Genomic DNA, 44,725 nt, shown 5'->3' with positions numbered 1-44,725 from the left:
CAGTTTATCACAAACGAAGTTCGGATACGACAAACTTACATCAGTTTATGACAAACTTTTTAGCATCTGCCCTTATTCCGGCTCTCTTCCATAGCCTTCAGAAGATCCTCTTCGAAGTAAACATCCGTCCCGTTCAAGCGCATAGGCTTGAGCAATCCCGAGCGGACATTCCGCTTATAGGTGCTTTCGCTCATACCCAATTTGTCAATCACTTCCTGCTTCGTCCATAGCTTTCTATCTTCTAAAGGCGCGAGTTTCCTTCCATCAGATGGCTTACTATCTTCCAGGGAATTGAAGATCTTATGTAATACCATTAAAATATCCTGCATCCATTTTTTCATAATTTAAATAGGTTATTTTTAAAGCCATACGGAATATCCAGGTTATCTTGTCCACACAGCATCCATTGCTAATTACCATTCCAAACAACGCATACCAGCTAATCCAGCAATCATCAACAACATCTATTTTCTATACCATCATAGCCATCAGGTTATGATTTTGAATATTCCCTATGTAAATAATTATTTATAAGTGTTAGATTTCATTGGAATAAATGAGCTCGTTACACGCGCAGTTTGTTTTTTTATTGGTTATATGGAATGTCCAGATTTCCTTTGGAGAGTTCGCTTCGCTCGGTTATCTCCAATCGCGTACGTGTTTATTGATCGTATCCAATTCTAACGGAATCAATAAGCTCATTACATTCGGTTTGCAATCGCGGACATTTTATCTACATAATTGGTTCGTTTATTCAAAAAAACAATATTTCATATGTAAATAGTTTGTTTTTTAAAGGTCATATGGAATGTCCGGGTTATTTTCATTCGTGTTTTTGCTTTGCAAGCATGGACATTTCATATAGATTCAGCGTCATTATCCAGCTGATTAAAAGCATCAAAACGCCTCAAAAATTCATCAAAGTAAGTCTTGCTGATCGCTATTTCATCTGCAAAGCCACTAAATAAGACCTTCCGTTTTTTGGGATTTAGCTTAAACACTTTCTCCAAATTAATGACATATCCTTTATGAACCTGCATAAATTTATCCAACGGTAATCTTCTCAACAGTTCAGTAATGGTCATTCGACTGACGACAATCTGCCCAGAAACTAATACAAACCTTATATTATTTGACTTAGATTCCATATAGAGCAAATCATCAAAATATATTTTCACATTCAATAAAGTATCCATCTCTTTAACCATCGTATAACCCAATACCGGCATCTTCCTCTCTTCCCCCTTTGCCCGTTTAATTGCCCTATCCAGCCGCACGAGCTGTATAGGTTTATCGATGCAATCAGCCACATCAAGGTCAAAAACATGAATCGATTCCTCCACAAAAGCAGTCATCATAATGATCTTTGGGCGGTAAGGTAGCACACGGACAAGACTAATACCATCAATAAAAGGCATCTTGATATCGCAGAAAAGCAAGTCAACCTTATGCTTTTTCAGCGAGGAAAGAGCCTGCTTACTATTCGATTCCATCAAGACCACTTCCAGATCGTTATACACACTAAGCAGGCCTTTCAGTATTTCCAACGTCGTCACATCATCGTCCACCAGCCCAACCTTTATAACATTTTTCTTTTCCATCATCATTTAGTTTTTAATCTCAAGAAATACAGCGAACCGCATTTCGTCTTCGACAATATCCATAATGAATTTATTTGGGAATAATGTTTCCAATCTTTCCCTCACCATCGCTATCCCTGTACCACTATGCTCATCGCAGACCATTTTAGAAGCTTTCACGTTCGACATTTCGAAACGATAGCGATCGGCAAGTATTTCTAAAGTCACACAGACGGGCGTATCCGCACCAAGATGCGCATGTTTAAGCAAATTATCCCCTAGCGTCAGTAATACCATCGGCAGAATGATATGGCCATGCACCCTTCCGATCTTGTTGTAGCGAAATATCTTTTGTCCTGCATAATAGCCTTCCACTGTTTCCATAAAATCTTCAAAAGCTCTCACCTCTCTCGCTAAGCTTATCTTTTGTTGCCCATCTGCCGCTACCAACGATGAATAGCGCAGATTTTTCATCCAGCTTTTTATCGTTGCGGAAAATGACAATTCCCCTTTAGAAGCCAGAACATTTGAAATCAATGTCAACACCTGAAAATTAAAATGGTTATCTGTTTTAAAGAGCAACAAGCTATCTTTCAATAAAGCCGTCTCGTATCTAATCTGTGCAATTTCATTTAAACAGATAAAAATCTTCCCAATACAATAAGCCAACAAGACATAGAACAATAATTTAATATTTTGAAAAAAAATACCTGCCAGCTTTTGCCATTCCGGCCCCTTCCATGCCCCATTGGTGAGGTAAACCTCGTATAAAGGAAACCACACGTAAAGTGCGTTGTACGCTATGAAGCATCCAAAAACAGACAGTAATGAAATATAGATCGCCGACATTAGCCGTCCATTTTTCCTCCCATCATACTTCCAAATGATTGCCCAATACATATAGAAAAATGGGATATATAAGACGATCAATCCCACCGTAGCCTTCCATGTTCTATCACCATTCGAAGGCCAGTTGGAGAAAAAATTCAACAAGAACAAAAGGCTCCATCCAGCCAAATGATGCCGAATAGCAAAAATAAATTCCAAAGGCCGACGAAAGCAATACATCCGAAAATCAGGTTTATATATTAGGATTAAGAATCTAAAATACATGTTCCCACCTACAATTCCAATACAAAAAATATCTTTTACCGTTGAAAAAACAGGATCAATAATCGGAATAGCCCGTATAGCGCCACATTAACCCTCTTTATACGATATCTATGCGTACTGATAATGTAATATTTCCCTTTCGCCCGAAAAGTCCAAATCCGAATTTTATTTTGAGAATACGCGCCATCGGCCATTTCGACAAAAGGCAAATTATAAAATAAGCCCTCCCATTGGTTCCGTTCGTCTTGCATTCTATCTTCCAAGAACTCATAGAGCTGCTGAAAAACATGTTCAATATAATTCTCCTTCGTAACAGCATCCGTTGGCGCCATTGTCTCCCCAATTTCTAAATCCACTTGATCCTGTTCAGTATTTACACACAAAACAGGGTACAGCGGAATATTTAACTTGTAAGAAATACTGGCAATTGCAGGTCTCACATACAGTTGATTTCCCATAAAATCAACCTTAGTGGCAGAAGCCTCAAAATTCTTCTTCTCCACACCATCGTTACCGTCGATATAGATCAGAATTTGCCGTCCGTCCCTTATAGCGCGAACCATCTTAAGCAATCCGTGAGGAGATCCAGCCTCAATAAATTCCAGGCGATCAACATAACCAAACTTTTCAAACTGCCAACGCATGATGTACGCCTGCTCCTCCATTATTTTTTTTGACATCACGAGCGATATTTTCAGTCCAGCAGCACAGAGCAAACGCGCAAGTAGCCGATAGGCGCCATAATGAAAAGTGCAGATCATCCCCGGTCGATTTTGTAAAGTCTTAAAAAATTGAGCATGATCGTCGAAAAAACTTGAAGACAGCGCCATCTCGTCAAGATCCTGCTGCCGTATAGTTTTGTTGATTGTACGCCTTAAATCAGCACATATCCTGTCATATGCAGAGATTTCAATAGCAGGAAAAAGCCGCGTCATATTTGCGGCAAATAAGGCAAATTGAATGGACTCCCGCGGAAATCCCGAGTTACATTTTTTCATATCGTATTACCAATTATTTACAATAAGTTATAATTCGGGGAGCTGAATAAGACCACAGCTCCCCAACAGTCGTTCGTATCGCTAAGATACTAGAATGGACTGTACGGACACTTGATCAGGTCATCCAGATCGTCGTCCTCATCAGCAAGGCGCATAGGAGAATCAAACGGCAACATCTTTCCAAGAGCAGCTTTAACTGCGCTAGAAAAATTCTGAAATAAGGTCAATGCAATTTTCATGTTTATTAACATTTACTTCCAAACAATCGCACCATAATTCGCAGGCATGGTACTTCAACCTGAAGAACACGCAAGACGTGCTCTTTGGTCGAATATCATTTTGCCTGTTGTAATTTTTCAATCTTGGGATACAATGCCTAGATAACATGTGGCATCCTGTGGCAATTTCGTGATGAATCAATTCATCACATGAAACGATCATTTCATCACCTAAATTCCCGCCATACATCACAAAATTTCATTTGAGAGGCCGTTCCTGTATAAATTTCCGGTTTTTAAAACCTAAAAAACTATGAATTGCAACCAGCTAACCAGCCAAGACAACAAGGTTGATATTTCACACCTTGTGCACTCATTTGAAGTGCTAAGCAGACAATGTAATCTCCGTATTAACCAGAAAGCAGGGCGCCGATGAAGACCATTCGCAAACACAACAAAGGGTTTCAACAATTTCTAGCCTTTTGGAGCAAATATGCAGCGTTAGACTCTTTTCATGAACAATGGGCAAAAACCCATATTAAAATAATACAGTACCGCAAGAATGCTATCGTTTTAGAAGAAGGAAGCCTCGAAGATTCCATTCTGTTAGTGAGTGAAGGTATGTTGGCCCGTATCGAAGAAGACGAAGAGGAAAACAGACGTAAAATCCTGAGCATTGCCCTGCCCGGTATGGCACTATTCAGCAGCTGGCACCTGTATAGCAAAAAGCATATCAACGGCAATATCGTTGCCCTTCGGTCCTCCCGCATCATCAGCATATCCTACAAAAACCTGAAAGCCTACAAGGATCAAGATAAGGCCATTGATATTCTGATCGATGTACTGGGCAACAAAAAGAAAAAACAGATGATGCAGCTTCGCGGAATCACCCTCGGACAAAAGCCCTTCCGGTCCTGTATTCGATTTTTAAGCCGGATGCCGCAGCTACATACCCTGCTCACACAGCAGGAACAGGCCGATCTGCTGGGCGTTTCAAAAACCACGTTGCAATCAGCAATCTATTACATGGCGAAAGGAAAGCTCAGAAATTAGCTCAAATACTTGAGCATCTGGCCGTTTTTTTCTATGCCGAACTTTGAAAACACTAACACCAGAACATTTGTGTTATGAAAAACAAATCTGTAGTGAAGACGTCACTCTTCACGTTAATCTTGGCAGCAATGGCAACCGCAGCGGTAGCCTTTAATGCAGTGACGAATGAAAAACCGGTAGAGAAGCCTGCGCCACAGTTGTGGTTCTACCAGTCGAACAGCACCGCAACAGCAGACATCAACAATCCCGCAAACTATGCACTAACAAAACCCAGCAGCAGTGTAAATTGCGGAGAAGGAGCGATCGTCTGTAGCATTCAGGACGAGGCAGATCCATCGAACAGCAGCCAACCCGCTATGTCGCATGGAAATGTAAGTAGCAACCCTACTTCGTACAGTAGAAATCTACGTACGCCGTTCTAAACAAAAAAGGCATGTTTCCTGATCCGCCGAGATTCGGATCAGGAAACTGCCTTATGCTATCTCGGATTTTGGGTCATACCACTAGCTTGGATAACCTCCTGCGGAAAAGGCAATGCATATCGGTTATCATTGGGAAGCAGTTCCAGCACCTGATCACCCAGAATTCTCTTTACGACAATACCCCGTCCGTCCATCCTGTTCAACCGTTTGATATCTGCCCAGCGCGAATCGCGCATCAGCATCTCCTTACGCCTTTCATCCAACAGCAGATCCAGTGCTGCACCAGAAGAGAGGGATGCATTCAAGGTTCCCTCATAATCCATATAACGGTTCTTCAGCAGCCTGTCCAGATAAGTGAGCCCCTCAGTAATTTTACCCTGCCGGAACAGTGCTTCCGTAAGATTCAGGTAAGCATCCGTACTTGCAAAACCCATGAACAGGCTAAACGAACCAATGTACGAACCCCTGAAATATACCGAGCCGTCCGAATTACTTTTGAAAAACAGAGATTTCCGAAGATCCCCCGTCCCATAAGAAGCATATAAGGTCGAATCGATCTTTGCATTGTAATAGTATAAAAGAGATAAGTTGGCACTGCGCAGCGTAAAGACCACTTCGGCATTATTTAGCTGAAAAGGGTAGCTTACCCCTGCATCGAACTTCGAATAATCCAAGATCTGGTCATTTAGCGTAAGCGACTCCTTCGCATATTTTTCACAGTTCACAAAATCCTCCGTTAGAAGATAAGCCCATGACAATAATATATAAGCCGCATTTCTAGAAGGCGTATACGAATTATCCTGCAATACAGGCAACAGCTGCGCCGCCGAGAGGGCGTCCGATATAATCTGCACATAACATGCCGCCACCGAGGCCCGCGTAGACGGGATATTAAAATCATCGCTCAGGCGCAAAGGAATACCGGGATCAGTATCCGCCGTTGCAGGATCGTAGCTCTGCGCAAACAAGGTCACCAGTTTATAGAAGGCCAGTGCGCGGAAGAATAAAGCACGGCCTTTGATATCATTAAAACGCGTCCTATCCTCTGTTGAAGCATCCAGCTTTTCCAGACGTCCCAACACATAATTGGCGTTGTACACCGTCTGATAATAATCGAGCCACGCGTTCAGGTAAGTATCGTAGAAGATCTCCCCGTCCCAGGCATACAGACTACGTTCATGTTGGTCCAGCGATTCCCATGTCGAGCTCTCGAGGTAGTAATTGTCGGCAGAGGCCTCTCCAAGCCCCATCGTATAACGGTTCATGGCGGCCGTATAATCAAATATGGCTTCCAGATCAGCAAGTGTACTCGCTTCACTGAGCGATGCATCCGGCTTTTCATCCAGAAAGCCCGAACAGGCGCCGAAGATCCCCAGAAACATCAGCAGCAGAAAAACAGTCAATATTTTTTTCATCATTTTCTCGATTAATAATTAAAGCGTAACCCCACGGAGAACAATCTGCCCGGAGCTAACTGGTTGACATAGTCAGGATCTATCCCATACCGGTTCTTTCGCCACAGCAGACCAAGATTTGTACCGTTGAGATTCAGTCGGCCCTTGATTCCGCTACGCAGTTCAAAACCATAGGCAACCGTCATATTCTGGAAACGGATATGGTCTCCGCTCTCAACAAGTACCGATGAATTCTCGTAAAAGTGATTGCGATAGCCCACCACGGGATAAACGAATGAAGGCACGGAGGTCAGCACCTCATCCCCCGCCTGCTGCCACCTGCGATCGTAATCTCCACTTCCTGCGCCAAGTGCCCCCATAGAAACCAAATCACCGTAGCGCACCGATTCACGCCGGAAAACATGGCCAAACTTAAAAGAAAAACCAAAGCCCAGTTCGAAGCGGCCCACCGCAAACACAGGATTGAAAAAACCGGTATACAGCGGCACAGCAGAACCTTTGTATTCCAATCCGCCCTTATCCTGATTGCGGATACCTGCGTAGTCGACCGATTGCTCCCCATTAAGGATACCCATCGGATTACCCGCTTCGTCAAGCCCCATCCAAGGGTAGGCCATCACGGCATACACAGGGTTGCCCACGATACCACTTACGGAAGTTCCGTGACTGATAAACTCATAGGCTGCCGAACCTGAAAGATAATAATCCGTAATCTCGCTGCTATTGGTATTAAGCATAAACTGAGGCCTGAAAGCCATAGCTTTACCCAGTTTAATATCCGCATGCAGGCTGACATCCAAGCCCCGCCCCTTCATCGATGCCACATTGCGCATCACCGATTTGCTCGGCACCGCTGTAAAGTCGATAGGTGCCGTACCGAAAAGATCCTCACCCCGCTTACCGTAGTAATCCACGGAACCGCCGAGTGCACCGTTCAGTACTGAGAAATCAAACCCTATATTGGTGATTCTGCTCTTCTCCCAGCGCAACTCAGGATTTGCGTACTGCAATATTGCGGCTGTCGTGCTATTGGTGTATGTATCGGGACCGAGGTATTTAATTGTCGTGACGGCCGAGCGCGACTGGTCTACATTTCCCGTCACACCATAGGACAGACGTAGGCTCAATCGGGAGAGCCAGTCCAGGCGCACAAATTCCTCCTCCGAAATATTCCACCTGTAGCCAAGTGACCAGAGCGGTTGCCAGCGTTCGTTTGTCTTCACACCGAAAAGGTTAGACGCATCCCGACGCACACTCCCTGTCAGGACATATCTATCGCGGTACGAAGCAGACACATTCATATACTGCGAGATATACCTGTTCACATATTTCGAGCGGCTGTCCTTAAAAGGAACATAGATAGCCGTATTATTGATCAGGCTGTTATACGCGTTCACATAATCCACCAGACTTACCGTATAGTTATCCGGATCAAAGCCGTAACGCCTATCCGTTGTGGCAATCGTTTCCAGCTGCCGCCACTCCGTTCCAAGGAGCGCCGTAACACGGAGATCGTTCCAGTTTTTCTGGAATTCTGCGCCCAGCCGCAGGTTATGTCCCTCCCCGTCAGACCTTTCCTGGTCCATGATGCCACCCCGCGGAATACCATAACTCACTGCGCCCGTTGCTGCATTGATCCGGGAATAGGTATTGATCAGATCACGGACGAAATAACTCTGTTCACCATACAGGCTACTGTTATCCACCGAAGAACGTTCATAACGGTAGTTTCCCTGCAGGTTCAAAAAGTCGAGTATCTTATAATCAGCCGACAGATTGGCCGTTAACATATTCGTAACAGTACGTATTTCCCTGTTTTGATAGTCTGTAAGCGGGTAATCGTACCAATCGAGCAGCTTACCCTCCCCTACCGAGTCGAGATAACCCGTGCGGTAACGGGCATGGGGCAGCGCGTTTCCATCGGCATCAGCGAGCATCATATACGGACGCGTCCCTGTGGTCGTGTAACCCGTTCTGCCGGCTTCATTTTCCAGTCTATAGTATTGCAGATCGGAAGAGAAATTCAACTTCGGCAGGAGCCTAAATTCTAGAAAAGAACGTAGTACCGTCTTCTTGTCCCTGCCGTGTAAATTCCCGACGTTATCGTCAAACCTCCCCGACAGCAAATAGCGCAGGTTCGTATTCCCTCCCTCCAGATTTAGGTTATAGTTTCGGTTCACAGCATTCCTGTAAACATAACGTTCGTAATCATTGCGCACATCATTATAACGCAGCCCCTCGATCGCCGCCTCATGTTCTGTGGCATTGCCGATCCCGTCACGAATTGCAATCAGATGTTCGACAACCGGCGAAAGCCAGATCTTTGAAGTCGATTTCTCCTGGTTCGTGTAATATCCCTTTTCGAACAGCAGGCGTTCCAGATCCACCACGCCTGATGACGATATCCGGTTGAGACCATACAGATCAGGTTTCTGCTGCACCTGCGTCCCCGTGGTAACAGCAATTCTGGTCGGCATATCGTACCTTCCTTTTTTAGTCGTGATGATCACTACGCCATTTCCGGCACGTGTTCCCCAGATTGCTGCGGCAGCAGCATCTTTCAAGACGCTGATATCCGCAATATCCTCGGGATTGATCAGATCGATATCCCCTTCAAAAGGGAAATTGTCCAGTACAATCAAAGGAAGACTGCTGTTGTTGATACTGCTGAGCCCACGTATGGTCATGGATGAACGTCCTCCCTTATCAAAAACAATGGCAGAGTTGCCTTCCAGTTTCTGTAAGATGCTGCTCCCATATATATCCTGCAGCTGTCCCACATCGATCTTATCGACAGCACCTGTGGAAAGCCTTGCATTTATCGACTGGTATCCCGTTTGCACCGCAACCTCCTCCAATACAATTACCTTTGCACGCAAAGCGAATACCTGTAGTGCCAGCAGTTGTCCATAGCTGGCAGATCTCGACTCATAACGCACATGGGAGAAGAAAACAGAATCATTGGCAAGTGCTATGGGCAACTGTACAAGCCCATTGCCGTCCGTAGACCGTTGCTCTCCGGCGATACGAACCGTAACCTTCTCTATCGGCATACCTGTCTCCATATCGGTTATGCGCAAGGTATGCGGCACCTGTCCATAAAGTACAACTGCCGTGCAAACGTATAGGAAAATAAATAATATTCTCATAATGCCCTCCTTTCCGAGATAATGAGTACAGGTTCAACACGGCTTTCCAGCGCAATGGTGAAGCCGCTCGCCTCCAACACCTTCCCCAGGTATATTCCCCCCTTCTGCGGGCCGTTCTCGAACATATAATGCTCCATAGCCGCCAGATCGACGTTAATCCTGGAAACACTGTCCGCAGGGTCTCTCAGCACATAGAGCGGTGCAGATGGAGCATCCAACCGCTGGTAATTGAGCATATACAGTAACTGTTTCAGTTCTGCTCCTCCATTGTCAGGTTTCCGTTTTTTACCCCGGGGCTGTCTATCGATCACATAGCAGGGCAGCTCTCTGCTGGCAAAGGACAACGACAGGCCGTTTGCGGTACAGATGGCTGAAAGCGCCGAAAAATAAAACGCAGACCGCGGAGTATTCAACCGTTCGCGGCCGTCTGCACCCACCCCATATTTCGCCAACCACTGCGGGTAGGAAAGTTCTCCTTTATAGCCATTAAAAAAGTCCCAACGGCCGGTATCTTCCACCTCCAAGAAAACACGGTTATGCCAATAGCTATCCAGGAGCAACAATGACACTTCACGCAAACTCTTATTCGTGATCAATATCCGCTGGTGCAGACTATCGGCCGTCCATCTGTTCACGCCCGATAGACCGGGAACCGCATCCAGTACAGTAAACGATGTGCGTACAGCATTTCGAATCTTACCATTAGGCTGTTCATCGATCCGTCTTGTCGGGTCAAAATCCAGAATATCCACTTTGCTGTCCTGTCGGCGGATATTCCCCGACAAGAGACTAGCGAGGCCATCGCCTTCCAGCACTTCGGCTCCCGCTGTTGCAAATAGCTTACCGTCCCTGATGATAACCACATGTGGCAGGGTACGATGAGGAAAATATTCACGCAGCAGCGAGTCTCCGATCATGGAAGGAAACTTCAGACCGAATCTACCTTCAAATTTCCTTATCTCCTCCTCATCCTGATAGGTAACGGTATAATAAGAAATCCGCGGATTCGGATAATCGCTGCCCGTTAAAAAATGCCTGATCGAGCTCACACAGCTGCCGCACCAAGTGGCCCAAAAATCAAGGATTAGAAATTCACTGCCATTTAGGTCTTTAAGACTTAGGTTCGATCGGTGTTCCGGATCATTGACAGCACGCATAGCAATAGACCATAACTCGTCCGGAATTGTATCCCCCACACTGAGCGGTCTGATTGATAGCCGCCCATCGGCCCCGCTGTCCCTGCGGGGCTCCTGAGCTTGCAACTGATTACTAAACAACAAAACGAAACATACCCCGAAGCAGAACAGCGTCCGTCTACGGTTATTCTTTGATTTGAACAGGTGGGATAGCCATTCCAATAGGCACAGTCCTCTCCCATCCGAGTAAAAATTCATCATTTTTCTGTAATTTGGTTAATAAAAACACATGAAAACAACCTCTATGAGGTTGTGTAAGAAAATACGATTGAATTACTCCGGCGGACTAATAATAAGAGAAAGTGTATCGTCCAGATGTGGGCGACACGATGCATATACGGTACAGAAAAGGAACCTCCCTTGCTCAATGGTTGAGCGTGAGAAACTACGCGACCCTGACCTTAAAAAATTAAGGGAGGCCCTCTCTGAATATTTACGAATTTTATTTAAGTCTATATATTTCATTCATACTGGCTTTAGGTTTCTCACGCCACCACCGATGAATGATATTACAAACTTACATAAAACCATGGTTTATTCCAAATTTGGTATAATTATTTACTGTTTTAAAATGTCACTTTGTTTATGGCCGAACAATACATAGACAAAAAAACACTTCAACTCATTAGAGAAAGGCTTTGGTCAATATCTAATTCAACAGGAATAACTTTGGAAGATATACAAGATAGAACTGGATTCAGTTATAGTCAAGTTTACCGAATTGTTAGGGGGAGCAATAACATGTCTGTAAGTGGCTTGATTGCAGTTTGTAAAGCCTTAGAAGTTCAGCCTGCTGATATACTGGATCTCAAAATAGAAATACCCAAATATTTGCCATTAAGAAAAAACAGAAAATCTTAGGTTCTTAAATTACAAAATACGCTTTTTACAGAGTTCAACAACTATCTTTTCTAACTTATCAACTTTGCGAATTAGCTTATCCAAATCATCAGGATCGATATAATAATCGTCTTGATAGCGAGCATCTAGATAAGCTTTATTGAGAATATCAAATAATCTATACTCTTCACTTTCGTCTACAGGATATTTGAATACTTGATTTAAGTTATCGTCAATATGCTTGGAGTATTTCCTATACACTTTTAACTTATGCGTCTTAGGTTTATAGCCAGTATATACCAATAACAGACCTCCATAAAACTTTTCAGCAGACTGGTTTAAATTAAATATGACTTCATTGAGAGGAAATTCTTTTGATAAAGCATTTTCCAACATTACTTTCGTATGATCTAAAAATCTTATACCGCTATTAACCCACTTATCATAGTTCCGAATTGCAATTTCTTTTTCTTGTTCCTCACTTAACGGTTTAGGTTCGGAAAAAGTGAGTACACCGCTATCAAAAAGAACAATCCCCTCCTTGATAATGTCTCTGAAAAAGTATTGTCCCATTTCAAGCCCTTTATTAACATAATTGAAACTGTGTACGATCGGACTTACGTCGTTTTTATATTTAAGCGTTCGGTTCTCAATTTTACTCGCAACATCATGCTCCCGATCCTTATCCCCATCGGGTAAAACAACCAAGATATCATAGTCACTAATGTAAGAATAGGTAGCTCCCCCCTCATCATACTCATCCTCTACCCACTTGTCCGAAGTATGACTACCGAACAAAATAATCTTCGCTGGATCAGCCACCTCACGGATGACCTTTACAATCTCTGCAAGCTCGTTTTGTTTGTGTAATGGCAAATGGGACAAGTGCTGGTTCATAAGCTAAAGGTACAATTTTTTGAGGTCATTGGCAAAATACAACTAAGGTAGCTGCCTATACTCTTCTATACCTTTTATCGCTTTATTTAGCACATTCATATAATCTTTGCTTTCTAAAGGAACAAAATTCACCTGCACACTTTCAAAAGTCTCAGCGAAATGAATCTCCTTATCTTTCGAATAATAAATATTTAATGTATCTCTAGAAAAACGATACACAAAAGCCCAATCTTGTGAAAGATTGGGCTTTCTTATTTGTAATCACTATGACTAAACTGAGTCATTAGTATAGTACCAAAAGTCTTCTGCTGAAAAACCCATCTTATCAAACCCAGAGTCAAAATCGATAAGATGAAAGTCCTCATCTATTTTAAAAACATCCAGCTCCAAGTCTGAAGTAGAAATTGACACTAACCTATATTTATCATCGATTATTTTCTTAATCGCAAAAATAGCCTTTCCATCTACAAACATCAATGGACATCTACGCCAAATATATGCTATAATACGATTCCCGTTCAAGAGAGTCATCCAATCATCTTCACCTTTCCAATAAGAAACAGACAATTCACTTTCTTTAAACATTTCCATGCATTCAAAGAAAAGCAAATAAGACCATTCTTCACCTATTTTCAAGGCAGTCTTCAAATCATCTGTAATATTTATCTTAATATTAATTTCCGGGAGCTCCATGAATTGTTCCTTTAGAATTTCTGTACACATTTATGACATTAGTTGGCTGACCATTCCCCAATGTACCAATATTTGTATTAGTAACCGTTACTTTAGCTTTATTTCCAATCCATAAACCCAACTCATCAGCCTTTTGCGCTGCTTTTAAAACGGCCTTCTCAGCATCCAAGGTTGGATAGAATATACTTTTCCCCTGAACGCCCCCAACCACATGCTTTTTCATTGCCTCTTTTGAAATCGTATAAACACCATCCGTCAAATTACCTTTGGAATCTTTAACAATTTCTCTTACTACAGTTTTTGTGGTTTGCTTTATGGTTTGACTAGTTACAGTTGCTCCAATTTTATATTGACTTAGAAGGCCTGCTGTGAATAATTCGGCCAAAGAAGTGCTAAAATTACCTAAAGAAGCAACATAATTTCCGTCAGCAAGATTATTTCCGCTTTCTGCAGCTGCACCAAGAATAGGTACATGATAAGTCCACGTTGGCCACCTAAAGGTACTTAAATTATTCCCTAAGACATTGACCGTTTCTAGAACTCCTCCCAAAAAAGTAGTATCGGCGGCCATACCTGTCGGATCTATCATCAGGATCGGATTGTTCATCCCATACACATACGGAGATACATTGTCGAATGCCTCCGCCATCGGATCCACCACATTCCACCTTCCGATCTCAGCGTCATAAAACCTCGCGCCGTAATCCAGCTGGTTACCAAGTTCCGTCTGAACCTCTTTACCGTTATAAAGATACTTATTATTACCGCCCGTTACAAGAGCCCTTGTCTTACCAAATGGATAATAATCCTGCTGCTGTACGATATCCACCGTGGTAGCCGAAGCTGTTCCCCGTTTGATAACTGAACGCACATTACCCAGGTGATCTTTCAGGTTGTAATGGTAGCTATAGGTACCGCTGCTGTTCTGCAGGTAACCTTCCTCCGTCAGGATCATATCGATTGTACTGCTTCCAGTACCCGTCTTGCTGTATTCGATTCCACCGATATAGTCACGTTGGGTTACCGTTGTGCCTACAGTTGAGGTCTTACGCAGTTTTGTTCCTGTAGCATCGTAGAGATACGCTACACTTGTACCAGTTTTGCTTGCCGTCTTCGGAAGGTTCAGGTGATTGTAGGTAAAGGTAGTCGCAAGGCGGTCTTTCGTCGCATTGCCGTTCACATCGTATGTATAGGTATTGGTGTTACCCGATAAGCTTGCCAAACGGTTACTCTTACCACTATTGTTGTAGGTATAGGTCGTCGAAGTTGTTGTCGTCGTATTCCCTGTATTACGGGCCAGCGTTTTGATATTGCCCATATCATCGTAGGTCAATTCTTCGATCATAATCGTCGTACCCAAGCTTGTACCATTCGCCAACCGGTTAAGCTTGTCATAGCTGTAGTTGAACGTACTACTGGTCGTTGCTGCATGCCCCCAGAGCTGCTGGGCGATATTACCGTTGAATTGTGGAGCGGCAAGCTGCGTTCCAGCTGTATTGACATTGTAGTTCAGCAGTTCAGTGAACTGGGGTGCAGAGATATTCGTTGCCCAGCCCCGTTCGTTATAGCCGTAACTTACCGTCGTCAGGAAGTTCGTTCCGCTGTTCTCGCTATGGATACCCTTCGTCTTGAGCTGACCGATCTCATTGTAGGCCAAACGGCTCTGCAGGATCTCCGTCTGGCTATTGACCTTCTTCTTTGTATCCTTCAACCGCCCCACATGGTCGTAGGTATTTGTAGTCAGGATCGTCGTCGTACTACCTGAGCTGGGGATATGCTCGTGCTTACTCGTGAGCAGCTCTCCTGGGAAACTGTACGTATTGGTAATCCTGTCCGTACCCGTCAGGTGATTCTGCGCAATAGACTGGATCAAACGCCCGCGTTTGTCGTAGTAATTGACCGTGAGCAGTGGAGACGTCCCGTCGTCCTTACTCACCTTAGTTCCTGTCAATAAACCTTTAACCCTAGAAGTACTGTCCAATCCGGATGTTGCAGGAAGAACAGTGGATGTTTTAAAGGCATAGTCATCATAGTAGTTCACCGTGTATTCTGCTATCTGGGCGGATGTCGTTGGAAAGCTCACATTGGTATAAGCAGTCGTTCCAACACGACTCTCCCATTGGCTGCTCACTGTATCGGCAAGTGACTGTATCTGTTTGCGCGTAATCTGCCCACTTGTCGCATTGGTATAGATCCCCGTAGAGACTACACGACCAAAAGCATCATATTTGCTGTAGCTCCATTTTCTGCTCACACGCTGCACAGAATCCTGTGTCAGTATGGGCTGATCGTTCTTATTGTAAACGATGTATTCCCAGCCTTTTCCAGGGATCTTCTTCTCCACCAACCGACGTCTGCCGTCGTAACGGTACGCATACACAAGCTCATTGAAATCCGTACTATTATCTGTGACTGTTGTAGCTGTATATCCAGGCGGAACCACATAGCGCAGGTCCCCGAAATCGTCATATACATAGTACGTGTTCAGCGCTTTGCTATCGCTTTCCCAAACACGCTTGAGAACCACACGGCCTTCGAAATCTTTATATTCATCCACCGTACCGCCCTTGCAGCTCGCATTTACCCAGTTCTCATCCTTAAGTACCGTTTTGTAGAGCTTGCCTGCTGCATAATACGTCGTACCGCTTGCGCCCGTAGCCGTGATCTGCCATACACGAACATCGCTCACGGTGTTTGTTCCATAGTCCGACACCAATGTATGCCCCGTAGTCGAAGCCGTAGTTACCGAAGTCCTTGACACTGTAGGCTGCCAGGCCGCTCCCGGAGCCCCCTGTTCCAGTACACGGTTCAACGGACTGTTCTCGAAAACTGTAACAGAATACGGATAATCCGTTTTCTTCACATGGCTGTCCCAGCCCGTACTTTTGTAATAATTCGTCTGGTTCGTCTTGGGAGAGGTCTTATAACTGCCGTCATTACCTGTCTGCTCAGCGTATGGCAGGTACTTCACCGATTCACGGCCGAAACCGTCGTATTCTATATACTGTACAATATCTTTATAGGTCGGGCTTCCTTTAAGATCAATAGCCTGTAAAGGCCGGCCAAGACCATCAAAATATTGAACCCGCTGGTTTTCCTTATCAATCGTACGCACATTGTTAAGATGGGCTGCCCTGACCGTGTCGCGGAACGTACGCGTAAGGATATAATTCTGCGTAACTGTAGGCACACTTCCCACATTCGGAACCGTCTGACCTACAGCAAAACCCCAAATATTAAATAACAGGATTAATATAAAAATATTTTTCATTTACGATTTCATTAAGGTCTGTAATTGTATTGATAATATTTAAGCAAGTAGCCATCCATATCTAGAACATCTCGCAAACGTTGAAAGCCATCGTACTCGTAATATTCGGTAATACCGCGAGGATCCGTCATACTCGTCATACCTGTAGATGTTTTGTAGGTATAACCTGTTATCTGCGTTTTACGCATATTCGCGTTATTTCTAAGCCTTTGTAGGTTCGTAAGTATCGTCGAATCGGTAACTAATTGTGAATCAAAAGATGTAACCACAGACTGTCCTAGAACCGACAAAACCTCCTGATAGGTTGCATTTTCAATTTTGGCAATGGGGTATTGACCACCATAGCCCCAAAGAAAAACAGTATGTTTACCATCTTTATTCGTAATTTCCAATGGATTTCCGTATGCATCATAACTGTTGAAGGTCTGTGTAATTTCCCCAGATGATCCTCTTGCTCCAATTTCGATTTGGTCCGGACGAAAAAGCACACTGGATAAACGTTTATAGGGCACTTTTATATAACTGGTCAAAAGATTATCTGTATACAAAAATTTTCGTATATCTGTAATTAAATGTAACTGTACCATATTATTGTATACACCATCAGGGTCCAAATTCTCATCCACCATTCGCTGCGGCGTATAAATCTCCTCCTTGCACAAATTGCCTATACTATTCCGAAAAGATTTTTGGGAAAGCTGTTTATCCTTCGCATTGTAGCCGAACCATTCCTTTTGCTTGGTGGAATCTAATAAAGTATTACTCCTGAAATAATCAGTTTTTATTACTGTGTCTAATTTTGTATCATTTGAATATATAGGAAATTTTCGCACGATAAATTTGGATAGATTCTGTACAGCATCGACACCGGATATACTAACTTCTGGCAAATGATTGAATGCAGAATAATTATACAAAACTCTTGAGGTATTGGAATACTTTTTCTGAGTATGACTTATAATCGCGGCTTCAATACCTTCGACATTTAATCGCGTAGAAATCGGTAATGTCCCATTTACATTAACCACTTTCCCTTGGAAATTAAAAAGCTCCATTCCTCCTCCCCAAGCATAGTTATCTACAGTAGAATAATTCACAGGGAAATCGGGAGTGGAGTAATCAAATATTCTATATGCCAACTCGTTCTTTGAAACATCATAAATAGAAGCGTCCATACTGGTTACATTTTTATCGAAATCATGAACAAATTCACTAACATTTGAGTAAACATATGGTAAACCACCATAAATATTCGGATTTTGAATTGGATTAGAATGCAATGTATACATCCTTAAATATAAATTCGCAACTTGAGCCAAGCTATAAAAACTATAATGAGGGTTCAAAAAGGCATCTGTTACTGCTTCATAACACAGAGAAAACCAGCCCGAATGATATTGGGGATTATTGTATCTGATGATAGATGAAGAATCGGAGTATACTAAGCTATCATCTATCTTTTTAAACACATTATAGTTGAAAAATTTGGTTTTCGCTAATTTACCAGCAGAAGAATACGATTGTATCTGTGAAACCCTGAATCCATCCACTTTTTTGTCAACGTAGGATGTATCTATTCTCTCAAGATAGTCAAGCTCCATTTTCAAGGTCGCGTCTTTACCAAAGATTTCCACCTCAACCCAATAATCTACGTCCTTCTTAAAAACTAGATCTGTCGACACCTGCCTAATACCTGTCCCCATATACTTGCTTGTATACTGTCCGTTAAGAAGTAAGGTAACTGTTGAAGGGCCATTTGGCAATGCTATACGTCCTTCCGTACTCATGAGTTTGATAGTTGCCCAAGATTCTAAAGTAGATCCCTGCATGGGTGCATCTTCATCGTATGTTAGGGTAAATTTAAGAAAACCGACACCATTCTCTGGCACGTTAAAATCGAACAAACCTCCCTCGTAACTATCTTCTTCATTTGTATACCAATCTATCCTCTTATTTCTTACCTCATCGATCTGCCTAACTCGAATTTCATTGTTCTCATACGATATGGAATCAACACCTCCAGTGGGATGTTTAACATAAGATAGCAGCCCAGACATGCCATTCGCATTAGGATCTCTGTTCGCTATTGGCATATTAACAGCAAATGTCTTCATCCATGGTAAGTTGGGGACATCCAGAGCCTCTTCAGGTATCAGTCCTCTATTCACGGCGCCGTTGTAACAACCAAAATAATCCTGAGAAAATGAAAATCTATGCGGAAGTAACTCTGGTGTATAGTACCGAAAAGAATAATTATAATATGCGTCGTTCGAATGAACGTAAGCAGCAGTTAAAAAATACCTTGTTTTCAAGGATTCATGAAGAACTGGGTCTGGCTGTAGCTTTGATAACAGCTCAGCTTCCATAGGCGCTTGCGAAACAAACTTTGTATAACTAAAAGAAACCCTCCTAAGCTCTTCAAGGCTTGAGCTAAATCGCTTGTAAAAGATAATATCCTTAACTAATTTTTCGCCCATAAGATCTTCTCGATCCTGATAATCAAAGGTTATTTCGAATTTATCGGAAACAATCTTTCGCAAGATCCTACCATAGGATTGCTTAAATTTAAAACAAGAGGTTTTATAACCGCTTTCTGGCTGTGAACAGGATGCCGTCATTCCAGGATAAAAAATACTATAATAGTTCATCAGGTCATGGTATTCAAAATATGTCCAGAATTCGGTATAATTATCTGTGTAATCAAAATCCAAAGGATCGTAAATATATTCTAGCTGCTCCCCAGAAGGAGTAACCACTTTACTTAGAAACCAGCTGGTTGGGGAGGTATTGTATCGATAAGGAGAATTCACCTCACACTCATTCTGGTCATGAATTTTCACTATCTCTGTATCTTTAAAATAATATTTTACCCCGTTCTTGTCAGTTATCAAAAATTTATATCCGGGAACATCTATATCAACCTTTACTTTATTGTCATTCTTTAGAAAATAGGCACTTCCATTCTTAATAATGAAGGATCCACTTGCATCAAAAAAATTGTAATTATATAAATCATATTCTCCGTCAATAGTCCCCATGCTTAATTTTTTCACCAAGTCGTAATCCGTCATATCTGGCGCATCATTTTCAAGCCCATTATAGTCATCTGATACCCGTGTTGAAGCCGCTTCATCAGGCATTCCTCTGATCTCCCTACTTACGACACCGCCAATTGACAATTGCCATGACATTCCTAAACGCCCGCCCCATTCATTCACTTTAACAGCATGGGATGAATTATAGGAAATTCCTACCGTATAATCCCAATCCCGAAGTCCCAATGAAAATAGAGGCAGGTTATAGGACACCGCGCCTGAACCCTTTATTAAATCAGGGGATACATAGTTAGCATGCTGGTTCACTGCCGGTGATGGATTTAGTCTGCGTTCAAGTGTACTTTGATAATCCACCATAGGTTGTGCGCTAATGTCACAAAGATGAAACGATAAAAAAGTTAGAAACAATAACAAAATTCTGAAAAATCGTGCTAAAACAATTTTATCACTACAAAAGATAGGGTAATAATTCATTTATTTTTTTTCTTACAATTAAAATAAATTCCTATTACCTATTTGTGAAATTGATTTTAATTCTTTATTAACTAAATCCAAAACTCATTAAAACAGACTTCCAAAACAACATCAAGTTAATCAAAACATATGCCTCAGAAACGATCCTCATATGGGAGCGGGAACCTTATTTTCTGTATAACAGTGCTATCCACAGTACCATCGAACAACCAGCGGGTGATAGGGATATGCAGCAGCTCATCACGATCATAGGCCGTATACAACAGAGAAGCCAGATTAACATTCGTGATACGGTACGTCCAGAAGTTCCCATCATGGTCCAGTCTAGGCCCCCTAATGCCCTCTCCTTCCATATATCCAGAAAACGAAGAAGAAAAAAGCAGGAGCTCATCCCTCTCTTGTTGCGTAAGGGCAATAAAATCATTCTTAAGATGAAGAGAAGGCTTTTCTTGATGCATAACCGCATCGATAGTTAACTGATTAACTTCTGTAGCGCCTGTGCCTGCAATAAAGGTTCCATCGCGATCTATCCATATCACATGTGGAAGCATCCTGTGCGGAAAATAAGCCAATAACGTAGAATCTGCCACTATGATAGGGATTCCAAGGGAAACCTGGTAATTGTCTTCATAGTTATCCACGGCACGTTTGATCTTTTTCAGGTCATCCCTCGTATCTTTCGTATTGGGCAACAGAAAGACCAGATCATCAGCAAAATAAGTACGCAGCTTCTCTAATTTGGGAAACGCTTCTACACAGCTCTTGCACCAGCTCGACCAGAAATCAAGGACAATAAGCTTTCCCCGGTATTCATTTAAGGTTCTACGCACCGTATCCCCGGCAATCAGGAAAATGTGCTCACGGCTCCAGAATTCCTCGGGCAGTTTTTGACCTACGGCAATAGGTGTAATAATCGGCCGCCCATCGGCCCCGCTGTCCCTGCAGGGCTCCTGAGCTAGCAACTGATTACTAAACAACAAAACGAAACATATCCCGAAGCTGAACAATGTCCGGCTCCGGTTATTCTTTGATTTGAATAGGTGGAATATCCAGTCGAAATAAGACGTATCTCTCCCACCCTTATAAAAATTCTTCATTTTTTAAGGTTATTTCATAATGATCTTTGATACTAGCAACGCTTTAGAAAAATACCATCCCTTCTTTCCGGCCAGATGCCGGATCATCGATCTAATTAAGTTAATTGCAAAAAGGTTATCAGAATACGTGTCAACACTAAATCAGGTAACTTAATTGGTTTCTATTGACGTATTCTACGATATCGGTTAGCTCCTATTGGTACGGACTTTCCTTCTCTATCGTACTATGTAACGACGAAATCGGAAATATCTCACTCTTAGGAGCATTGTCCTGTAAGCGCTAATCTGGAGCTTTAATTAAGTTTTTGAAAAGTTGTTTTCTGTGACTCATAATTCGTTTATTTTCTGCCTTTGGGAGAAATCAGCAGAGAAACAAAATGAGCATAAAAAAGCCACCCTATTGCTTGCTCTGCCGAGAAGGCGTAGGACAGCCTACCGTCTTTCAACGGCCGCACACAGAGCAAGCAGGGTGCCCCTGTCTTATAGACTATACAAATATAGCATAAGACAAAGGTCTTTTCCTACTCCTTGTGTGCAGAACGTCCTACTTTTCTCCACAAGTTCTTCGGATAAAAATCCTCAACTTTTTATATTTCAATTTATCATAACCAATAAATTACACAAATTTACACATTATGTATCAAATAAACAACAATATGTAATAGAAAAATATGATTAAATACTTTTAGTTAGTTTAATCACACATAATGTCCACAGAAAATAAGGTAATAAAACAAAATAAACTCACCCCATTTGGCAAATATTTAGCGGTACGATCTGTTAATAAATCCGATGTAGCAAGGAAAGTGGGAATAAGTTTAACCAGATTGAACCGTTTATGCTATGATGAGAAAAGCTTTTTAAGAGCCTATGAATTACAATTAATTGCTCTTGCCATTAATGTGGAACCAGAAAAAATGCAGAAGGAATTATATGGACATTTGAAATTAAAGGAAGAATTCACACCCTCTGAAAAAATTATTAATCGAATCTCCAAATCTCTCAACGAAAAAGACCTACTAAAAAAATATAGCATAACTATTCGAGAGTTGGAACGGGTCACAGAGATCTTACTTTATTGCAATGAGGAAAGAAATGAATTAGAAATATTGAAAAAAATAGGCCTTAAACGTAGATCGCCTAAAATAATCAGGTCATTAAAAGCATCGATTGAGATAGGGTGGCTTACGCTAAGACAACAATCTGCAGAAGGCAATCTTATTAGTATTTATAAGACCTCCGAAGCAGGGAAGGAGATTTTGCAATTAAAGTGATGCGAAAAAAAGATGATAAAGTCTCTTCAAAAATATGTAAGCCTATATCTTTCCAAAGAGTTAAAAGAAGTATCCTCTTCACATAGGAACAATGAACATCAAGAACTTGATGTTTATGAAAAGACTATTATCTACAAATATACAGAGGATGGATACGAAAGCGTTAATAATGCGCTTAGAAAAGGGCAACCAGTACCTCTTTTGGGCACACATTTAATCAATTCACTCAAAAAAATCCCCAATTATAAACGACTGTGCTACAGAGCGGCTAAATTGAGTGAAACAGAAATACGCAAGTATTACGAAGCTAATCAAAGGGGTACAACGATAACAGAGCCAAGTTTCCTATCATGCAGCAAATCTAAATCCATTGCATTGGCATTCTGTCAAAGTCCGTTGTTCATCATTTTATCGAAGCATGGGAAAGATATTGAAAAAATTGCTAAATTTGGGATATATAGCGGTCAGAACGAAAAGGAAATTTTATTTAAACCTGGTTCAAAATTTAGGGTTTTAGATATATCAGGCGAAAATAAAAAGATAACAATTACTTTGGAGGAAGTCTAAAATGGATCTGGTAAAAGAATATAAGGAAAACACAAACTTTAAAAATGTAGAGGACATATTTAAAAGCTTGGCAAGTGTATTCATGTTTGGATCTATCAAATCTGATTATAAACGTGGAAAGACCATCAAGAATAAAGAAGAGATAAACGACCTGACTATTCAGTTTCTTGAAAACATTCTGGAGAATGATCTCGCGAATACAAAACAGGAAAAATTAACGGTCATTTCTCTACTGGACGAACTCAACTATCGTAACGAGCTGCTTCAGATTATGGAAAAAGAGAACCAATCCTCAGTAAAAAAAGCTGCTAAGAAGATCGGTAAGAAATTTATGTCTTCTGTTGAATGATTCCACATTCTTAAAAAACGTATAATTTACATCACTGTTTAGCTGGGTAAGATAGCTGACAACATATTGAAAATTATAATTATCTGAAGATTAATTATCCTCCAAAAATATTGGTAGTGCTAGATCAGCTTCTTTTAATCTAAAACCATCAACATTATCAAAAGAATAAACCCAAACCATCGGTTCAAAAGAAACAGGAGGTGCAGGAATATCATTTTTTTCTATCGATTTTACATTAGTTTTTGACACATTAAGGAATGTAAATATTTCACTATTTTCCGTAACTCTATAAATTTCTTTTGCAGCATTACCAAAAACTATCACTGGAATATTTTGATATTTTGTAAAGCCAAAAACTTTGTCATCCCTGCCTTTAAAACACGATCCAAAATCAGCTTTATCGAACATGGATATTCTTACTTCTATGTTCTCTCCATGCTGGATGATATTTAAAATTAACACGTCACTGTCAGCCTTAGAATAAGACTGTACACTTTCAAATACCGGCCGTATTACCATATTGGTAATTTCACTATTTATAGTCTTTAACTCATTTAATCTTGCAGAATCCTGACAAGTAAAAAACAATAAAAAATATAGTAATTTCATAAATATCTACTAAGGTTTATAAATTTTCGTATGATCATATCTCACATAGCTCCGATTCCTTGGAGTATAAACTTTTAATTTGGTACTAGGTGAATATTCATTTATGCAATTTGCTAAGGCCCTATCGCCTGTCAGATATGCTCCAAAACCACTTGGTCCATTATTTGAATTCGGGTGACTATGAATATGTTCACGCACTGGAACTTTATTGATTAATAAACTACGTATTAAATTACTTCCGCCAGACTCTTTATGTGATTTATGCGATGTTGCAAGATAATTAGATTTCGCTCCAAATTTAACTTGTGACCATTCAACCTTTGAATGTTGGGCAACAAATTCAAATAATTCTGTCGCTTTCAAGTCATCATTAATTTTATAAAAATCATATTTGTAGCCGTCAGATGCAGTACCCTCGTCTTTTTTATTTAAAATATCCTTTTCAACCTCAATAGAAGCATCCGTTTCCTCACCAATCGCAATGGTTATCGTAAATCTTAGTTGTTTATTCAATATCTACTTCTACAAATTGACTAATCTCAATGCCTTTCTTACTTAATTCTTTATTTAAATCTGTTTTACTTAAAGGCCCGTTTATACCCATGCTGGGATCAAAAGTATCATCGTTATACATTGGTATAATGTAGTATTCCTTATATAAACGTGTTTTCTTTTTTATAGCCTTCACAGCGACGAGCGTATCTCCTCTTTGGTAAAGATTTAATAATCCTCCATCTAACAGCCCTAAATAGTTTCCATCGTACAATTTGTAACACAAATCTTTGTCGTTCACATCATCAACCTGAATAACAAAATAATAAGGAAAAATCTCGATCTCACGTTGAAATCTGCAACCAGTTTTTAGCAAAAGCATTACAAATATACCAATCAACAATTTATAATTTCTCACGTTCAATGTTTTCTGTAAATTTAAAGGTTTGCCTTGCATTACTCATCGGCCCTCCCGAATCATAAGAAGGTGATGCGTGATAAAAAAATGAAGTCATACTTGTATTATTTTTAATATGAAATTCTAGGTATTCGCTATCGCCCTTTTTTCGATAATAGACATCTACGGTATAGCTACCAACAAATTGTTCAATAGGGTCAATGCCTGCCTTAAAAAACTCCTTGATACCGAAGCCACCTCTAAAGTTTGTTACACTAGCACCGTCAAGGTTTTTCCCCTTGTATTTATTATAGAAAAATTCCCTAGCTTCTTGAATTTTTGAAGCATTTTTAAAAGCATTAGCTACTCTATCGTTCTCATAAGAATTATATGTAGACATTCCCAATCCTCCCGAAGCCCATTGAACAAATAGTCCCGTAGCAGTTTTAAAATTAGCTCCCCAATTATCTAAATCACTACCTTTCTTATTCTTATCTAGAGGATCCTGTTGAAACTCCATTTCACTACCATCAGCATTCATCCCGTGACTGGCCATGGCATCAGCAAAGTCAACCTCACGACCATTATCCATATATTTCCCTGTACTCCAATTATATTCGGCAGCCATTCCATCTGGATCAATAAAGGCTATCGGATTATTGAAAGCATAGTTGTATGGCGAATAGCGACACATCTGCTCCGCCAGCGGATCCACCACGTTCCACCTTCCTATCTCCGGGTCATAAAATCTTGCCCCGTAATCGTATTGGTTACCACGACTTTTTCGTAGTCTGCCCGATTCTGTGGTAGCTGCAAACCGCCTTTCTCAAAGAACTTTACCTACCCAAAGATAGCAGTTGATTGGTTTCTGCAAGCGGTATTTTACGGTTGGTATGTTCATCTGTTGCAGCAAATATAGCCTCCGAAGTTTAGGCCAGTAAAGATCGAATTGACCATTATTAGCCAAGCAGAAAGCCCTATATAAAAAGGCTCAAATAAAAAAATTAAACGTAGCTTAAAATTTAAAGGAGTATTCGCTAAGATAAAGGAAATATTTGCTCTATGTTATTTAATTTGCTTAAAATTATCTTATCACATGGTATTATTCCTATTAAATCTTCTCCAACATAAAGCTCATAAGGATCAAATATCACAATTAGATTGACTTCTTCCAAATCACTTTCAATTAAATAGAGCTCAATATTATCTTCTCTTGCATCATAGTTTTGTTCAGACAGAATTGAGTTTAATTCGCATTGATAAATAGCATTTTTTATTATTTCAAACCCATCAGATGTATACTTAAAACCACCTAAATAAAAAGCTCTCTTAACCTTATCAAGAAAAGGTTTTCTTTTATTTATCGCTTTTAATTTCTCATAAAAGGGATTGTTTTTTTTCCTAAACATAATCAAATATTACAGCTATTTTTTTATAACCTCTTGAATTTTATCATAAAGCTCATCTGCAACTCCTCCCCCAACAAGCCCTCCTCCAATCGCACCCACTACTCCTCCAATTATTGCACCAGGAACCGCTCCTCCGCCACCAAAAAGCGCGCCAACACCAGCCCCTATTTTGGCACCAGCCTCTCCCCCCATAACAGCTCCAGCTAAAGCTCCAACCTCGTGAGTAGCTGCTTTAGGTTTATCGTCTGCTAACGTTACGTTAGTAACAGCCATCCCTACAGCTAAAACACCTGATGCCTTACCAACACTGCCTAAGTTAGAAACCAATTTATTCACTCCTGCATTTGTTTTACTCGCCGTACCTCCAGCTCGAGTCGCTTCACCACTTATCGGTCGCATGTTTTCTGCGACTGCCTTCATAACCGCAGGAGTCTTTGCTCTTGCTTCAATTTTGGCTTGTGTTCTTCCTTTCGAATCTCCAGCATCCAATTTAGAGACATTATTTTTATACTCCTCTCTAACACTTTCCGACTTCACTAGGGTTACAGATGCAGATGCAGCAACAGACTTAACTGAATTCCAAGCTCTTTTATACCAAGGATCTTCTGGCTGTCGTCCATCTGTATCAATAAATCTAATCGGATTATCGAAAGCATAGTTGTACGGTGAATGCCTACGCATCTTCTCCGCCAGGGGATCCACGACATTCCACCGTCCTATCTCAGGGTCGTAGAACCTTGCCCCGTAATCCAGCTGGTCACCAAGTTCCGTCTGAACCTCTTTACCGTTATAAAGATACTTATTATTTCCACCCGTTACAAGAGCCCTTGTCTTTCCAAACGGGTAATAGTCCTGCTGCTGTACGATATCCACCGTGGTAGCCGACGCTGTTCCTCGTTTGATAACTGACCGCACATTACCCAGATGATCTTTCAGGTTGTAATGGTAGCTATACGTTCCGCTGCTGTTCTGTAGGTATCCTTCCTCCGTCAGGATCATATCAATCGTACTGCTTCCTGTACCCGTCTTACTGTATTCGATTCCACCAATATAGTCACGTTGCGTTACCGTTGTACCTACCGTCGCTGTCTTACGCAGTTTTGTTCCTGTCGCATCGTAGAGATACGCTACGCTTGTACCCGTTTTGCTTGCCGTCTTCGGCAGGTTCAGGTAATTGTAGGTAAAGGTAGTCGCAAGGCGGTCTTTCGTCGCATTGCCGTTCACATCGTATGTATAGGTATTCGTGTTACCCGATAAGCTGGCCAAACGGTTACTCTTGCCGCTATTGTTATACGTATAGGTCGTCGAAGTCGTTGTCGTCGTGTTCCCCGTGTTGCGGGCAAGCGTCCTGATATTGCCCATATCATCGTAGGTCAATGCCTCGATCATAACCGTCGTGCCGGAGCTTGTACCGTTCATCAGGCGGTTCAGCTTATCGTAACTGTAATTGAACGTACTGCTGGTCGTTGCTGCATGCCCCCAGAGCTGTTGGGCGATATTACCGTTATATTGTGCTGCGGTAAGTTGCACTCCAGCTGTATTGACATTATAGTTCAGCAGTTCGGTAAACTGGGGAGCAGAGATATTCGTTGCCCAGCCCCGTTCGTTATAGCCGTAACTTACCGTGGTCAGGAAGTTCGTTCCGCTGTTCTCACCATGGATACCCTTGGTTTTGAGCTGACCGATCTCGTTGTAGGCCAAACGGCTCTGGATCACTTCCGCTTGACTGTCCACCTTCTTCTTCGTCTGTACCAACCTGCCAACATGGTCATATTCATTGGTCGTCAGAACGGTCGTAACGGAAGCAGAGCCACTGATACGGTGCTGGTGCTTGCTTGTCCAAAGCTGTCCCGAAAAATTATAGGTATTGGTAATACGATCTACTCCGCCTAGATGGTTATCCGATACAGATTCGACCAAACGTCCGCGTTTGTCGTAATAATTAACTGAGAGCAGTGGAGATGTTCCGTCGTCCTTGCTTACATTGGTTCCCGTCAATAGCCCTTTGAGCATAGATGTACTGTCCAGTCCTGATGTAGCAGCTAGAACGGTAGAGGCCTTGAAACCGTAATGTCTAATCGTTCAAAAGCACAAAATAACGTTTCAATTCTGTATCAACAGAATTTCCTATTGTGAAAATTTTATTCACAATTAAATCATTCCCGTTATGTGCTGATATAAGTAGTCTACCATCCAATTTAATATATAAGCTAATTTATTATTTTAAAAACATCATATGAATCAAAATTTAAATTAAATTTACGCTAATACAAATGAAATAACAATGACTGAAGAACTATTCTGGAAAATAATCGAAGAGACAAAATCATCAACTCAAGATGAGCATGCGGATCAAATAGTTGCACAACTTACCCAGCTTTCAATTGATGATATTAACAATTTTGAAAAAGAACTCCGAAAACGAATTGCCGAAGCTGACGATTACAGGGTAATGGCTTTGGCTAAGATCATCGATGGCTATGTTTCTGACGATAGTTATCTCTATTTCCGTTGCTGGCTTATCGGCAAAGGAAAAGCTATATTTTATAAAATATTAGCTAATCCCGACGATCTTATTGATTACGTCATCCCTTCGGAACTACCTGATTTTGAAAGTTTATTATATGTAGCGACGACGGCTGTAGAAGAAATAAGCGATGAAGAAGATTTCGAAGATCCTAGAGATATCGCCGTTGAGGATGGCTTAGACTATGATAGTGATGGCAACACCAAAGGTGAAGACTGGAATGAAGAAGATCTTCCAAAACTTTATCCAAAACTATGGGCAGCATTTGGCGGCAATTAAACACTACTATTTATAGTATCTAGGGAAGTAATTCAATATCTCCCTGGATACTATAAATCGACATCGATCATCACAAGATTTTCGACATCCATTTTTTAAAATCCTTCTCGAACGTTGGCAGATCAAAATCTTCAAACTTATATTTCGCAATGATTGCAGGAACCTCCGCTATCAGTTTCTCCAACACTATCCTGTTGCGTTCTTCCTGTGTAATCCTCATAAAAAGGGCTAAATCAAATACTAGATCAATACTTAATTCTTTATCATTTTTACTAAATCTAGCCTTTTGCTTCTTGTTGTATTCCGGATCCAGACAAACCAAATCAATCATAATTTTCGTCAAGGATGTGCCGTAATTTTGCTCATAAAAATACGCCCTAAAGCCGGTATCTGTCAGAGCTCCCAATACCTTACTCATTTTAGATTCCCACCAAGCGTCTGATGTTATAAAAAGATCAAAATCAGTCTTTATTCTCATTATTTTACTATTTTATTACCTGGCGTAAGATATCCTGTTTGCACTTTAAAATTCAATATCTTCATGCTTTCTACACTGAGGGCATTACTTAAATTACCACTAAACTCCGAATCTATATATACACCGTGCTCACCTATACTGTTTTTATATTTTTGTGTGTACCGCTTTTCAAGGTCTTTAGAAGTTCCAAATTTCCAGACATCATCCTTATCTAACCAAACAAGTCCTTGTGCTTCCTTGAAGCCTCTTTTCATGATTGGATAAAATCCACTTTCTTTCGCCCTTAATGCGTACTGATCTACCTTTACAATGCTCTTAGCCGCGTATAGGTTTTTTGAGACTTTAATTTCAGTACCACCTGGTAAAAATCCTGTTAATGCAAATGCAATTTCCTTTGCGTCCCCAGTGCCGATCGCTCCCCCAAAGACATAAAGTCTCCAACTTGTGCCAGTCCTGGTATATTGGTCATACTAAGTATGTCACCAGTTCTCATCCACTCTTCCGCGGTCTGTGGTCCTTGCCAAGGACGATATGCTCCACTTGCAGAACCGTGAAAATACGGATGATCGGGCAATGTAAAGCTTGAAGAAAGGGAATTTAACATCCTATTCCAGAGGGACAGATTTTGCCTACCCCATACATTTACATTATCAAGCATTATTGGATCGGCATTGCCATTTGCACTCCATCCCCCGTCGGGATCAAATCCTGTAATAGGATTGTTTCCCATACCGACATACGGTGAATAGTATTGCCCATATGGAGCCGTACTCAACCAACGTCCTATCGCAGGATCGTAGTTCCGAAGATAGAAATTATTCCAACCAGTTTCATTATCTTTTTCGGCATATTCACCTTGATATCCATATCGGGAAGCAATTCCAGCAGACTGTAAGGTTGTCCCGAAAGGATAATAATCCTGCCACACCTAGTTCTTTAAATGTGTCTCGAACAAAAGGTAGCAACTCCACTATATCAGGAATGCAAAGGTTACTAGGGCATTTAGCGTATAAATAAACAAAGCCCCATCCTATGTAAGATTGGGCGGTGTGCATTCACATACAACATTAGCGCAAATAGAACTCTTCAAATTCAATACAGTCGACACTGATTACTTTACCGTTCTTAATAATAGCCCTTGAAGCAAAGATCATGAATGGACTTGTTAGATTCGATTTCTCCGTTTCATATTTCCGTATAGTTGCAACGTCCCATTTCTTCACCAATCCGATTGTTTCCTTATTGAAAGCCGGTGGATTTTCAAAATCGAATTTGTTCTTTAAATATTCATATGCAATAGACTTCTGTTCATTCCATATCATGCCATATGAAATTCCGGTTTCATACTCATAGGTCTCAAGAAAAAAAGCAGTATCGCATAAGGACAAAAAATTTAGGCTATCCCGATCGATAAGCTGTTTCCTAATATTCGCATAAAAATCTTTACCTCTTTTTCTTATTTTACTTTTTAATTGAGTCCTAGATATTTCAGAAGAAACTTTATCCATAATTTCGGACTGCCCATATGTGTAATCCGAAGAAAAAATGAATCCTATGATGAATAAAAATATTACGATTCTGTTCATATTAAATCAATTTATCAATATAAGAAAGGAGAGTCTTTTCTGCCCAATCTCTTATAATTGGTAACGCCATTACTATTATAATACAAACTCTGGTTTGTACCCGTCCTTATGATTCTTGTAGAAGGATCTGCATTCCCTGAAACATCCACTCCATAGGAAACCCTTAATAGCATTTACTAACGATGCTCTGTTTATAAATTGCTTAGCGGATTCGAGATCAACAAACACATGGTAAGAATTCATTTAAGTCCGTCACACGCTCCTTAGATCTATGATCGAAAAAAGCGTACCCGAGCCCTTTTACCAATATTTGAGCATAAACATAATAATCATTTTCAATATTTATCTCTAAGATTGATCCTTCTGTTATCCTTTGCCTTTTCATTACACCTTAAATTATAGTCCTCTACTACCAAATATGCTTTGATAACGTTCTAACAGAATTGTAGGATAATTATGCTTTTCTGTTCCTGTAAACCTTCCTATACCTCAAATTGCTGCCTCAGCTTTTGTCGCAACCTTTTGAACCAACTTCGCATTAGAAAGTCTTCCCTTAGTAGCTCTAATAATTTTATCAAAATCCTAATATCTGATAAATCACTTCACTACTTAAATTAACTAAAATGATAGAACATAAATTCTTATTAGCGTCTGTTCCTAATATACAGTTTTTAGCAATCAAATATTTTTCCGAAGGTAGTTCTCCCCAAGAAAAACTCAATGTTTTTTCGGAACGTAAAGTCTGAACAGGCTTTGAAATTTCTAACCCACAATCATTTTCAATAAAACATTCATAATACTTGCCTTCAATATTATAGTCATAGCCCCTCAATTGGACAGTATCCTCTTGAATAGACACTATTGTAATTTCGTATAATTTTTTCGTTCCCTTATCAAACCACAACTCAATAAAATTTTCCCCTTCAGAAATTTCACAGTAAATAGAAGTAGGCCTATTTACCGGATAATCAATTTTAAGAGAAAACGGAATTCTATTTGTAGAATCATAAATCTCCAAATCTGAATGAATATGCGTATTTGCTTCTTTAAATCCTATTTTTATAACCTTATTATTGTCCATAACTAAAATGTTTTACTGCTGGTAATTCACCTGCTGTTCTTGGTGCGCCAAAAATTATTTTGTTTCCACCCGAAAAATACGGCGTGTTGAATTGAAGCGGTCCACGTGACAACACATCATCAATTGCTGAATGTAAAGCCTTCTGGTGTGTTTGGCCCAGTAACTTTAAATAATCTGGTCCTAATTTAGCTCCGTTGGTCGCAAGCTCTTCGATTTAGGCCTTTTATAATACCCCATAACTTATCTACCACAGGTCATACTAAAATATAATACCGATTAAGCCAGCTAACCCCACTTTTCTAAACTCCAGTCTTCGATCAATTTTTCAATCAAAAGGGTATCGTTCCAAACTCCCTAAGGGGACAACTCCTTCTGTTCTACCGTAAGCGTTTTTACCAACTGTCTGTGCAAAGTGTCTGTATCTACAATATGCCACCCCAGAAATTCACCCCTCACATTATGTTGTTGACGCATAAACTTAGGCTTACTAAATTCTGAAGCACTATAAAACCCAACACGTTCAACAATCTTTCGACTAGCCGCTGGCCCTAAAGGAAAAGAAATTAAATAGCGTTCCTTTTGCTCCGCCAACTCCTCAAAGTTGGCAGGCCTTTCCGAATGTAATCCCTGTAAAACCCGAACCAGTGCTACTGTAACCGGGTCTTTATGTATATAGTGCAAATATGCTTTTCCTTTAGGAGTATCTATTTCAAAAATATCTCCGACTTTGATCCTCGCCATAATTAATTAACAAATTGATTTCAAAAGTTCATATCCTCTTTGTACTTGTGCTCCATAAGTTGGATTCTTAGATGAGATGCTACTTATTACGTTCAATGTCCTTTTGATATTATTCGGTTTAGCCATTTTATATGGGCTGAACAATATATCCCATTGTGTACGCTACCATTGAACTCAGAGACATAGGACACATAAACAACACCGCCAAATCGTCATCAGATCAGGCGGTGTTAAGGCTTATTTTCTCTGTTAAGGAATCAACTGGTACCCTTCTTCCCCCATTCCCACTTTATTTATTATGCCCACATACTTTCTATTTTTAAGCGGATTATAATCTATCTTTATAGACTTGAACCTCTCCTTAATAACTATTTTTTTCCATTCCAGATAAAAAACAGATAAAGTATCTCCACGGAACCTGTATGCAAATGGTGAAAAGCCATTTATCATACATACTCTTTATAGCAGAAATCTCCCCTTCTATCTTAAAATTCGTCCAATTCGATTCCCTTCCCAATCAGTAATCGCCGGCCTATGCATCTCGTGCCATCTTTTAACAAAACTATCTATATTTCTCATATCACGGCTAATCAATTTTTCCAACTTTCTCACCCTGTTTTTAAAACCTTTCGATGTTAAGTAGCAACCAATTTTATGCTCCGGACAAAATAACATATAAAATAAAAAAGTTCATATCCTCTTTGTACTTGTGCTCCATAAGTTGGATTCTTAGATGAGATGCTACTTATTACGTTCAATGTCCTTTTGATATTATTCGGTTTAGCCATTTAATACGGGCTGAACAATATTATCCCCTTATGTACGCTACCATTGAACTCAGAGACATGGGACACATAAACAGCACCGCCAAATCGTCATTAGATTAGGCGGTGTTAAGGCTTATTTTCTCTATTAAGGAACCAATTGGTACCCTTCTTCCCCCATTCCCACTTTATTTATTGTGCCCACATACTTTCTATTTTTAAGCGGATTATAATCTATCTTTATAGATTTGAACCTCTCATTAATAACTTTTTTTTCCATTCCAGATAAAAAACAGATAAAGTATCTGCATCATTTAGTCATGATGGTGCACTGATTATCATCAGTAAAAACAAATTAAGAGTATTTTAGTTACAAAGTACCATTCTTTAGTTTCAGACCTTTGACAAACCTTTGAATGAGCAATGCATTTATTCCCAACAAAATCCCTAATCCTGTAATTAGAACAGCAAAATTCACACGATATCCGATATTAAATTTGACCCAGTTAATTAATTCGTCGTTTCCGTCAAAGATTTTAATTGACGAGTATTGTAAGTTAGTAATCTGTCGTACGTCGATTTCCCTAACGCGAAGATTTTCATCAATACTTACAAATTGTTGTCTAGCTTTATCTGTTGAAATCTTAAACACCAAAAAATTATCACTATAGAAGTATTCGTAAATTTTCTGTATACGACCTCCTCCTAGAATAGATTTCCCTGAATATAATACTAAAGCATCAGTACTATCCACAACGACAAGACCATAATTATCGGAAGATATGTCGTATCCCCAGTAATCAAATTTCAGCCCATACGGTAAATTATACTCATTTTGAAATTTATCATTTTTGAAAAAATAATATATATCATCTGATGCAAGAATTAATATTAATACAGTAATAGCCAAAAAAAACAAAGTAAAAAACATTTGAAAAAATTTATTCATACCAAATTAAATCTAATAAAAAGGAATAGTCACAACGGTTGGTTTGTAGTCATAAGGCACACCAAAAGCTTCTAAGTTTGGCCCCTTCCCATCGGGAACCATACTAGGCGATATAAACAGTTTATTGTTAACTTTTTCATCTATAAAATCAGGATCCCAAAAGCCATCGCTTTCAAACAACGTGTAAGTGACCTCTTGTTTGAAAGGATCTGCAAAAATATGAATCGTAGTTCGACCAATATGAAACTCATATTGAGTTGCATTTATACTTTCCCTTGATTTATAAAGTCCTTTAGAAACAGCTTTATGTAATTGAATAAACTTAGGTGAAGATAAAATTTTCATGAGAGAATTCCGTCCAATAGCAACAGATTCACCTGATCCACTATAATAATGTTTCACAGCATCAAGATTGCTGTTAACAACCATTCCCTTAGGTTCTAATCCAATGATCTTTTGATGAATGTTTTTATACATATCAATATCTCGCTTATCGACAAACTGAATATCAGTCTTTTTAGTTCCTAATACCTCAACTGGTGCTATAGTTTGCCCTACATAGACAGTATCCGCAGCCATTCCAGTTGGATCTATCATTAGTAGGGGATTATTTATTCCATAGTTATATCCAGACAAATTCTCATACAGATCCGCCAGCGGATCCACCACATTCCACCGTCCAATTTCTGCATCATAAAACCTAGCCCCGTAATCCAGCTGGTCGCCAAGTTCCGTCTGAACTTCCTTGCCGTTATAAAGATACTTATTATTTCCGCCTGTTACAATAGATCTTGTCTTACCAAATGGATAATAATCCTGCTGCTGTACGATATCCATCGTGGTAGCCGAAGCTGTTCCTCGTTTGATAACTGTACGTACATTACCCAGGTGATCTTTCAGGTTATAATGGTAGCTATACGTACCGCTGCTGTTCTGCAGATAACCTTCTTCCGTCAAGATCATATCGATTGTACTGTTTCCCGTCCCCGTCTTACTGTATTCGATTCCACCGATATAGTCACGTTGCGTTACCGTTGTACCTACCGTCGCTGTCTTACGCAGTTTTGTTCCTGTCGCATCGTAGAGATACGCTACGCTTGTACCCGTTTTGCTTGCTGTCTTCGGCAGGTTCAAGTGATTGTGGGTAAACGTAGTCGCAAGGCGGTCTTTCGTCGCATTGCCGTTCACATCGTATGTATAGGTATTCGTGTTACCCGACAAGCTTGCCAAGCGGTTACTCTTGCCGCTATTGTTATACGTATAGGTCGTCGAGGTTGTTGTCGTCGTGTTCCCAGTATTACGGGCCAGTGTCTTGATATTACCCATATCATCGTAGGTCAATGCCTCGATCATCACTGTCGTACCCGAGCTTGTACCGTTCGTTAGACGGTTAAGCTTGTCATAGCTGTAATTGAACGTACTGCTTGTCGTTGCTGCATGCCCCCAGAGCTGCTGTGCGATATTACCGTTATATTGTGCTGCGGTAAGCTGCGTTCCAGCTGTATTGACATTGTAGTTCAGCAATTCGGTGAACTGAGGGGCAGAGATATTCGTCGCCCAGCCCCGTTCGTTATAACCGTAACTTACCGTCGTCAGAAAACTGGTTCCGCTGTTTTCGCTGTGAATACCCTTCGTCTTGAGCTGACCGATCTCATTGTAGACAAGCCGGCTCTGGATCACTTCCGCTTGACTGTCCACCTTCTTCTTCGTCTGTGCCAACCTACCAATATGATCATATTCATTGGTCGTCAGAACGGTCGTAACGGAAGCAGAGCCACTGATACGGTGCTGGTGCTTGCTTGTCCAAAGCTGTCCCGAAAAATTATAGGTATTGGTAATACGATCTACTCCGCCTAGATGGTTATCCGATACAGATTCGATCAAACGTCCGCGTTTGTCGTAATAATTAACTGAGAGCAGTGGAGATGTTCCGTCGTCCTTGCTTACATTGGTTCCCGTCAATAGCCCTTTGAGCATAGATGTACTGTCCAGTCCTGATGTAGCAGCTAGAACGGTAGAGGCCTTGAAACCGTAATCGTCGTAGTAATTGGTCAGGTAAACTGTTCTGTCGGCAGTGCTCCGCGGATAACTTTTGTTATCGTATGCCGTACCGTTCGAGGCCCGTGTCTCCCATAATGCCGTATTCGAGCTGGCCTGCTCGGCATTCAATACCTTCTGCAGCGAATCGCGGAGCAGCGCGCTACGGAAAATACCACTTTCAGTAATCTTGCCAAAGGCATCATATTTCGTATAGCTCCACTCTTTCGTCGTTTTCTCGCGCTGAACGGCATCCTGCGTCAGAACGGGCTGGTCGTTCTTATTGTAAACAATATACTCCCAGCCTTTACCGGGAATCTTCTTCTCCACCAACCGACGCCTGCCGTCGTAACGGTAGGCATACACCAATTCATTGAAATCCGCATTATTATCTGTGACTGTTGTAGCTGTATATCCAGGCGGAACCACATAACGCAGGTCCCCGAAATCATCATATACATAATACGTGTTCAGTGCTTTGCTATCGCTTTCCCAAATGCGCTTAAGAACCACACGGTCTTCAAAATCCTTAAATTCCTCTACAGTACCTGTACGGGTCGGATTAGCAGGATCTGTACTGCTGTTAACCCAGTTCTCGTCCTTTATAACAGTTTTATATAATTTACCCGCGGCATAGCTTCCTGAAGTGGCTCCACCTGTCTCCACCGTCCAGAGCTTTACCTCATCGGACTTATTCGTACCGTAATCAGAAACAACTGTGCGCCCTGTCGTGCTAGCGCTCCCTCGGTTGCTGACAGGCTGCCAGGCCGCTCCCGGAGCTCCCTGCTCCAGTACACGGTTCAACGGACTGTTCTCAAAAACAGTAACAGAATACGGATAATCCGTTTTCTTCACATGGCTGTCCCAGCCCGTGCTTTTGTAATAATTCGTCTGGTTCGCCTTGGCAGAGGTCTTATAGCTACCATCATTGCCTGTCTGCTCGGCATACGGAAGGTATTTGATAGATTCCCTTCCGAAGCCGTCATATTCTATATACTGGACTCTATCTTTCTTACCGTTAGCACCGCCCTGCCATTGCACAGTCTGCGAGGGACGTCCCAGGCCATCAAAATATTGGATATCGACGTTCACATCTTCAACAGGTTTACCCTCCAAGGAACCCGCGGTAAGATATCCCGGATTGCGAGGCGTACGGGTAACAATATAGTTCTGCCCCGCACTCAGGTTCAATACCCCATCGTTAGATATGGTGAAAGTGACCGTTGCCGTTGATGTTCCGCCGCTGTTGCGTGCCGTTACCGTATAGCTCTGCTGGGCAAGCGTCGTGCTCACCTTGCCCGTGATCCGGCCTGTACTTTCATCGAAAAGCAGTCCTGAAGGGAGAGCGGGGCTTATACTGTATGCGCGTAGCACATTCACTTTTTTTATACGGTTAGATGTGTTCTCAGCAATATAAAAACCACCGTCAGGACCTTCTGAGATACTATAGGGATTCGTGATCTGACCACTTGTCGTTATTGTCAACACATTGCCGGTCGGCGAGATATAACGTATCGCATTGTTCAGCATATCTACACTGTAGAGATTTCCACGCTTTACCACGAAGTCACTGAACCCATTGAACCGCGCACTTGTACCCTGACCGTCCAGAAAGCCTGTTGTACTGCTACCTGCAACGGTGCTCACATTCCCTCCGCTGACCTTACGCAGGCTGTTGTTCAGCCTATCAGCAACATATAGATCTCCGTTATCATCGAAACGAATCGCCTTGGGTTGATAAAACCGCGCCGTAAGCACTGTTCCGTCAAGCATCCCCTGAACACCGCTGCCAGCGTAATCACTTACTACTCCAGCCGGTGTGATCCTGCGGATCTTATTATTATAGGCATCGGCAACATATAGGTTACCATCAGGACCGAACGCCAGCCCCATCGGGTAGTTGAACGATGCCGCTGTACCTGTCCCATTGGCAGAACCTATGGAACCGCTTCCAGCAAAGGTTGTCACAACCCCGGCAGGGGTTATCTTACGGATACGGTGGTTCTGCTGGTCTGCAACAAAAATGTTTCCCGATCCATCGATAGTGATGAAACTGGGGTGTTTAAACCGCGCTACCGTACCTGTACCGTTGACGTAACCTGAGCTCGTGCTGTTTCCGCCTGCAAGAACTGTCTGTACACCTGCAGAGGTACGCTGAAGAATGCTATGATACCCCGTATTGGCGATATAAAGGGTACCGTTGGACGCACAGACCGTACTGAGGGGATTGTAATAACCGGTAATCGTCTGATCGACAGTTACGCCAAATTCAGCGGCACCGCCACTGTTAACCGGAGACCAATCTATCTGTTGATTTACTCCAATTACACGGGATCCCCCGTAGTTAATGGAAGGAGATGAAGTGGCAGCAATGTTTGCCGCCATCAAAGCTCCGGATGACTCAAAATCCGACTCGACCGAACGGAGCATCATTGCCCCCGAAAGATGCGCATTCAACGTATCGCTCTGGGCGAATAAACCCAGATAGAGACAGCTGAAATATATTAAAATGAAATTAAAAATCGACTTGTTCACGATCTGGATGTTTATGGTTTATAATTATACCGGTAGTTTCTCAAAATATTGCTATCAAAGTCCAGGACACTCTTCAGACGCTGGAAGCCGTCGTATTCATAGGTTTCCCTGATCCCACGTGCATCCGTCATGCTCGTCATGCCTACCAAAGGTTTATAGGTATAACTGCTCACCTGCGATTTCTTCAGGTTCAGGCGGATCGTCTGCGCATAACCGTTTATCACGGCATCACTCACGTTATCCGCATTTAACGCAGTCATCGCAGCTGTGGCACTCCCCGTGCCACCCAATGCCGCAACTGCCTCTGCATACGTCGCATTTTCAATTTTTATAACTGGATACTGACCTTTGTAGCCCCAGATATAGGTCGTAGTGAGCGTTTCATTCTCACGTATTTCCTGCACATTGTTGTAGGAATCGTACGAAATACACTCTACTCTTTTCTCATAGCGCGTATCCGGCTGGAAACTTCCGGTAGTACCATTTGGTGGAAGAAGTCCCAGGCTTCGATTGCTCAGCTTAAATTCACTTGCATTCAGTTCTCCCGTACTAAAGTTAAGACCGTATACGGCATTCAATCGACCGGAATTATCAAAAGAGGTATACCGTCCACTTACGATACGCTTGATCGAATTGTCTTCCCTGACCTGGATACTTTCTATGGGATTTCCGATGATATTTTTCTCCAGAAGCTTGGTCAGCCAGGTCGTATTTGAACTATAGTCGTAGGGATAAACGAAGTAATTCTCCACTTTTTTCCCGTCACTCCCGTAGGCTGTCTTCTTTTTCAGCTCACCATAAAGCGATCCGTACTCCATTTCTGTTGAAGAACTAAGCAGGATGTTTTCCCCTGAAACATCGTAATCCGTAATAATTTCCCTTGTTAACCAATACTGGGGAAGCGAGATTTTAAACAACGAAAGGCTAAATAAATTACTATTGGCGGCCAGAACAGCCATTGCGCAATAGGCGCGTTCATATATTTCCTTCCTGTAATACTTTATCATCTCAAAGGTATTATTACGGAAAGAATACTCGCGTTGTACAGCGCGCTGCCTGATAAACCTGTTCCCCGTCGCATCCCACCTGAAATAAGTTTCAGAAGGTAAGCTACCAATTATGGAAATATTATTAACAAACTCCGCCTCATAAGGTCCGTTCGGATAATAATAGCGATAGGGAACGCTACGGTTTATAGCTCTGGAATATCCCGTCTTGCCCAATCGTATATTCGCTCCATTATATTGTACCTTCTCTACATATTCGTAATAAATATGTCTTCCTGAGAGGTTCGGCCCCAATATATTCGGCTGTCCGACATAAACGGCATAATTACGGTCATAGAAACACTGGCAGTCAGACAATGAAGAACACTCCCAAGTAATCTTCCATTTTTCGTAGAACACATTGTTATCTACCTCCCTCAGGTCCCGAAGTACTGTACCAGATCCATATTCAAATCCATCCTTATTAACCAATGTGTTCTGACGATCGTAATTCGAGAGCTCCTTGATCCGCAGACCGTCGACATATAACTTCTGGCTCACTTGTGCGGTATAGTCGCCGACAACATAAGCCTGTACGTAAGAAGCATCCGGAAGGGAAGCCGTAGCGGCATCTATTACGGTGGTGATCAAACGGTAGGTATGCCCATTGGTCAAAAAGATCTGCCCATTAACGGTTTCTGGCTGCGTATAGGTTTTTGTTCGCTTGACGTGCAGCACAGTTTGGTTCATCGTAAGATCGATAAGTTTGACGACCTGCATATCGGGCGGATCATGGTAAGGACTGGGCTGTTGCAGTGGAGAAAAATAGATCTTCAGATATCCGGTATTGGGTGCTATACTCCTGTTCAATACAAAATCGACCGTATCGATAACAGGTACCTGCTTGGAATTCCCTATCACTTTTAGCTGCGCAAAAGTACCAGTGGTTGTCTGGTTCGTTATCCCTGTATAGTAATTCGGCTCAAAAGTGAACACCGTCTTTCCTCCTGTAGGATAAACAACCTCTTTAAGCATTCCTGCCTGGATAAGGGATGTATTGACACTTCTATCTGAACCGCCGACATAATCATTTGTGTTTATTCCCGGCAGGGATGGCGGTTTGATCTTTGGGAGATAATCGGATACAATACCGTTATAATAGCCCCAATAATCCTGTGCCGTGGAGTTTGTAGCAGGAAGTGCTACACTGCTATTGTAACCGAAAGTGTATTTCTGATCTGAGGACAGCCCTACAAAAAGGCTGTCCAGTTTAAGCCTATAGTCATACTGATAGACCGGATTGGCAGTCTGGAAGTAACCGTAGGAGAACCGAACCCTGTTGATCAGCTCCTGTTTGCTGTAGATATCTATACTATTCAGTTGGTGCCCAGGAAAATCATACCTTGCCACATTGTAATTGAAAACGACTTTGCCCTGCTTGCTGTCTATCTGTTTGAGCCTCGGCTCCACAGTTGTGTAATAGGTTATATTTTCTGAATATTTTATTGGAGGAAATAGATTTAAATCACTATCCTTCGGATCTCTATTATAGAGATACTTCTTCAGATACGACTTCTGCGCAAGCCACTCCGGTTGAACGCTATTGCCTGAAGGTAGAAGGGCATTGGCAGACACAATCTCCCATTGATAGTTCAGGACATCGCCCTTTACGTTTTCAATCTTCGTTAAGAACCAGGACTGTAGATATCTTTTTAATGAGGGCGGGATCTCCCAAGCAGTATCATCAAAATAAAGCTGCGTCTGCTCGAACTGATATTTGGTGCCATCGGCAGTCGTGATCAGAAAGGAACTGGACAGAAAAGACGTCCGGTTCACCCATTCCACTTTAAAAGAGGGGTTGAAATCATTGATAAAACGTTGTTCTTCCAAGTTGTAAAGAAACTTGCCTGACTCTCCCGTAGGTAATCTAAAACTGAAAATATCAGGTTCGTTATCATATTCGAGATCTGCATATTTCTGCTTGTCCAGATCGGAAGTGAAACTGAACTTTTCGATATATCCCTTGTTCAGATCGATATAACCATAGTCTTTGTATTCATCAGGTAACGATCTGACCGTACGGCTGATCATTCCGCTTGCGTTGAGCGACCAGGCCAATCCGACCGACGAGGCTACCTGTGCAACTTTAATCCCCGAACCGTTGTAATCGATATCAACGCCATAGGAAATATTACCGGATTCAACAGAGAAAAGAGGAACGCGTATATCGGGAACACCCGTATTAACGCCCACATTATACTCACCATAACGTAAAAATGCGGCAACATTCGGACTCGCAATCTGTGGTTTGGTATAAAAAGATTCGGTCTGCGCAGAAACATCTACACAGAAAAAAGCAATTAACATGGCTAGTAGACCCGAACGGATCCGAAAGCCTTTCAAGCTCCTTGATATCATTTCAGAATTTAATAAATAGTATTTTATCTTGTTAATAATTGGATTATTTCACTTTTACGATAACACCAAAGCACGAAAGCTCACTTTAATAAATCAGAATTTCTAATTAAAAGCTATATTTCAGAGCCAAAACCTATACGTTAATAATTCAATTCGAATGCTAATATCTGACTATTTCATCAATAAAAAAAATTTTTTATCAAAAAAACAAGAAAATTCACTCAACACATACGAACAACATATTAAAGATTATTTTAGACTGGAGTTGCATTTTAGTAATAAAAAAAAACTACAATCTGAAGATTAATTATCCTCTAAAAATATTGGTAGTGCTAGATCGGCTTCTTTTAATCTAAAACCATCAACATTATCAAAAGAATAAACCCAAACCATACGTTCAAAAGAAAGAGGAGATGCAGAAATATCACTTTTATCTATTGATTTTACATTAGTTTTGACGAATTAAGGACTGTAAATATTTCACTATTTTCCGTAACTCTATAAATTTCTTTTGCAGCATTACCAAAAACTATCACTGGAATATTTTGATATTTCGTAAAGCCAAAAATTTTATTATTCCTGTCTTTAAAACACGATCCAAAATCAGCTTTATCAAACATTGATATTCTTACTTCTATGTTCTCGCCATTCTCATTCTGGAGAATATTTAAAGTACATTCTGTTATTCTCGATATTCAGATTTAGACCTATTTCTTTAAATGCATTTCGCACTAAACGTAGCAACTCCAGGCATCAACTCCAGTAATCAGAGGGCTAAAGCCATATTGCACTGTAAATCGAGGTCTTCAAGAAGAACTTCATCATAAAGCAAAAAACTTAATTACCAATAGATTTAAAGAAGCTTTATATAAAAGTTCCTTTAGCAGTTGTCCAAAATATATTTCCCATATACAGAGCCCCAGAACATGTAGGATAACGTAATCAAAAAAAACAAAAATGCGCAAATGGCTGAAATTTTTTGACTATTAAAAATAAGGGGCTGGCTCTTTACGATATCATCACCTCTTCCTCTTACGATATAGAATAAATAGTTTAATCCAAGAATTACACAAAACACGGCAATAAAAAACCATTTATCAAGCTTATGGCAATAATATGTGATAGATATCAGGTCAATCACTCCATTTATTAAAAAACTTAAAGAGGAACTCAGCGCAAAACATGTTGTAAAACGAGGGGTACCATCTTTCAATACTTTTGTGTAGAATAAAAAGTACTGAGAATATAAAACATCCAAAAATAACATAGTCTTCATTATCTAAACCAATCTATTACTTTCCCAACTCCTGGTACAATTTTATTATCTCTCAAATTCTGCCAGCCAGATGTCGTTGAAATACTTCTTCCCATTTCCCAACCTATCCCCCAAGCAGCACCATAAACACCTCCAAACATTGAGTACGCATTTGTACCTTGCTCTATAACCATTTGGCCGGTGTTGATCGTTCCAGCAGAGTGACTCACATTAATCTTCTAAAAATTATATGCTCCCAAAGTTTTACCCGCACCACCTAATTAGTATTGGATACCGATCTTTCTGCAAATCACTGATCATTTTATAATAGGATAACATCGGAATAATGCTTCCAACCTAAATGCGAAAAAATAGTATTTATTGTACCTATTTTCGAAAAAACCTGTTCTAATGTTCCATCATTTAACAGTTCCTCAACAGCTATAAACATGCTCTCATAAGACAGATCTTTCAAAATAAGCATATCTGTCGACCAAAAATACACATCACAATTGCTCTC

General features: G+C 41.0%; 37 protein-coding genes and 1 pseudogene. 7 read left to right on the top strand and 31 right to left on the bottom strand.

Annotated elements, in window-relative coordinates; genetic code table 11:
- Positions 1-59: 59 nt before the first annotated feature.
- The 5 genes from ACSZOX_RS22190 to ACSZOX_RS22170 form a co-directional block, all read right to left on the bottom strand.
- Positions 60-341, bottom strand: a complete 282-nt coding sequence (locus ACSZOX_RS22190; RefSeq protein WP_437922415.1) for a helix-turn-helix transcriptional regulator — start codon at positions 339-341, stop codon at positions 60-62.
- Between the two features lie 516 nt (positions 342-857).
- Positions 858-1,601 carry a LytR/AlgR family response regulator transcription factor gene (locus ACSZOX_RS22185; RefSeq protein ID WP_437922413.1) on the bottom strand — a complete coding sequence of 248 codons (744 nt, stop codon included), beginning with the start codon at positions 1,599-1,601 and terminating at the stop codon, positions 858-860.
- A 6-nt stretch (positions 1,602-1,607) separates the two neighbouring features.
- Positions 1,608-2,648, bottom strand: coding sequence for a hypothetical protein (locus ACSZOX_RS22180; protein ID WP_437922412.1), 1,041 nt, complete (start codon positions 2,646-2,648; stop codon positions 1,608-1,610).
- Positions 2,649-2,728: 80 nt separating this feature from the next.
- Positions 2,729-3,691, bottom strand: coding sequence for a hypothetical protein (locus ACSZOX_RS22175; RefSeq protein ID WP_437922411.1), 963 nt, complete (start codon positions 3,689-3,691; stop codon positions 2,729-2,731).
- Between the two features lie 89 nt (positions 3,692-3,780).
- Entirely contained in the window at positions 3,781-3,942 is a 162-nt protein-coding gene (locus ACSZOX_RS22170) for a hypothetical protein (protein WP_437922410.1), read from the bottom strand.
- A 399-nt stretch (positions 3,943-4,341) separates the two neighbouring features.
- On the opposite strand from ACSZOX_RS22170, the gene ACSZOX_RS22165 reads away from it, so the two are divergent.
- Complete coding sequence (locus ACSZOX_RS22165; RefSeq protein WP_437922409.1) at positions 4,342-4,962, top strand: Crp/Fnr family transcriptional regulator; 621 nt, start codon at positions 4,342-4,344, stop codon at positions 4,960-4,962.
- Between the two features lie 74 nt (positions 4,963-5,036).
- On the top strand, positions 5,037-5,384 hold the full coding sequence (locus tag ACSZOX_RS22160) for a hypothetical protein (RefSeq protein WP_437922408.1): 348 nt from the start codon (positions 5,037-5,039) through the stop codon (positions 5,382-5,384).
- Positions 5,385-5,440: 56 nt separating this feature from the next.
- Here the strand turns inward: ACSZOX_RS22160 and ACSZOX_RS22155 are convergent, their stop codons facing one another.
- The 3 genes from ACSZOX_RS22155 to ACSZOX_RS22145 are packed head-to-tail and all read right to left on the bottom strand — an operon-like array spanning position 5,441 to position 11,345.
- Entirely contained in the window at positions 5,441-6,766 is a 1,326-nt protein-coding gene (locus tag ACSZOX_RS22155) for a RagB/SusD family nutrient uptake outer membrane protein (RefSeq protein ID WP_437922407.1), read from the bottom strand.
- A gap of 44 nt (positions 6,767-6,810) precedes the next feature.
- Entirely contained in the window at positions 6,811-9,948 is a 3,138-nt protein-coding gene (locus ACSZOX_RS22150) for a SusC/RagA family TonB-linked outer membrane protein (RefSeq protein ID WP_437922406.1), read from the bottom strand.
- Positions 9,945-11,345: a TlpA family protein disulfide reductase gene (locus ACSZOX_RS22145; protein ID WP_437922405.1), complete on the bottom strand. Its 1,401-nt coding sequence runs from the start codon at positions 11,343-11,345 to the stop codon at positions 9,945-9,947. Before ACSZOX_RS22145 ends, ACSZOX_RS22150 begins: the two co-directional genes overlap by 4 nt.
- 384 nt (positions 11,346-11,729) lie before the next feature.
- Between ACSZOX_RS22145 and ACSZOX_RS22140 the strand changes: the two genes are divergently transcribed.
- Positions 11,730-12,005, top strand: a complete 276-nt coding sequence (locus ACSZOX_RS22140; protein WP_437922403.1) for a helix-turn-helix domain-containing protein — start codon at positions 11,730-11,732, stop codon at positions 12,003-12,005.
- A gap of 9 nt (positions 12,006-12,014) precedes the next feature.
- Here ACSZOX_RS22140 and ACSZOX_RS22135 read toward each other — a convergent pair whose 3' ends face one another.
- From ACSZOX_RS22135 to ACSZOX_RS22115, 5 genes are all read right to left on the bottom strand, one after another.
- Complete coding sequence (locus tag ACSZOX_RS22135) at positions 12,015-12,881, bottom strand: HEPN domain-containing protein (RefSeq protein WP_437922402.1); 867 nt, start codon at positions 12,879-12,881, stop codon at positions 12,015-12,017.
- Positions 12,882-13,151: 270 nt separating this feature from the next.
- Positions 13,152-13,574, bottom strand: coding sequence for a hypothetical protein (locus tag ACSZOX_RS22130; RefSeq protein ID WP_437922400.1), 423 nt, complete (start codon positions 13,572-13,574; stop codon positions 13,152-13,154).
- Positions 13,555-16,845: a DUF6443 domain-containing protein gene (locus tag ACSZOX_RS22125; protein ID WP_437922399.1), complete on the bottom strand. Its 3,291-nt coding sequence runs from the start codon at positions 16,843-16,845 to the stop codon at positions 13,555-13,557. The genes ACSZOX_RS22130 and ACSZOX_RS22125 overlap by 20 nt, the downstream gene beginning before the upstream one ends.
- Before the next feature lie 11 nt (positions 16,846-16,856).
- Entirely contained in the window at positions 16,857-20,258 is a 3,402-nt protein-coding gene (locus tag ACSZOX_RS22120; RefSeq protein WP_437922398.1) for a hypothetical protein, read from the bottom strand.
- A 251-nt stretch (positions 20,259-20,509) separates the two neighbouring features.
- A complete protein-coding gene (locus tag ACSZOX_RS22115) occupies positions 20,510-21,472 on the bottom strand; it encodes a TlpA family protein disulfide reductase (RefSeq protein WP_437922397.1) in 963 nt (320 codons plus the stop codon).
- A gap of 707 nt (positions 21,473-22,179) precedes the next feature.
- Here ACSZOX_RS22115 and ACSZOX_RS22110 point away from each other — a divergent pair.
- Genes ACSZOX_RS22110 through ACSZOX_RS22100 form a run of 3 tightly spaced genes read left to right on the top strand, consistent with a single transcriptional unit; the run spans position 22,180 to position 23,662 of the window.
- The gene (locus ACSZOX_RS22110; protein WP_437922396.1) at positions 22,180-22,746 is read left to right on the top strand and encodes a helix-turn-helix domain-containing protein; all 567 of its coding nucleotides are present in this window, start codon (positions 22,180-22,182) and stop codon (positions 22,744-22,746) included.
- A 12-nt stretch (positions 22,747-22,758) separates the two neighbouring features.
- Positions 22,759-23,313: an ADP-ribosyltransferase gene (locus ACSZOX_RS22105; RefSeq protein WP_437922395.1), complete on the top strand. Its 555-nt coding sequence runs from the start codon at positions 22,759-22,761 to the stop codon at positions 23,311-23,313.
- 1 nt (position 23,314) lies between these two features.
- Complete coding sequence (locus tag ACSZOX_RS22100) at positions 23,315-23,662, top strand: hypothetical protein (protein WP_437922394.1); 348 nt, start codon at positions 23,315-23,317, stop codon at positions 23,660-23,662.
- A 90-nt stretch (positions 23,663-23,752) separates the two neighbouring features.
- On the opposite strand, the gene ACSZOX_RS22095 is transcribed toward ACSZOX_RS22100, so the two are convergent.
- The 6 genes and pseudogenes from ACSZOX_RS22095 to ACSZOX_RS22070 form a co-directional block, all read right to left on the bottom strand.
- A complete protein-coding gene (locus ACSZOX_RS22095; protein WP_437922393.1) occupies positions 23,753-24,271 on the bottom strand; it encodes a hypothetical protein in 519 nt (172 codons plus the stop codon).
- A gap of 9 nt (positions 24,272-24,280) precedes the next feature.
- A complete protein-coding gene (locus ACSZOX_RS22090; protein ID WP_437922392.1) occupies positions 24,281-24,784 on the bottom strand; it encodes a JAB-like toxin 1 domain-containing protein in 504 nt (167 codons plus the stop codon).
- On the bottom strand, positions 24,777-25,181 hold the full coding sequence (locus ACSZOX_RS22085; protein ID WP_437922391.1) for a hypothetical protein: 405 nt from the start codon (positions 25,179-25,181) through the stop codon (positions 24,777-24,779). Before ACSZOX_RS22085 ends, ACSZOX_RS22090 begins: the two co-directional genes overlap by 8 nt.
- Positions 25,182-25,782: 601 nt before the next feature.
- Positions 25,783-25,932, bottom strand: a pseudogene (locus tag ACSZOX_RS22080) (RHS repeat domain-containing protein); the annotation flags it as partial.
- A gap of 265 nt (positions 25,933-26,197) precedes the next feature.
- The gene (locus ACSZOX_RS22075) at positions 26,198-26,569 is read right to left on the bottom strand and encodes a hypothetical protein (RefSeq protein WP_437922390.1); all 372 of its coding nucleotides are present in this window, start codon (positions 26,567-26,569) and stop codon (positions 26,198-26,200) included.
- A gap of 15 nt (positions 26,570-26,584) precedes the next feature.
- On the bottom strand, positions 26,585-28,582 hold the full coding sequence (locus ACSZOX_RS22070; protein WP_437922388.1) for an RHS repeat-associated core domain-containing protein: 1,998 nt from the start codon (positions 28,580-28,582) through the stop codon (positions 26,585-26,587).
- A 271-nt stretch (positions 28,583-28,853) separates the two neighbouring features.
- Here ACSZOX_RS22070 and ACSZOX_RS22065 point away from each other — a divergent pair, with 271 nt between their 5' ends.
- The gene (locus ACSZOX_RS22065; RefSeq protein WP_437922387.1) at positions 28,854-29,375 is read left to right on the top strand and encodes a DUF4240 domain-containing protein; all 522 of its coding nucleotides are present in this window, start codon (positions 28,854-28,856) and stop codon (positions 29,373-29,375) included.
- A gap of 70 nt (positions 29,376-29,445) precedes the next feature.
- On the opposite strand, the gene ACSZOX_RS22060 is transcribed toward ACSZOX_RS22065, so the two are convergent.
- From ACSZOX_RS22060 to ACSZOX_RS22005, 12 genes are all read right to left on the bottom strand, one after another.
- A complete protein-coding gene (locus tag ACSZOX_RS22060) occupies positions 29,446-29,853 on the bottom strand; it encodes a hypothetical protein (RefSeq protein ID WP_437922386.1) in 408 nt (135 codons plus the stop codon).
- Positions 29,853-30,107: a hypothetical protein gene (locus ACSZOX_RS22055; protein ID WP_437922385.1), complete on the bottom strand. Its 255-nt coding sequence runs from the start codon at positions 30,105-30,107 to the stop codon at positions 29,853-29,855. Before ACSZOX_RS22055 ends, ACSZOX_RS22060 begins: the two co-directional genes overlap by 1 nt.
- Positions 30,108-30,226: 119 nt before the next feature.
- Positions 30,227-30,781: an RHS repeat-associated core domain-containing protein gene (locus ACSZOX_RS22050; RefSeq protein ID WP_437922384.1), complete on the bottom strand. Its 555-nt coding sequence runs from the start codon at positions 30,779-30,781 to the stop codon at positions 30,227-30,229.
- A 139-nt stretch (positions 30,782-30,920) separates the two neighbouring features.
- Complete coding sequence (locus tag ACSZOX_RS22045; RefSeq protein WP_437922383.1) at positions 30,921-31,439, bottom strand: hypothetical protein; 519 nt, start codon at positions 31,437-31,439, stop codon at positions 30,921-30,923.
- 574 nt (positions 31,440-32,013) lie between these two features.
- Complete coding sequence (locus ACSZOX_RS22040; RefSeq protein ID WP_437922382.1) at positions 32,014-32,520, bottom strand: hypothetical protein; 507 nt, start codon at positions 32,518-32,520, stop codon at positions 32,014-32,016.
- A 354-nt stretch (positions 32,521-32,874) separates the two neighbouring features.
- Positions 32,875-33,261 carry a hypothetical protein gene (locus tag ACSZOX_RS22035; RefSeq protein WP_437922381.1) on the bottom strand — a complete coding sequence of 129 codons (387 nt, stop codon included), beginning with the start codon at positions 33,259-33,261 and terminating at the stop codon, positions 32,875-32,877.
- Positions 33,262-33,510: 249 nt separating this feature from the next.
- Positions 33,511-33,711, bottom strand: coding sequence for a hypothetical protein (locus tag ACSZOX_RS22030; RefSeq protein ID WP_437922380.1), 201 nt, complete (start codon positions 33,709-33,711; stop codon positions 33,511-33,513).
- 684 nt (positions 33,712-34,395) lie between these two features.
- Positions 34,396-34,974 (bottom strand): hypothetical protein, encoded by a 579-nt coding sequence (locus ACSZOX_RS22025; protein WP_437922379.1) that lies wholly within the window; start codon positions 34,972-34,974, stop codon positions 34,396-34,398.
- A 12-nt stretch (positions 34,975-34,986) separates the two neighbouring features.
- Positions 34,987-39,546, bottom strand: coding sequence for a DUF6443 domain-containing protein (locus ACSZOX_RS22020; protein ID WP_437922378.1), 4,560 nt, complete (start codon positions 39,544-39,546; stop codon positions 34,987-34,989).
- An 11-nt stretch (positions 39,547-39,557) separates the two neighbouring features.
- Positions 39,558-42,950 (bottom strand): hypothetical protein, encoded by a 3,393-nt coding sequence (locus ACSZOX_RS22015; protein WP_437922377.1) that lies wholly within the window; start codon positions 42,948-42,950, stop codon positions 39,558-39,560.
- 1,275 nt (positions 42,951-44,225) lie between these two features.
- Positions 44,226-44,435 carry a hypothetical protein gene (locus ACSZOX_RS22010; protein WP_437922376.1) on the bottom strand — a complete coding sequence of 70 codons (210 nt, stop codon included), beginning with the start codon at positions 44,433-44,435 and terminating at the stop codon, positions 44,226-44,228.
- Positions 44,436-44,527: 92 nt separating this feature from the next.
- Positions 44,528-44,725, bottom strand: a 198-nt coding sequence (locus tag ACSZOX_RS22005) for a hypothetical protein (RefSeq protein WP_437922375.1), incomplete at its 5' end; no start/stop codon positions are given.

This window comes from Sphingobacterium sp. LRF_L2 (assembly GCF_965644235.1).
Lineage (GTDB): Bacteria > Bacteroidota > Bacteroidia > Sphingobacteriales > Sphingobacteriaceae > Sphingobacterium.
The sequence above is the reverse complement of the archived record's forward strand: the minus strand, read 5'-3'. Positions and strand labels throughout refer to the sequence as shown.

What these genes read in the sequence shown, in the direction of transcription:
- ACSZOX_RS22190 (WP_437922415.1), bottom strand. Translation starts at nt 341, where the DNA reads ATGAAAAAATGGATGCAGGATATTTTAATGGTATTACATAAGATCTTC.
- ACSZOX_RS22185 (WP_437922413.1), bottom strand. Translation starts at nt 1,601, where the DNA reads ATGGAAAAGAAAAATGTTATAAAGGTTGGGCTGGTGGACGATGATGTG.
- ACSZOX_RS22180 (WP_437922412.1), bottom strand. Translation starts at nt 2,648, where the DNA reads ATGTATTGCTTTCGTCGGCCTTTGGAATTTATTTTTGCTATTCGGCAT.
- ACSZOX_RS22175 (WP_437922411.1), bottom strand. Translation starts at nt 3,691, where the DNA reads ATGAAAAAATGTAACTCGGGATTTCCGCGGGAGTCCATTCAATTTGCC.
- ACSZOX_RS22170 (WP_437922410.1), bottom strand. Translation starts at nt 3,942, where the DNA reads ATGTTAATAAACATGAAAATTGCATTGACCTTATTTCAGAATTTTTCT.
- ACSZOX_RS22165 (WP_437922409.1), top strand. Translation starts at nt 4,342, where the DNA reads ATGAAGACCATTCGCAAACACAACAAAGGGTTTCAACAATTTCTAGCC.
- ACSZOX_RS22160 (WP_437922408.1), top strand. Translation starts at nt 5,037, where the DNA reads ATGAAAAACAAATCTGTAGTGAAGACGTCACTCTTCACGTTAATCTTG.
- ACSZOX_RS22155 (WP_437922407.1), bottom strand. Translation starts at nt 6,766, where the DNA reads ATGTTTCTGGGGATCTTCGGCGCCTGTTCGGGCTTTCTGGATGAAAAG.
- ACSZOX_RS22150 (WP_437922406.1), bottom strand. Translation starts at nt 9,948, where the DNA reads ATGAGAATATTATTTATTTTCCTATACGTTTGCACGGCAGTTGTACTT.
- ACSZOX_RS22145 (WP_437922405.1), bottom strand. Translation starts at nt 11,345, where the DNA reads ATGATGAATTTTTACTCGGATGGGAGAGGACTGTGCCTATTGGAATGG.
- ACSZOX_RS22140 (WP_437922403.1), top strand. Translation starts at nt 11,730, where the DNA reads ATGGCCGAACAATACATAGACAAAAAAACACTTCAACTCATTAGAGAA.
- ACSZOX_RS22135 (WP_437922402.1), bottom strand. Translation starts at nt 12,881, where the DNA reads ATGAACCAGCACTTGTCCCATTTGCCATTACACAAACAAAACGAGCTT.
- ACSZOX_RS22130 (WP_437922400.1), bottom strand. Translation starts at nt 13,574, where the DNA reads ATGGAGCTCCCGGAAATTAATATTAAGATAAATATTACAGATGATTTG.
- ACSZOX_RS22125 (WP_437922399.1), bottom strand. Translation starts at nt 16,845, where the DNA reads ATGAAAAATATTTTTATATTAATCCTGTTATTTAATATTTGGGGTTTT.
- ACSZOX_RS22120 (WP_437922398.1), bottom strand. Translation starts at nt 20,258, where the DNA reads ATGGTGGATTATCAAAGTACACTTGAACGCAGACTAAATCCATCACCG.
- ACSZOX_RS22115 (WP_437922397.1), bottom strand. Translation starts at nt 21,472, where the DNA reads ATGAAGAATTTTTATAAGGGTGGGAGAGATACGTCTTATTTCGACTGG.
- ACSZOX_RS22110 (WP_437922396.1), top strand. Translation starts at nt 22,180, where the DNA reads ATGTCCACAGAAAATAAGGTAATAAAACAAAATAAACTCACCCCATTT.
- ACSZOX_RS22105 (WP_437922395.1), top strand. Translation starts at nt 22,759, where the DNA reads ATGATAAAGTCTCTTCAAAAATATGTAAGCCTATATCTTTCCAAAGAG.
- ACSZOX_RS22100 (WP_437922394.1), top strand. Translation starts at nt 23,315, where the DNA reads ATGGATCTGGTAAAAGAATATAAGGAAAACACAAACTTTAAAAATGTA.
- ACSZOX_RS22095 (WP_437922393.1), bottom strand. Translation starts at nt 24,271, where the DNA reads ATGAAATTACTATATTTTTTATTGTTTTTTACTTGTCAGGATTCTGCA.
- ACSZOX_RS22075 (WP_437922390.1), bottom strand. Translation starts at nt 26,569, where the DNA reads ATGTTTAGGAAAAAAAACAATCCCTTTTATGAGAAATTAAAAGCGATA.
- ACSZOX_RS22070 (WP_437922388.1), bottom strand. Translation starts at nt 28,582, where the DNA reads ATGCTCAAAGGGCTATTGACGGGAACCAATGTAAGCAAGGACGACGGA.
- ACSZOX_RS22065 (WP_437922387.1), top strand. Translation starts at nt 28,854, where the DNA reads ATGACTGAAGAACTATTCTGGAAAATAATCGAAGAGACAAAATCATCA.
- ACSZOX_RS22060 (WP_437922386.1), bottom strand. Translation starts at nt 29,853, where the DNA reads ATGAGAATAAAGACTGATTTTGATCTTTTTATAACATCAGACGCTTGG.
- ACSZOX_RS22055 (WP_437922385.1), bottom strand. Translation starts at nt 30,107, where the DNA reads ATGAAAAGAGGCTTCAAGGAAGCACAAGGACTTGTTTGGTTAGATAAG.
- ACSZOX_RS22045 (WP_437922383.1), bottom strand. Translation starts at nt 31,439, where the DNA reads ATGAACAGAATCGTAATATTTTTATTCATCATAGGATTCATTTTTTCT.
- ACSZOX_RS22040 (WP_437922382.1), bottom strand. Translation starts at nt 32,520, where the DNA reads ATGGACAATAATAAGGTTATAAAAATAGGATTTAAAGAAGCAAATACG.
- ACSZOX_RS22035 (WP_437922381.1), bottom strand. Translation starts at nt 33,261, where the DNA reads ATGGCGAGGATCAAAGTCGGAGATATTTTTGAAATAGATACTCCTAAA.
- ACSZOX_RS22030 (WP_437922380.1), bottom strand. Translation starts at nt 33,711, where the DNA reads ATGATAAATGGCTTTTCACCATTTGCATACAGGTTCCGTGGAGATACT.
- ACSZOX_RS22025 (WP_437922379.1), bottom strand. Translation starts at nt 34,974, where the DNA reads ATGAATAAATTTTTTCAAATGTTTTTTACTTTGTTTTTTTTGGCTATT.
- ACSZOX_RS22015 (WP_437922377.1), bottom strand. Translation starts at nt 42,950, where the DNA reads ATGATATCAAGGAGCTTGAAAGGCTTTCGGATCCGTTCGGGTCTACTA.